Raw genomic sequence first — 57,671 nt, 5'->3', positions numbered from 1 at the left:
GGTCATCCCGCCACGATTACCGTCATCGCGGTCTTGGTTTTGAGCCGGGCGCTCAGCAATTCCGGGGTAGTCGAAAGCCTGAGCAACCTGCTGGCGCCGGCGACCAAGACCCCGACGATGCACATCTGCGCGCTGAGCCTGATCGCAACGCCGCTTTCGGCGATCATGAACAATATCGGGGCGCTCTCCTTGCTCATGCCGGTCGCCATCCAGTCAGCGGTGAAGGCCGCGCGCTCTCCTGCGGTCGTTCTGATGCCGCTATCCTTTGCCTCGATCCTGGGCGGCCTGATTACCCTGATCGGGACCCCGCCCAACATCATCGTGGCCAATTACCGCGGCACCGTGAGCGGTGAGGCATTCGGCATGTTTGCCTTCTCGCCGGTGGGCGGCGTTGCCGCGATCGCCGGTGTCTTGTTCATCGCTTTCATCGGTTGGCGCTTGATCCCACAGGCGCGCCTCAAGTTCACCGAAGAAAAGGCCTTGTTCGAGATCGACGATTACGTAGCGGAGATCGCGGTCGGCGAAGACTCCGCGGCTATCGGCCAAACGATTCACGACCTCCACCACGATGCGAGCGAAGCCGACGTCAAGATCCTCGGCCTGATCCGCGAAGGCACCCGCGGCTATTCGCGGGTGCGCTACCTTCCGTTGCGCGTCGGCGATCGCCTTATTGTCGAAGCTCCCCCGGAGGCGTTGACCGCCTATGTGAAAGATGCCGGCTTCGAATTGGCGGGCGCGTCCAACGACGGCGCCATCGACCTGGAGGGTGAGAACACGATCCTTCTAGAGGCCGTGATCCCGCCCCGGTCCTCGCTCACCGGACAAACGCCCCGGCTCGTCGGCCTGACCGGGCGCGCCGGACTTCACTTGCTTGGCATTTCTCGACAAGGACGACCCATCCGCGACCGCTTGTATCAAGCGCGCTTCCGCCCGGGCGACGTGCTGCTTCTGCACGGTGACGAGGACAACGTGCGGCGGACCGTGAGTGCGCTGGGCTGCCTTCCACTTGCGCCGCGAAAGCTCAGCAACGGCCCTGGGCGCAAGGCGTCGCTGGTCGTGATTGCCTTTGCCGTGGCGATCGCCGCCAACATCGCGGGCCTTGTGGCGCTCCCGGTCTCGTTTGGCGCGGCGGCGGTCTTTGTGGTGATTACTAATGTCGTCCCGCTGCGCGACGTCTATGAGGCAATCGACTGGCCAGTCGTCGTACTGTTGGGGGCGATGATGCCGATCGGCGGTGCGCTTGAGGCGACCGGAATGACGGCCTTGATCACCAGCGGCATTGTCGATTTGTCGGGGACGCTGGCCCCTGCAACCATACTCACCGTCATCCTCATCATCACGATGACGCTGTCGGACATCATGAATAACGCCGCGACAGCCGTCGTCGCCGCGCCGATCGCATATGGCACCGCACTACAGCTCGGGGTCAATCCGGATGCTTTCCTGATGGCGGTTGCCATCGGCGCGAGTTGTGCTTTCCTGACGCCGATCGGCCACCAGAACAATACGCTGATCCTCGGGCCCGGCGGCTACCGATTCGGCGATTATTGGCGGGTGGGGTTGCCTACGGAAATCATCATCGTCGCCGTGTCGGTGCCGATGATCTTGCTGGTTTGGCCCCTCTAAGACTCACGCCATTCTAAGGATCGGCTTGATCGCTTTGCCGGCGATCGAGTCGGCGACGGCTTCGTTGATCCGCTCGAACGGGTAGTAGCTCGCCAAACGGTCCATCGGAAAACGTCCCTGGGCATAGAACTCGATCAGTTGCGGGATGAAGACATCGGGGACGCTAGATCCCTCCAATACGCCGACGACGGTGCGCCCGCCCGTCAAAACGTCGCGGGCGCTAAACTCGAACGGCGCTCCGTGATTGGGCACCGTGACGATACCGCAAACGCCGCGCATGGTCATGCAGGCGATAGCATCGGTAAAGGATTGCACTGTCCCGGCCGTCTCCAGAACGAAGTGGGCGCCGCCGCCAGTCATTTCGCGGATCCGTGCCGCGACATCGCCGTCCCGCGCATCAAGCGCGTGCGTCGCGCCAAGTTCGAGTGCTAGAGCGAGGCGGGAGTCGTTTACATCCACGGCAACAATCGTCGTGCATCCGACGAGGCGCGCGGCCATGACGCCGCTCAAACCGACCGATCCCGCGCCCATCACGGCGACGCTGGACCCGGCGCGCGCTTTGATCGTGTTGAGAATTGCACCGGCGCCGGTTTGAATGCCACACCCCAGCGGGCCCAAAAGTTCGAGCGGCACGTCGTCGTTGGTGACCTTGACCACGTTCCGCTCGGTCGCCAGCGCGTGAGTAGCAAAGGACGACTGCTGGAAGAACGCACCGTTCAGCTTTTGGCCCTGACGTTGCATCGTCGGTGAACCGTCGGCGCGGCCGCCGGAGAACTGCAGAATGCGCATGTTGTGGCAGTGGGACGGCGCGCCTTCCGCGCAGGATGCGCAGGCACCGCACGAACCGAAGGTCATCACCACACGATCGCCCGGCGCGACCTTTGTCACATTCGCCCCAACGGCCTCGACAATCCCCGAGCCCTCATGGCCGAGGACGACGGGCATCGGCATGATGTGCTGCACCCCGATATCGGTGTGACAAACGCCTGAAGCGACGACCCGAACCAGCACTTCGCCCGCGCGCGGCGCATCGAGCGACACGGTCTCCAACTCAAACCGGCCACCGGGTTCGCGCAGAACCGCTGCGAGTATCTCCATTGTCTTTCTCCCTTCGGGCAAGGCTCGCCGTCGCTTCTATTGCCCGCTATCTTAACGGCATTGCGCGCTGAAAGGAGTGAGCATGATCCGTTTGACAACTCTTGTTCTTTTGGTTGCATCCTTCACTGTCACGCTTGCCCCGGCATCCGCCCAGGATATGGTCGAGGGCGATGCCGCGTCGCGAACCGCGATCGTCGCGGTGATCGAATCGCAGATCGCCGCCTTCCGCCGCGACGACGGCGATGCGGCATTCGCCCACGCCGCACCGGGCATCCGCGCCCAATTCGGTTCGCCCGACCGTTTCATGCAAATGGTGCGATCGTCCTACACGTCGGTCTATCGGCCGCGTAGCGTCGAGTTCCGGCGCCTCTTGGTCGTCCGAGGCGAGCCGGTACAAGAGGTGTTTTTTGTCGGCCTCGATCTTTCCACCATGTTGGCGTTGTACCGCATGGAGCAACAGCCGGATGGAAGCTGGCTGATAAACGGCGTTTTGGTAGCCGACACCAAAGAACAGGCGACCTAGCAACGATATTTGGTGCTCGGGTGGTCCATCAGCACAAAATGTATTGAACCGCGCGCCGGTGCCGGTCTAGGATCGGAGAAGAAAAAGCGCCAGGGAAACATAGGTCTGGGCCCATGTTTTGTCTCCCGCGAGAGACGCCCCTGACGCTCGTGGAGCCGCTCAAAGCCCCTTGCCCGCGGCGGAAACGTCGGCGGGCCTTTTGTTTTCGGAGCCGTTGCCGGCCACCGTCCACACCGTTCCATCGCAGACCTTCGAATCCGACCGTAGCCAGCACCGAAGATCCCCGCGACCCTGCGCCGGCCTCTCGGCAGGCGCCCGTCGCAGTGACCGGGATTTGCGCCGCCGGGTAAACCCGACCGCGCAATTACCCGACCTGACACCGTGACTAACGACTTCGAAAAGCCGCCGACCCGATGTCGCACCGTAGCTTGGTTCAGCGACCGCGCTCCGGGAGGGAGAGCGAACGACCGACACGCACACGGTGCTCGTGGACCGAGCCCTTCCGGCCTGACTGCCGCCCGCCTTGCGGCGCACGAGCAATCCGACCGGTGCAAAAAACAGAGAGGAATTTGGATCCGAAGACCCCCACACCGTCTCTGGTTCCAACACCAACGCGCCAACGCGCGCGCCTATCATGGTCTTTGAAACGGATCGCCGAAACAACGGCAAACGCACAAGCGGCCTAAAATAACTGTGTAAAACCAAAGACTTATGTCACATCGCATGAACAGCTTGTCCCCAACTTTGTGCACATCGCGCTAGGGGTGGTGCATGCGCGGAATCGAGGCGGCAGATATGGCGTGAGCGCTAGCGCGCCGGGAAGGCTTGCCGACGCACCTCGTCGTCCCGGAGAAAAGTCGGAAAGCCCGAACGGCTGAACGATGGGTAGTAGCCAACCGCATCGCCGAACCGCAAAGCGACCGCTTGGGCGCGCCAGCATGGACTGTGCGCGCCGCGGCGAACCACGGCATCGATCCAATCCGGTGCGGCGATCTCGCTCAGGACGAGGGTGCGGCGGGCAAGTTCGATCGCGCCGACAAGCGCCGTGCAATCGCGTTGCGACGCCAGCGCCGCGACAATCGGACGTCCAGCGCCGGGCGGACGCTCCACAGCGACCAGCGCCCCCGCGTAGATCCAAGCTTGGGCGAGGTGACCTTCGCGAAGCCGCGCCGCCACGGCGTCGATGATCCGTTCGGTCTCTGGCTCGCCCTGATCCCGCACGACACATCGCAAAACACCGAGCAGACCCAGGCCGCGATGCTCGTTGTCGCCAACGGCAGCGATCACCGCCCCAAGATCGAGCGAAAGCGCGCGGCGGACGAAGAGATGGGCATCCTTGGCTGCCACGCTGTCCCCAGCGAGCGGATAGGCGATGTCCAGGGCTTCGGCGAGAGAACCGGTTTGAGCCTTCTCCGTACTGGGCGCAACGCATGCGGGCGCCGTGGGCCCTTCGATGCGCGCAACGCTTTGCCCGCGGGGTCCGCCGAGCGGCATCTTTTCGACTACCTGGCGCTCGCTTCCCCCAGTGAAAGTGTCCTCGACTGCAGCGCCCAACAACGCGCCAACGCCGGGCAGGCCGCCAGCCCAGTGCCCCTCCCCCCAGCCCGACCCCGCCAAAGAAAACGAGTCCGCGCCGCCGCCGTCGAAGACAACGCCCAAGCCGTTCGCGGTGCTGGCACCCTGGGCCAGCGATCCTGCGTCGTAACGGTCGTTTCCGGCACCGTCGCGCAGGTAGCCGATGGAACGATCCAACCCCATCCCTTGGGAAACGCCGACGGGCGCCAAATAGGAATCGTCTCCCGCGTCATCCACGAGGACGCCGACGGCGACGTGGGCAGACGACCCTTGGGCATAGCGTATCGCGGTGTACCGATCGCGACCGGCGCGGTCGGCGAGCAAACCCATCCCGAAATAGAAGCCGTACCCTTGAGCGAACATCTCGGCGTCGTAGGTGTCGTCGCCCCGCCGGTCCAGGAGAACCCCGATTCCGCCCGCCGTGCCCTCGCGGTTGCCAAACCCGACGCCCTGCGCCTTGCTGACCCGGCCGCCACGGTCGAAGGCGTCGTCGTACCCGCCTGCGCGGTAGCGGTCGTCGCCGTCGAGATCGACCAGAACCGCCGCGCCGGCGGTTCCGGCAAACCCCTGACCGAGACCGTCCAGCCGATAGGTGTCGTCGCCGGCGGCATCGTAAAGAAGTGCCCGACCAAGGACGGCCGCGGCCTGGCCGAAATAGCCGGCCTCATAGATGTCGTCGCCGCGGAGATCGACGAGCACGGCAATCCCGCCGAAGGCCGCCGACGGTCCCGGGCCGCCTCCACCCCAGCGGTCGTCGCCGGCATGGTCGATCACGACCAAGACCGACAGGACACCGCCCGAGCCGCTGTAGGAATCGTCACCGTCCTGATCGACAACGATCACAACGCTCCCAGCGCGAAGGTCGGCGAAGTCGTAGGTGTCGTCACCGCCGGGGTCGACGATCAACGTCACGCCAGCACCACCGGTCGGGCGATGACGATCGGGTCCGAACGTGCCCTCAAGCCGCTCGACGCCGCTCGGTGCAAAATGCGGTGTGGAGGGTCCGGCCACCATCAGATCGAACGCGAAGGGAAGTACGACCTTGCCAAGGCGCATTGAGGTCTCCGCCAATCCGGCGTCGAGACCGGCCTGGACGATCCGGTTGGGGATATCGCCGCTTCCAAGCGTGTCCTTGAGACCGGTCCGGTCCGTGCCGCCGGCGCGTTGGAACCGATCCAGGGATTGCCGCCATCGATCGACCGTGCGGTGCGATAGGCTCGCAAACCTGCCCACTGCCGCAGCGTCCGACTGCACCAACGAGCGTCGGCGGGTGTCGTCCCTAAGGGGGACGTTCCACCCAGCGCGCCGGAGCGCCTCCTCAAATTGTTTCGTCGGCGCATCGAAGAGCTTGGCCGGGGTTTCGATGGTACGCAGGAAACCCGGTTCGGTGGCCCGTGGCGGCGCTTGTCCTGCCCGAAAGACGGTGTTGGGGATGACGCCCATCGCGTCGCGTCCGAGGCCGCGTTCCTCAAAACTCGCTTCCAACTTTCCGGCAACGGTGTCGGCGGCGAGCGACGGTACCGGCAGGAACGCGACGAAGAGCCCGAGGTAGAGGGCGCGGAACCGCCAACGCGCGTGAAAAGGCCGGCCCACGTTCGCAAATACCGGGCACAAGGCAAAAAAAGGGGCGGTCAAGCGCCGCCCCTTTTTCACCCTTCCAGTCGAACGACTAGGAGCCGGTCTTCTCACACTTGTCGGCCGGATGCTGGTCGAACATCGACCATTTGCCGTCCTTGAGCTCGATGATGAAGCCCGGCAATTCGGCATCGCCGTCGGCGTCGAAGCAAATCGGGCCGAGCATACCGACGTAGTCGGTCTTGCGGAGCTGATCGCGGATGGCGATGCGTTCGTCCTTTAACGCAGCCATGCCACCGGTGGCGCCCGTCTCTTTAATGACCTGGGCCAGGAGATAGACGATCTCGTAAGCCTGGGCGTCGACATGGTGCGGGAAAGCCGATTCGATCCCGCGCTTTTTGTTTTCAGCGTTGAATTTTTCGGTGAACGCCCGGGTCTTGTCGTTCAAGTCCCACCAGTACCCAGCGGCAAAAATGGTGCCGTCGGCTTCGGTGCCAACCACGTTGACGATCTCGGGATCCGCGAAAAGCTGGGAGCCGACCATGCGGCCCTTGAAGCCCTGACGCCGGGCTTCTTTCAGAATCTTCACCGCATTGTCGAGGATCGCACCGGCACCGATCAGATCGGGCGGAGTCTGCATGATCTTGGCAATTTGCGGCGACAGGTCGAAGGCGTTCTGCGGGAATCCCTCGGGCTCGCCGACAACTTTAATGCCCACGGCTGCGAACGCGCCCGGCATGATCCCGGTCCCGACCGCCTTGGACACGAACTGATCCGACTCGTACATGATCGCGGCCGACCCGGCTGGAATGCCTTTGCGCTTCAGGCTGGTCAGCATCCGGTTGAACTGCTTGCCTTCGTCTTCGGTGACGCGGAACGCAAACGAGTTGTCTTTGGCCAAACCGGGGGTCGACGCGGCATTTGGAATCTGAACGATCCCAAGGCGTTCGCCAACGGCAAATGCGACACGCGCTTCGCCCGACGAGAACGGACCGATGATCGCAAGCGCGTGGTCGTCCTCAGCAAGTTTGCGTGTGGCGACCGCGGCCTGCTTGGCATCGCTGCCGGTATCGAACTTGACGACCTTGATCATCTTACCGCCGATGCCGCCGGCGGCATTGATTTCGGCAACGGCGATATCGACCGCGGTCTCGGTGGTTTCGCCCGACGACTTCAAGAACCCAGTCTTGGCCATGTTGAGGCCAAGAACGATCTCTTCTGCGGCGCCGGCGGGCGCTGCGACGAGCGACGCCGCCAACGCGGCGGCGGCAACTCCAGTAAATCTTTTCACAGTATCTTCCTCCCAGGTTGTGTCCGTTCGTCCGGACCTGATGACATTCTGACGTTCGGAACGTGCCTTAACAAGACGGCGTTATCCGGTGCCGAGGTAGGCGGCTTCCAGTTTCTCGCCACTACGAAGCTGTTCCGACGGTCCTTCGGCGACCACTTTTCCCAGTTCCAAAACGTAGCCACGGTTCGCGGTTTGCAAGGCTTTATGGGTATTCTGTTCGACCAAAAGGATCGATATTCCGCCTTGATTCAACGACACGATCAGCTCGAAGAGTTGTTTGACCAATATTGGACTGAGGCCCAACGACGGTTCGTCGAGCATCATCAGAACAGGGCGCGCCAGCAGTGCCCGGCTGATTGCCAGCATTTGCTGCTCGCCGCCGGAAAGAACCGACGCGGGCATCGAACGCCGTTGGGCTAGATTGGGAAAGCGTTCGTAGATGCCTTCGATGTCCTTCGCGACATCGGAATCCCGCCGGCAATAGGCGCCCATCAGCAGATTGTCGTGCACGGACATGGAAACGAAGATCTGCCGCCCCTCCGGCACCATTACCAAACCCGAACGCACGCGTTTCTGGGCCGACCGCGAAGAAATATCTTGTCCGAGGAAACGCAACTTTTCTGCGGTTGCAGCCGCGGTTCCCTGGAGGGCCTTGAGGAGCGAGCTTTTCCCGGCGCCGTTGGCACCCAACACGGTGACGATCTCCCCCTCGCCGACCGACAACGACACGTGACGGACGGCGTGGTTACGGCCGTAGCGGACATTCAAGTCTTCGGCTTCAAGCAGCATCGCCGACCGCCTCTGACCCGAGATAAGCTTCAAGTACGCCGGGATCGCGCTGGACCTCGTTGGAGGGTCCCTCAAAAATCTTCTTTCCGAAATTGAGCACAACGACATGGTCGCAAAGGCTGCGGACGAACTGCATGTCGTGTTCGACGACCAGCAGCGTGACGCCGCGCTTCGACACCCCTTCGAGCAACAGTTGGAGCTCTTCGGTTTCTTTCTCGTTGAGGCCCGCTGCCGGTTCATCGAGTAGCAGAACCTTCGGGTCGGACATCATCGCGCGGACGACCTCGATCCGTTTTTGCACGCCATAGGGAAGATTGGCGACAACCTCCCCTGGATAGGTACCAAGACCAGCCTGGGCCAATGCATCGGCGGCCTCGCGGGCCCAACGGTTCCCCGGCAACCACCCGAGCGGGAACAGCAGGCTACCCAGTCGTCTCGCGCGGGCGTGCTGACCAAGCATGACATTCTCGACCGCACTCAGATGCGGCATTAGACGAATATTCTGGAAGCTGCGCGAGATCCCCTTATTGATACGCTCGCGGTCCGGGAGATGCGTGATATCGATGCCGTCGAGCAGAACCTTCCCGTCGTCGATCGGATACACACCGCTGATCAAGTTAAAGACGGTGGTCTTCCCGGCCCCGTTTGGGCCGATTAGGGCGGTGCGGCTGCCACGGGCGACGTCGAACGACACCTCGTCGACCACACGCAGTCCGCTGAAATTCTTCGAAACGGTCTGAAAGGAGAGAACGGCATCCGTCATCGTTTGCCGCCCTCGGCAAGCGGCGTGCCGCCGCTGCGCCTAAACAATCCGTAGACCCGATCGGTGAGCGTGCGGGTGACCAACCCTTCCGGCCGGACAACCATCATCAGGACGATGATGACGCCAAAGATCACGAACCGCCATTCGTGGCTGACCCGCAGGAACTCCGGTAACAGCGTAAAAAAGACCGCGCCGACCAACGGCCCGAACGGGGTTTGGGTCCCGCCAATCAGGACGTAAAGCAGTACGAAAGTACTGAGCAGAATGTTGAAATGCTGGATTTCGACATAGTTGAATTGATGCGCCCAGATCGCACCGCCAACCCCGGCGAGGACTCCACCGAGCGTGAAGGCCGCCACCTGCGTCATGCGGGTGTGCACACCAAATAGGCTAGCCACCCGCTCGTCGTCGTGAACCGCGCGCATCGACAGTCCGAACCGTGTCGACATCAAGAAAAAGACGAACAGAACGACGGCGAACGTAATCGGCGCGATGATGTCGAGTTCGGCGAAAGCCACGACCGGATATCCGGCCGCCGCGCCGAATATCTCCAGGTTGATATATATTCCCTGGACGATCTCCGCGAAGGCCAGCGTCGCCAACACCATGTAGACGCCGCGGGTACGCAAGATTGGGAACGAGATAAGAAAGGCAACCGCGCCGGTTGCAAGGGCCGCCAGGGGGATGGTCAACCACATCGCGAGGCCGACATCGGTGCTGAGATACCCGCTCGTGTAGGCGCCGATAGCGACAAAACCGGCCGCGCCGAGGTTCAGTTGCCCGGCCGCCGCAGGCAGGAAAACCGAGTAGGCCACCACGATATTGAAGCAGAGAATCGCCAGGATGCCGGTCCAATAGCCGCTCATGGCTTAGAACTTCCCTTTGCCGATGGCGGTATGGCCGAACAATCCGGCCGGGCGGATCAGAAGGATCAATAGCAACAATCCCCAAATCGGAATCTTGACGATGTCGGCGCCGAAGAAATGGATCGCCAGCACCTCGGTGAGACCCACGATCAACCCGCCGGCGATCGCGCCCCAAATATTGCCCAGCCCGCCGATGACCATCCCGGCGATGGCCTTTGCAGCGACGTTGTCCCCCATGTAGGCATTGATGTTGGCGTAATTGAGCGTGAACAACATGCCTGCAATACCCGCCATCAGGCCGGTGATGACGAAGACGATCGGGACGATATAGTTGACGCTGACCCCCATGAGGGTCGCCGCATCGGGGTTCTCCGCGATGCTTCGTAGCGCACGGCCGACGCGGCTACGCTTCAGCATGACGCTTAGGCCCCACACGATTGCCAGTGCCAGCACGAGGCTTGCAAGTTGGGGAATGCCGATGACCAGCTTACCGATGTGGAAGTCCGCACTCGTGAACGGCGTCGGAAACCGCTGCGGATCGGAACCGAGAATAACCAGAACGAGATGTTCGAAAATGATCAAAAAGCCTAACGAACTCACCAGCGGAAGCGCATGCTCCGTAGCATCGCCATACCGCACCCGCATGTAGCGATAGGTGAAACGCTCGACGATCAGCGACGCGACTGTCGCTGTGGCGACCCCGCCGAGCAGCGCCAGCGCCCAGTGGACCCCGATCGTCGTGAGACCCCAGGCCACCATGCCCGAAAGCATGAAGAGCGCCGGGATCGTAAAATTGAGGAAGTTGAGCATCCCAATGGTGAGCGTGAATGCCACCGCCACCATGACGTAGATGCCGCCGATCATCAGGCCGGATATCAGTTGTTGAAGTATCAACATGATCGTCTCGACGGTCGCCGATAGATCGGCAACCGCCTCCCTGTTTGCGCCCGGGCGATCAATCCCGCCCGGGTCATTTTGCAGCCTTCCCTACGTCAGGCCCTCGCAACCTACAGTCCCGGTTATTCCAAGTCTACGAAAGCCGCGGGCGTTCCGCCCAGATCGTCCCCGGCTAGACCGCCCGGCGTTCTTCGTGTTTTGCAGCGCGGCGCGATGGCCGGGGTTTGCGCGAGAACCACCGCGCGCGGTCTTGATCGAAGACATCCGACAAGTGATCGATTACCGCGCGGATACGGGCACCCTTGTTGGTTTCTTCGTGCGAGACCAGCCAGATTTCAGCCGAGCAATTGGTGTCCACCGGAAGGCGGACGAATTCCGAATCGAGCTCTTCGACGTAGAGCGGAAAAAGACCGATACCCATGCCCATACGCACCGCCGACACGACCGACGCAGAAGAATTCGAGCGATAGACGACCGCGTTGTGGCGCTGGACGATATCGGTCCACGGCATCCAACCCGGGTTCATGTGGAGCGCCGTGTGATCAACGAGGCGGTGCCGGTACAAATCGTCGATCGACTCCGGCGTGCCGAACACGCGCACGTAGGATTTGGTGGCGAAGAGGTGCAGGTCCATCGCCCCGACCTTGCGCGCCACCAACTTGGGTTCGGAAGGCCGCGCATAGCGAACCGCGATATCGGCCTCGCGCATGGCAAGGTCGACGACCCGGTCCTTGCAGACCGTTTCGATCATGATGTGCGGATGTTCGCGCTGGAACTCCACGAGCTTCGGCGGCAACCAAAGAGTCGCGAGACCTTCGGTAATGGATATGCGGACGAGACCGGTCATTTCGTTGTCGGCGCCCGCAAGCTGGCGTTCGATACCCGCCGCCGAGGCCTCCATGTCAGCGGCCTGGCTGAAGATCAGTTTTCCTGCCGGGGTAAGGCGCATGCCGCGGCTGTGCCGGTCGAAGAGCTTGGCACCGAGCCGGTCTTCCAGCGCGGCGATGCGCCGGCCGACGGTCGACTGATTGGTTTTTAGGAGCCGACCAGCCTCGGAGAAGCTGCCCGTGCGCGCGACCGCCAGAAAGTACTGGATGTCGCGCCAATCCCGGAGTTCTCCAGCCGATCTGCTTTTTTGCATGTCTTTTATGCGTATTTTGTTAATTCGCAGCGCCTAAAACGACCGATACGGTGACGCATGTTTTGAGGGTAGGCGGATGTCTATCGCGCGGCAACAGAATTGGGTGGGGGATCTGTGCCAAAGCAAAAAAAATCCATATATCGCGCCTACTTAAGGAGTCCGTCGACGCGGTTGGGTGCCGCTATCGGTGCGCTCATGTATCTCTCCTACGCCGCCGGATTCGACGCTTGGGCCAACCCAGCCCTCATCCTCGTGACTGCCTTTATTGGCATAGCACTGCCGACTTACTCGCGACTTAGCAACCGCATAGAACAACGGGTCAACTATGCACTGGTGCTAGTCACGGCGGGGCGCCTTGCAAGATTCGGCGCCCAATTCGCGTTCAACTTAGCAGCCTTTCTCATCATACAACTTGGGGGTGTGTTCGGCGACACCAATCTGTCCGCGCTGGGCGGAATTGTCGGTGCCGCCGCGCTCACGACGGCGGCCTCCCAGGGCGCCCAGTATGTCGCGATCATGTTGTTCAATCGGAATGTCGGCGACCTCAACCGAAACGTCATGTTGGCCCTATCGATCAATATCGTCGTGACGGCCGCGGCCGTCGTCGGCGTACCGGTGATTCAGGAATCTTTCATCGTTTTGGGCCTAGCGTTCGCGGTCTTTGTCTTCGGCGGCGGTCTCCTTTCGGATTTACGCGGGCTTTTTTATCCCAAGCGAGGGATCGGAATCTTTCTTGGGACGTTCAACCCCTTTCATGTCACCCATCTTCGCCTGATCCGTGATGCGCTTGAGCGCCGCAACCTCGAACGGGTCATCGTCCACCCAACGCTGGTGCCTCGCGGCCACCGGCTGGCGTTGGAGCGCGGCGATATCGTGATCGACCGGATCGAACGCGGCATGCAGATCTATGAACGTACCGAGCGCGCCGATCCGTATGTCGATTACTTCCCGACCGGGCAACGCTTCTTCGCCCCTGAGACTCGCCGCCATTTGATTGAGTGCGCCCTCGAAGAAGCCGGTCTGAGCAATCGCGTCGACGTCGCGTTCATGCCCGAGATTTACGACCAAAAGGGATTTCACGGGGTCATCGCCGAAATCAAGAAGGCCCATCCCGGTAAACCGATCCACGGCATCCATGGCAGCGACCTCGGCGGGATGATGGTACGCGCAATTATGGACGAATGCGGTTGGATCTACCCGATCCCCGTTCGCCGCCGCGACGGTATCTCGGCAACCGCGGTCCGCGCCGGCGCTACCGGCATGACACCCGAGTCCATCAGCAACGCGTTGTCCCAATTACAGAGTGAGTCTCCACAAGTCGTCGTCAACGAAAGGAAGTTCCGTAATGACAAAGGCGTCCTCGTACCTGCCTAACAGCAGGCGTAACGACATCTCGGTCAAGGTGGCCGGGTCGATCGAAGAAATGATGCAAGCGTTTGCCATCCGCTCCGCGGTGTTCATGGCCGACCAGAACTGCCCCTATGCCGAAGAGTTCGACGGGAACGATTTTTCCGCCACCCACGTCGTTGCCTACGAGGGCGAGGAGCCCGTCGCGTGCATGCGGGTCCGGTATTTCGGGGACTTCGCCAAACTTGAGCGCTTTGCGGTTCGCAAGGAATACCGGCGTATGAGCATCATCAACGCGGTAGCCAATTTCTCGATCCAGCTATGCCGGCAGAAGGGCTACACCAAGCTCCATGCCCATGCACAGAAACGGTTGGTCAAATTGTGGGCCCGCTACGGTTTCGCGCCAAGCGGAGATCTCTTCCATTTTTCGGACCACGAGTACGTCACCATCGTCGGCGACTTCGAGCGTCTCGACGACGCGTTGTCGATTTCGGCCGATCCGATGGTTCTGGTCCGTCCCGAAGGAAGATGGGAACAACCGGGCGTGCTGGACTTCTCGCGCGAACGCACGCCGACGAACCCGATCGGAGGTGCGGTATGAGAGCTTTCGATGTAAGCCAAAACTACGAGGTGTCGGAGACACCCCTGCTGATCGCCATCGAGATCCAGCGGGAATACACGACGAAGGGCCGTCCCTTTTACATGGAGGGGATCGACGAAAGCCTCGAGAACTGCCGCAAGGTCCTCACCCACGCCCGGGAGAAGAATTGGACCGTCGCGCATGTGCGGCACGAACAGCCTGGCGCGGTCTTTGGCCAGTCCCACGCAGCGACACAGTTCGTGAAGGGCTTCGAACCGCTCCCGCGGGAATATCTGTTCACCAAGAGCAACTTCTCTTGCTACAGCAATCCCGGGTTCGAGAAGTTCATGGAGACCTCGCGGCCCGAACAAGTCTATCTCGTCGGGTACAGTTCGCCGATGTGTTGCTTGTCGACGATCGTCGAAGGCTATCACCGCGGGCACGAACTGACCTTCGTGACCGACGCGTCGCTTGCACGGGCGACGCCGAACGCGGAAGAAAAGACGGCCCACATGCACGCCACCCACATCATCTCCTTCTACGCCAACCTTGTGGAGACGGCGCAGGTGCTGGGCGATGCCGCGCGCGGGTTCGCGCCCTACCAAGGGGTTCCGGCGACGGAAGCCCGGCACGCGATGTAACGACACCAGGCGCGTTTACGGTGGAACGGGCATCGCAAGGTGCCCGTTTTTCCGTGCACCGGGGTTGCTTGCGGCGCACGATGCTAAAAACTAAGGTCCGAACCGGGGCGCACCCGCCCCGCCACGTCCGACCCCTTAGAACCGTCCCTAACAGGCCGATCGATTCATGGTGACAGACGATCCCATCGGCCCCTACCTCGAAGCCGCCGCAAAAGGCGACTCCACGGCCTTTGCCGCGCTTTATCGACTAACTTCTCCGAAACTTTTTGCCCTCTCGATGAGTATCCTGAGACGTACCGATTGGGCCGAGGAAGCGCTACAGGAGAGTTACGTAAGGATTTGGCGGTCGGCACACCGCTACGATTCGGCAAAAGGCGCCGGGATGAGCTGGATTGTCACGATTGCTCGGAACGCCGCGCTGTCGAAACTGATGCGTCGGCCAAAAGACGAGTTTGCAGGCAATGAAAGCGACATGCTTCAACTCCCCAGCACCGACCCGACGCCGATCGAGACGGCGATGCGGTCAAGCGACGCCCGGCAGCTTATGACCTGCCTTGGCGAACTGGAAGAAGAGCAGAAGCAGTCTATTTTATTGATTTATTATCAAGGACTTACCCAACGCGAGGTGGCGGACCATCTGCGTCGGCCGATCGGCACCGTGAAAAGCTGGGTGCGCCGCGGCCTCCTTCGCCTGAGAGATTGTTTGGACCGTGAAACAGCTTAGCACCACAGATCGCAGCCAGCTTGCGGGGGAGTATGTGCTCGGTACCCTGCGCGGGCCGGCGCGGACTCGGTTCGAGCGCCTGGTCGAGGACGACCCCCATTTGTGGCAGGAGGTCGCGTTCTGGGAACGGCGGCTCGGCACGCTTGGCGAGGCTTTACCCGATACGGCCCCCCCCGCACGGGTTTGGGCGGCCGTCGAAGCACAGATCGGCAGCGACCGGGCGGGCGCACCGCAAACCAAGGGCCTGTGGCGAAACGTTCCGTTCTGGCGCGGATTTGGGCTCGCCGCCGCGGGATTGGCGGCTGCCCTCCTGGTCTTCGTACTCCTCCCGCCGGCGAACCCGGATTTCCAGGCGGTCCGAGTCGCGACCCTCCAGAACGAGGCCGACGGGTCGGCTTGGTTGGTTCGGGTGGCAGCGGATGGGATCGCCGAAATCACCGCCGTCGGCGCGGCGACCGCGCCGCCAGGCCGCGATTACGAGCTTTGGTTGCTTCGGCGCGGCGACTTGGCGCCAGTATCGCTCGGTCTCGCCTCTCCTGACAAAAGCCGGCGCCTGACGTTGCCCGCGAGTTTCACCGACGGGACCGGATTTGCAGTCAGCGTCGAACCGACCGGCGGCTCCCCCACCGGTGCGCCGACCGGCCCGGTACTTTTTGTGGGCAACATCGTGGGCCCGCGAAACAACTAGCGCATCCGGCCAAACGCCGGATGGGTATTCCCCATAACTGTTTCTGTGTCGGAGGGCCATAACATGACACCTGTGAACCCCAATCCTTTGATCGTCGAGTCGGCACCGAGCCTCGTCTCGCGCCGCGGCTTTTTCTCCAAGGCGGGCGGGCTGACGCTGTCGGCGACCGCCGTCGCGCTGCTCGCAGGATGCGGGACGATGGCCGCGAAAAGCGACGACGCCGCCTCGAGCGATCTCGATATTCTCAACGGCGCGCTGGGCGCGGAGCAAGAAGCGATTGCCGCCTACCAGCTCGGCGCCGACAGCGGCTTGCTGGTACCGGCCGTCGCGCAGATCGCACTCGCGTTCCAGCGCGACCACAGCGAACACGCCAAGGTTCTCGCCGACACCATCCGCCAACTCGGCGGGACCCCAGCGCCCGCGAAGTCCGACTACAATTTTCCGGTCGCGGACATCAAGACCCAGGCCGATGTCTTGGCCTTCGCCGCCGACCTCGAACAGGGGGCGGTCAGCGCCTACGTCCAGGCCGTCTCGGCATTCCAGAACGGCGACCTCAAGGCCGCCGCCGCCAGCATTCTCGGCGCCGAGGCCATGCACTGGGCGGTTCTTCGCGGCGCCTTGGGCGAGAACCCAGTGCCGTCGGCGTTCGTGAGTTGAGGGCTTTTTTTCTGAGGGTTTACGTCCCGCCGGCGGCTTAGGCGATTCCCCTATCGCGTCGCACAGCACTTGCCTGTCTCTGAGTCGTCGGCGGGACACCCGATTTTTAACCCGGTTCGGCGCCGCCGGGTAGCTTTTCCGAAGGTTTAGGTCGCGCGCGGCGCGCCTAGTCCGCGCCCACTGTAACCGTCACTTTTTCTTTTACCGGCTTTTTTGCAGGCGGAATCGGCGCGATTTCTCCGGCAGCGCCCTCGCCAGGGACGAACAGTTCGTGCTCGCCCGGCACCCCCTTGAGAACATGGCTGCCCACCGATATCAGCTTGCCGGGGTAATTGTCGGCGAACGAGGCCGAGACCAAGACCGTCTGCTTCAATTCCTTGGTCATGCTTTCCACCCGCGCGGCTTGGTTGGCCGCGAGACCGATCACGGTGAATTCCAGCCGCTCGGGGATTCCGATGTTGCCGTAGGTGACGTCGCCCAGGTGGAGCCCGATGCCATAACGGATCGGCGGAAAATCGGCGTGCGCGACGTTCTCCGCCGCGACCTTTTCCTCTACTTCCTGGGAGGCCTTCATCGCCCGGCGGCAGGCCTCGGCGGTGCCGGTCACGTCGGTGCGAGCGCGGTCCGCGGCGTCGGAGATCGGGAAGATTGCGAGCACCGCATCGCCGATGAAGCGCAGCACTTCGCCGCCGTTCTCGATAATCGACCCCGCGACGCATTGGAAATAACGGTTGAGATGTAGCAGGTAAGTCTCCTGCGTCATGCTCTCGGATAATGCCGTCGAATCGCGAAAATCGCTGAACCAGATGACGGCGTGAATCCGTTCGCCGTCGCCGTGCTTGACCTGGCCGTTGAGCACGCGGCGTCCGGTATGGGCGCCAAGGTAAGTCTCCAAAAGACCGATCGCGGTGCGCCGCTGGGTGTGGACCTCGAAGAGGCGGCCCAGACTGGGCAGGATCTCGTAAATCTTGTTGAGATCGTCGGCGGCAAAGCCGCCGGCGACAAACGAAGTGACCGAAAGGATGCAAATCTGCCCGTCGGTGAAGCGGAACGGCATCGCGCAGTAGTCGGTCGCGCCTTCCTTGAGCAGATCCTCCAGGATCGGATAGTCGAGCTTGACGTTGTCCCCCTCCAACCGCCGGCGCACGCCGCCCGAGCCGCGGAGGATCGGGGCGAACGGGCTATTGGCGAAGACCGGGCGCGTCAGGATATCGTGCGGCGCCGAGCGCACTTCGACCTTGGCCTCTTCGTCGGCCTCACCCTGTTCCCACGACAACATACGGGCAAAAACTTGCGGGTGCAGGTTGGGAATGATGACCACAACCCGGGATACTGGCACGCCCGCATCCTGCAGGGAGGCGCAGAAGCTCCTAAACAACGCTTCCGCCGAATCCGCCGCGAGCGCGGGTCCAATGACCCAGCCAACCAAGGGGTTCGCATAGCGCTCGCCGTTCGTCGATTCGGGCACAACCACCTCGGACCCCCTGTACATGGCGCTGATCTTCGATTGGTCGAAGGCGACGTAGCCGCGCAGCGATTCGCCTTCGGCGTAGGGGTCTTCGTAGCCCCACACGGCGTCTTCGGTCGTGACCCCGCCGACCCGCACGGACCAATAGCTCGCGTTGCCCTTGAACGGGCAGTGGGTCTGGGTCTCCGTCTTTTTCAGATACGCCTCCCGGACATCCTCGATGGGGATGTAGTAGACCGGCGGCAGCGTCCCTTCGTGCAGGACGATCGCGCGCACGGTATCGGCGATCCAGGTGCCGTCCTGCTCGACCCGGATGCGGTCGAAGCAGGGCTTGGTCACCATATGCTGGGAAATCTTCGTGCCGGCCATCGGGGGCCCCTATCGGTTGGTCGCGGACATTCTATGGAACATGGTGTCGCAGGAGCGGGTTTCTAAATGGTTTCGACGGGGGCCGACCCGCACCACCCCCGACTCGAGGTTTTCTGTTCGATCCGGCTCGGACAGGGCCTCCTAGGCACCGGGCCGATCGTCGGAGGACGGCCAACATCGCTTCATTTTGGACCAATTCCCAGGGAAATACAGCCCAACGATCAGAACAGGTCGTTGGGGTTATCAGCATTCGTGGTGCCCGCTGAGGGACTTGAACCCCTAAACACCGTTAGGCGTCTACGTTGACCCAGCAGGTCCGACACCTCTGTAGGTAGTATCGGCCAATATTCCCTCGCCATCTGACCGCCACCTCTGCGAACATATGTGCGCACCAAAGCTTGTTGGGGTTTTTGTAACCTCAAGCGCGGCGGTCAAGTGTCCCTCAAGGTTCACCCACGCCAACTCACAACGGAAGGCCGAAAGAGCCATGGTGCAATTCAGTCGGTTCTACCAAACCATCGTCTCCAACGATGTCACTCTCTTCTTCTCGACCATCATGGTCGTCTGGTTTCTTCTCGCCCTTTTAGTTCTCTTGCCTCGCCTAGCCCGATTGGGCGTTAGTGCCAAATTTGCTGCGATGACGCCGAACAGCCTAGCGACGCTAGGTGTTCTGGGGACCTTTACAGGCATACTGATCGGACTCCTGGACTTCGATGTGGCCCGCATCGACGATAGCGTTCCCCAGTTGCTGGCAGGCCTGAAGACGGCCTTCACCACAAGCATCGTGGGCATCTTCGGCGCAATCCTATTCCGGCTCATCCGAACGATCATTCCCAACGTCGATTCGTCGGAAGGTGTGACCCCTGGAGACATTCATGCGGCTTTAGTCGACATACGGGACGACGGTCGTGCGTCCTCCGCTCGAACGTCCGACCTTCTGACCGAGTTACGGAAATCTATCTCATCAGATGGGGACAGCAGTCTGCTGACGCAAGTTCAGAAGCTCCGAACGACTGTCCAGGATGGGCAGGGTGAACTGATACGAGAGTTCAGAGACTTCGCCAAACATATGGTTGAAAACAACCAGAAGGCGATCATTGAGGCGCTCGAGCAGGTAATTAGAGACTTCAACGAAAAACTAACCGAGCAGTTTGGCGAGAACTTCAAGCAACTCAACGAAGCTGTCTCTTCACTTGTCGTTTGGCAAGACAAATACCGAGAACACGTCGAAGCGCTTGAGACGCGCCTTGATGCTGCGGTTCAGGCCCTAGAATCCACGCAGCAGTCATTAGAGAGCGTGCGAACCCACGCCGAAAAAATTCCCGAAGCAATACAACCTCTTGGCCCCGTGATGAAGGGTGTGAACGGTCAGATCGAAGTAATGACGGCCCATCTTGAAGCTATTGCCGGACTGCGGGACAAGGCGCTCGAAGCATTCCCGGTCATCGAGAACAATCTTGAAAAGATCACCACGCAAATGAACGCGAATGTCGAACGCGCGTTGGAGAGATCGAATCGAGTTTTGTCGGATGCCGAGGAAAGCCACACGAAGCTAACGAGCAGCTATCAAACCTTCCTGGCAGACGCGGAAAAGTCGCGCGAACGGTTCTCCTCCGAACTAGAGGGTGCGCTGAAGCAAATGTCTGAGCGCTCTTCGCAAGAATTTTCTCGCCACGGTGAGTTGATAGAGTCGGCGGCTCGAGAAGCCCAAAAAACAATCAACGATTCATGGGCTCAGAGCATGGAGCGAACGAATGAGCAGTTCGAAAATTTTGATCAGCAGATGCAACAGGAACTGACCCGGTCGCTCGCGCTGCTCGGGCAGAATCTCGCGTCAATCTCTGAGAAATTCGTGAGTGATTACACGCCGCTCACACAACGCTTGCAGGAACTTGTAAGCGTCGCCAGGGGAACAAACTAGTGGACAAGGTCCTTGGCTCTACAAATCAGACGGAAGAGAGCGAATGGTTGTCCGTCTCGGATCTAATGGCCGGACTAATGGTCATCTTTCTGTTTATCGCAATCATATTCATTCGACCGTTGGCCGAGCAGAACCTACGGATCAAGGAGATAGCTAGTACCTGGCAGGAAAACGAAACCCAAATCTACGAGGCGCTAGAAAAGGAATTTGCAAACGATCTGCCAAGATGGAACGCCGAGATTGAAAAGGACACGCTGCTCATTCGCTTCAAAGCGCCTGAGGTTCTCTTCGAAACAGGACGAGCAGCCATTCGCGAACAGTTCGCCGAAATCCTGCGAGACTTCTTCCCTCGCTATGCAAGGGTATTGCAAGCATACCGGGACTCACTTGAGGAAATTAGGATTGAAGGCCACACGTCGTCTGTATGGAACCAAGAAACCGGGACTAACGAGGCCTATTTCCGAAACATGGAACTCTCCCAGGCTCGGACACGGGCAGTGCTTCAGAACGTGCTCAATCTGCCCGAGACCGCTGAGGCGAGGTTGTGGTTACAACCACTACTGACAGCGAACGGTTTGTCGTCCAGCCATCTCGTCACGAACGAGTTTGGCGCGGAGGACCGGGAGCGCTCTAGAAGAGTGGAGTTTCGCGTTCGCACGAAAGCACGTACCGAAATCGTACGGATACTCGAAGAAATCGAATGAAGTTGGCACTGTCATATACAGAACTGCACACCCAGCGCAAAAAAATGGGTGCGCAGATATCGAGTTGGGTGATCGACACGACCGAACTAAACCCGCGCGAAAAGTTCCTGGCCGACCTCAATCGAGGCATCGAGATCGAGCTCGGAGATGTCGAGCCCGGCCCCGGCGGGTTGCTAACCTACAAGGGCGAACAAGTCCTGCTTTACATCAAGGATACGCGCTCCAGCCTCTGGACGTTGTCTAACGAGCCGGAAAAATCACGCCGGTTCCATGTAGCCGAGTGCCAAACATTGGACACAATGCGAAACGAAGGACGATTTGAGCGCTACGTAGTCACCAATCGCATGGACGGCATGTTTTTGGTCGACTGGCTCGACCCTGAGACCCGAGAGAGAGGCGAAACCGAGGCGGGACTTAAGGTATGCAAAAACTGCCTGAAGGCCCTGGACTGGCGCGGCTACGAACAGACCGCCCATCGAATGCAAGTTGTGAGTGAGGGGCGAACTCAACGAAAGGGCGAGATTTGGAGGAACTTCTCGATAAATGAGTTCCTGATGGAATACTCAACTTTCTTCCGGACGAAGCCGGATCGCCGGGACACCGATGCCAAACTCAATGAATACGTTGCGGATTGGCCACGAATCTCTGAGCGGAAGAGACATGAAGCACGTTGGTGCTGCGAACAGTGCGGCGTCGACCTCTCGGGCCATCCCGGGCTTCTCCACTGTCATCACAAGAACGGCGTCGTTACCGACAACTCCCCCTCAAACCTTAGTGTCCTGTGCGCCCTTGATCACGCTCGCCAGCCTGGACACCAGTGGATGAAGGTAGCCCCCGGCTGCAGGCAGATCATACAGGCTGCCAGGGTTCAACAGGGTATTAGGAGCTAGATATCGACCACTTATTGACGAGCGTGGCGAATGGACAGAACCGGCAGGTACCCTCATATGAGGCATAAGGTCCCCATTTATTACTCACGAACTAGATCACAGGTTACCCACGTTCACATAGGTCTTGGTGCCCGCTGAGGGACTTGAACCCCCACTTCCGTTTCCAGAAAACGGATTTTAAGTCCGTTGCGTCTACCGATTCCGCCAAGCGGGCACTGGGGCAACCCTATCCGCCGCGCTGCAACCAGGGCAAGGCGGGGCGGGTTCGGGAATTTAGCTGCGGGGGGCCTCGTTGCTGGGGTTGCCGCTGGCGGCGCGGACCAGGGCGCGGACCTCCTCGGCGGCTTGGTCCAACTGAGGTTCGTCGGCGCCGCGCAGGACCAGGGTGCATCCGGCCTTGCCGTCGCGGAAATAGGGATAGGAGCCGATGTCGATCTCGGGGTAGTGCGATTGCACCGTGCCCAGACCGTTGGCGATCACACCCTCGGGCAGTTTGGCGTCGATCGCCCGCGACAATAAGGGTTGGCCGCCGACCAAGCGGTCGCCGAGCCCGTCGAACATGACCTGCATGATCCGCGGCACGCCCGCCATGACGAAGACATTTTCCATCTGAAAGCCCGGCGCGAGGCTGATCGGGTTATGGATGAGCTGCGCGCCAACCGGTGTATGGGCCATGCGCAGGCGCGCCTCGTTGATGTTGTCGCGGCTGCCGTAATGCCCCAGCAGTAGCTGGTAGGCCTCGTCGTTGAGCCGGTTCTCGACGCCGAACGCCTTGGCAATGCTGTCGGCGGTGATGTCGTCGTGGGTTGGGCCGATGCCGCCGGTGGTGAAGACATAGTCGAATTTCGCGCGGCATTCGTTGACGGTGGCAACGATGGTGTCGGTGATATCGGGGATCACCCGAACCTCGCGCAGCCGGATGCCACGATCGTTCAGGCGCAGGGCGATAAAGGCGAGATTCTCGTCCTTGGTGCGGCCCGACAGGATCTCATTGCCAATAATAATCAGGCAGGCCGTGTAAACGCGCTCTGGCGATGCCATAGGAGCCGGTGTCCTCTTGTCACAACTGTTGGCGATGTTCGCTATCATTGAAAGATGATCTTGCCTAGCCCTCTCGCCCACGGCCGCCTGGTGCGGCGCTACAAGCGGTTCTTCGCCGATGTGGCGCTGGACGATGGCACCGCCGTGACCGCACATTGCCCCAATACCGGCACGATGGCGGGCGTGGCAGAGCCTGGGTCCGAAGTTTGGCTGTCGCACTCGGACAATCCCAAGCGCAAGCTGGCCTACACCTGGGAACTGGTGCGTCCCACGGGTGCTGCCGCGCTGGTCGGGATCAACCCGATGGCGGCGAACCGGATTGTGGCCGAGGCCTTTGAGAACGGGGTCGCGCGACCGGAAGGCTACGATACCGTGCGCCGCGAGGTGCCCTACGGCACCGGCTCCAGGGTCGATTTTCTCCTGACCGGCGCGGGCCGCCCGGACTGCTACGTCGAGGTCAAGAACGTCCACCTGATGCGCACGCCGGGGCTGGCCGAGTTTCCCGATGCCGTCACCGCGCGCGGCACCAAGCACCTGGGCGAGTTGGCAACGGTCAAACAGGCCGGTCATCGCGCGTTAATGATCTTTTTGATACAAAGAGAGGATTGCGACCGATTCGCCGTGGCGGCCGATATCGACCCGGCCTATGGCACCGCGCTGGACGTGGCCCTGGCCGCCGGGGTCGAGGTGCTGTGCCTTGCGTGTCGCGTCGAGTTGACCGATATATCGGTGGCCCGGACGATCGAATTCGCCGGGTCCAAACGGAGACAAGCGCCATGACCTACGCCCTCGCGGCCGAAGCGCCGCTGCGCAATACCGGGGCCATCAAACTGCATGCGCCCGATGATTTTGCCGGGATGCGCGTCGCCGGCCGCCTCGCCGCCGAAGCGCTCGACGCGATTTGCCCCCTGGTGGTACCTGGCGCGACAACGGAATCGATCGACGATTTCGCCCATGCCTTCATTGTCGATCGCGGCGCGGTCCCCGCACCGCTCAACTACCGGGGGTTTCCGAAGTCGATCTGCACCTCGGTCAACCATGTCGTCTGCCATGGCATTCCCGGATCGAAGGTTCTTCAGAACGGCGACATCGTAAACATCGACGTCACCGTCATTGTCGACGGCTGGCACGGCGATTCGAGCCGCATGTATCACGTCGGCGACGTCGGGGTGAAGGCGCGGCGGCTTTGCGATGTGACCTACGATGCGATGATGCGCGGGATCGACGCCGTGCGTCCCGGCGCGACCACCGGCGATATCGGTCACGCAATCCAGGAATACGCCGAATCCCAGCGCTGCTCGGTGGTTCGCGACTTCTGCGGGCACGGCTTGGGGCGGGTGTTCCATGACGCGCCCAACATCCTGCATTACGGCGCGCCCGGCACCGGCACCGAACTGCGCGAGGGGATGTTCTTCACCATCGAGCCGATGATCAATTTAGGGAAATGGCAGGTCAAGATGCTGCACGACGGGTGGACCGCGGTCACCAAGGACCGCTCGCTCTCGGCACAGTTCGAACATTCCATCGGGGTCACCGCCGACGGTGTCGAGATCTTCACTGCCTCGCCCGCCGGCCTCCACAAACCGCCCTACGGCTAAGACCGGCAATGCCCCCGGCGCCCCGCCCGGCGGCCCCCGCGCCCACCCAACCGGGACTGGGACACCGCGAACGCCTGCGCAAACGGTTTGCCGCGGGCGGGTCCGATGCGGTCGCCGATTACGAACTGCTGGAATTGGTGCTGTTCGGCGCGATTCACCGCGGCGACACCAAACCGCTGGCCAAGACCCTGATCCAGACCTTCGGGTCGTTCGAACGGGTCCTCGCCGCCCCGGTGCCGCGCCTGCTCGACGTACCCGGCGTCGGCGACGCGGCGGTGAGCGCCCTGAAGGTTGTCGAGGCGGCCGCTATCCGCATGGCGCGGGGCAAGACCGTCGACCAACCCGTCATCGGGTCGTGGGACACGCTGCTCGGTTACTGCCGCGCCGCCATGAGCTTTCGCACGACCGAAGAATTTCGCGTGTTGTTTTTGGACCGCAAGAACCGCCTGATCGCCGACGAACAGCAGGGCCGCGGCACCGTCGACCACACGCCGGTCTATCCGCGGGAAATCGTGCGCCGGGCGTTGGAGCTCGAGGCTTCGGCGATCATCATGGTCCACAATCACCCGAGCGGCGATCCGACGCCGTCGAAGGCCGATATCGACATGACCCGGCAGGTCGAACAGGCCGCCGCCGCGCTCGGCGTCGCCGTCCACGACCACCTCGTGATCGGCGGCCGGGATCACGTCAGCTTTCGCGCAGCCGGCCTGTTGTCGCCCTAATCGATCGCGATTTCGGTATCGTCCGCTGAAAAATGCGCCACCCGGCGCGGCACATCGTCGCCCGTCGGGCCGTCGGTGCCGGCGATTTCGCGGACCAGCTTGTTCAAAACCGCCGCCGAGAAGGCATGGAAGTTTTGCGCCGACACGACGAAGGCGCCCGGCCCCCCTACTACGTTCTCGCCGTAGTAGAGGTCCAACTCGGGGAAGTCGGTCAGAATCGCCAACCCGTTGATGGTGACCCCGGCCTTGACCGCAATGTCGCGGGCGACGAAGGGCTCGTATCCAATGTTGTTGGTCCCGTCGCCGGAAATATCGATGACCATGCGGTTGCCGTCGAACCCGTTGGCGGTGAACATCCGCGCACCAGTTTCGATGACGTTGCTCAGCGAGGTTCCGTCGCGAAGAACGAAACGCGGCGTCGCAAGAATTTTTTCGACAAATTCGTCGGCGCTTTCCGCGCTGTCGATCAACGTCCAGTCGGCGATCACCCGAGTGCCGTCCTTGCGATCACCGGCCCAAATCATCAGCGTGACGGCGATTGCACCTTCGTCGCCATTGGTGATGGATTCGATCACCGCCGGATTGCGGAACGCATCGATATATCCCTGGAGCTGTAAGTTGAACTCCCGGGCGTTCACGCTGCCCGACGAATCGAGTGCCAGAACGAGTTCGAGGTCTACCTTACGGTCCTGGGCCCACCCGAATGACGGTACCGATAACCAACCGACCAAAATGGCAATCGTCGCCAGTGTCCGCACGCCCACACTCTCCGTTACCGGGCGCCTCGAACCATGGCCCCTACCCGCGGCTATGACTATACTTCAGCAACCCGTCCCTTTAAGAAATAGTCGAATGATCCCGCGCTATAGCAGACCTGAAATGGCCCAAATCTGGGCCCCGGAAACACGTTTCCAGATTTGGCTGGAGATCGAGGCCCATGCCTGCGACGCCCAGGCCGAAATCGGTGTGATTCCGAAAGAGGCGGCCGCAGCGGTGTGGGAGAAGGGCCGCTTCGAGATCGAGCGAATCGATGAAATCGAGCGCGAAACCCATCACGACGTGATCGCGTTTCTCACCAATTTGGCGGAACACGTGGGCGAGCCCGCGCGATTCGTTCACCAGGGCATGACCTCGTCGGACGTCCTCGACACCTGCCTCGCCGTTCAACTCACCCGGGCGGCCGATCTTTTGATCCAAGACATCGACCAGTTGCTGAGCGTGCTGCATCGCCGGGCGGTCGAACACAAAGACAGCGTTTGCGTCGGGCGTAGCCACGGCATCCACGCCGAACCGACCACGTTCGGCCTCAAGTTGGCCCAGGCCTATGCCGAATTCGATCGGTGCCGGGACCGCATGGTCGCGGCCCGTGCCGAGATCGCGACCTGTGCCATCTCGGGCGCCGTCGGGACGTTCGCCAATATCGACCCGCGCGTCGAAGCGCACGTCGCCAAAGCCCTTGGCCTCGCGGTCGAGCCTGTTTCGACGCAAGTGATCCCGCGCGACCGGCACGCGGCGTTCTTCGCGACGCTCGCCGTCGTGGCCTCCTGTATCGAGCGCCTTGCAACGGAAATACGCCACTTGCAGCGGACCGAGGTTCTTGAGGCCGAGGAGTATTTCGCTGTGGGGCAAAAGGGCTCGTCGGCCATGCCGCACAAGCGCAACCCGGTGCTGAGTGAGAACCTGACCGGTCTGGCGCGCCTCGTGCGCAGCTATGCCGCGCCGGCGCTCGAAAACGTGGCGTTGTGGCACGAGCGGGACATTTCGCATTCGTCGGTCGAGCGCATGATCGGTCCCGACGCGACGGTGACGCTCGATTTCGCCCTTTCCCGGTTGATCGGCCTGATGGACCGATTGGTCGTGCACCCCGAGCGTATGCGCGAGAATCTCGACGCGTTGCGCGGCTTGGTGCACTCCCAGCGGGTTCTCCTCGCCCTCACCCAAAAGGGTGCGAGCCGCGAAGCGGCCTATGCGATGGTGCAGCGCAACGCGATGAAGGTGTGGGCAGACCGCACAGATTTCGTCGAACTATTACTGTCCGATCCTGAGGTCGTCGCCTTGATCGGGGAGACCGAACTACGCGCGGTGTTCGACCTGGGCTATCACACCAAGCACGTCGACACGATCTTCGAGCGGGTCTTCGGCGCAGCGGGCCAAGCCCGGCACGCCGCGGAATAGCCCTAAATCAGCCCTTCGCGGCGTCGGATTCGATCTGTTCGCTGGCGACCCGGACCAAGCTGTCCATTTTCCGGCGAAGATCGTGGTCCGAAACCTCGACATTGGCTGCAGCGAGGTCTGCCTTGACCTTGCGGAACACGTCGTCGTCGCCCGGCTCGTCGAAATCGGCCATCACGGTCTGTTTGGCATAGGCCTCGGCATCGGCGCCCGCCAATCCCATGAGTTCCGCGGCCCACAGGCCGAGGAGCTTGTTCCGCCGGGCCGACACCTTGAAGGCAACCTCGCGGTCGTGGGCGTATTTGGCTTCTTGACCTTGTTCGCGTTTGTCGAAGGAAGATGACATGGGGGGTGGCGCTCCCTGCTGGGCTAATTCGCTAGCCAGTCCATAGCCCGTTAGGCCGGGTACAATCAACCACCGATATAGGTTTCGTGGACAGCAACGTCCAGTCCCAGGGGCCTTGGGTGACCAGATTTTTTGGCCTATAAAACGACGGGCCGACCGAAGGCCCCTCACCACAGGATAGACCGACAATGGCCCGCCGCAGACAGATCTATGAAGGCAAGGCAAAGGTCATCTTCGAGGGCCCGGAACCGGGCACCTTGGTGCAATACTTCAAGGACGACGCCACAGCGTTCAACAACCAAAAACGCGGCACCATCACGGGCAAAGGCGTCCTGAACAACCGTATTTCCGAGTATTTGATGACCCGAATCGGCGAAATCGGGATTCCCACCCATTTCGTCCGCCGCCTCAATATGCGCGAACAACTGATCAAAGAGGTCGAAATTATCCCCATCGAGGTGGTGATTCGGAATGTCGCTGCCGGATCACTGTCCAAGCGGTTGGGCATCGAGGAAGGGCAGTCGTTGCCCCGTTCGATCATCGAGTATTACTACAAGTCCGACGAACTCGGCGATCCGATGGTCGGCGAGGAGCACATTACGGCGTTTGGCTGGGCCGCGCCCCAGGAACTCGACGAAATGGTCGCAATGTCGTTGCGAATCAACGATTTTCTCTCAGGCTTGTTTTTCGGGGTCGGAATTCGGTTGATCGACTTCAAGATCGAGTTCGGCCGGCACTACACCAACGACGACATGCGGGTCGTTCTGGCCGACGAAATAAGCCCGGACTCTTGCCGGTTGTGGGACCTCCACACCAACGAAAAGATGGACAAGGATCGTTTTCGCCGCGACATGGGAAATGTTGCGGAAGCGTATCAAGAAGTCGCGCGGCGCCTCGGCATTCTCCCCGAAAGCGGTCCGACCGACATCAAAGGCCCAAAGGTTATGCAGTAAGCGATGAAAGCGTTGGTCCACATCACGCTGAAAACCGGCGTCCTCGACCCGCAGGGCAAGGCAATCGCCAATGCCCTGGCCAATCTTGGGTTCAGCGGCGTCAACGATGTCCGCCAAGGAAAATATATCGAACTCGACCTGCCCCACACCGACCGCGCCGCCGCTGGCGCGACGGTAAAGGAAATGTGCGAACGCTTGCTCGCCAATACCGTCATCGAAGATTACCGGGTCGAGATTGTCGATTAGGCTGAATCCGTTGCCCACCGCACGCGTCACCGAGGCCGCATGAAAGCCGCCGTCATCGTCTTTCCGGGGTCGAACTGCGACCGCGACCTGATGGTTGCGCTCGAACAAAGTACGGGGACCCGTCCTGCGATGACGTGGCATCGCGAAACCTCCCTGCCCCCCGTCGACTTGATCGCCGTACCCGGCGGCTTCTCCTACGGCGACTATCTCCGCTCGGGGGCGATGGCCGCGCGATCGCCGATCATGAAGGAGGTCGTTGCTCATGCCCGGCGCGGTGTCGCGGTCCTCGGCGTGTGCAACGGCTTCCAAATCTTGACCGAATCCGGGCTGTTGCCGGGGGTCCTCATGCGCAACCGCGATTTGCGCTACGTCTGCCGCGACGTCTTCCTGCGCGTCGAGCGCAACGACACGGCATTCAGCAATCGATACACCCAGGGACAAGTCGTGAAGATCCCGATCGCGCACCATGACGGAAATTACTTCATCGACCCCGACGGGCACCGGCAACTGGAGGACGAAGGACGCGTCGCGTTTCGCTATTGCGATCAATCCGGGACGGTGGACGACCAATCTAATCCAAACGGGTCGTTGGCCAATATTGCCGGAGTTCTCGATCCGGCGCGCCGCGTTCTCGGCATGATGCCGCACCCCGAACGCCTCTCCGACCCCGCCTTGGGTGGGAACGATGGCCGGGCCCTGTTCGATTCACTCCTCGAAGCACTGGCCTAGACCGTGCAGAACGCCAGCAACGTCACCGCCGAATTGGCCGCCGAGCATGGCCTTACCGCCGATGAGTTCGCGCGGGCCGTCGAGATTCTCGGTCGCACGCCGAACCTGACCGAACTTGGCATCTTTTCAGTCATGTGGAGCGAACATTGCTCCTACAAATCCTCCAAGAAGTGGCTGCGAACCCTTCCCACCGAGGCCCCCTGGGTGATCTGCGGGCCTGGCGAGAACGCCGGCGTCATCGACATAGGCGATGGGCAGGCGGCCATTTTCAAAATGGAGAGCCACAACCACCCCTCTTACATCGAACCCTATCAAGGTGCTGCAACAGGCGTCGGTGGGATCTTGCGCGACGTGTTCACAATGGGCGCACGCCCGGTCGCCAATCTAAACGCGCTTCGTTTCGGTTCGCCTAAACACGCCAAGACGCGCCACCTCGTGGCCGGCGTCGTCGCCGGCATCGGCGGCTACGGAAACTGCATCGGCGTGCCGACCGTGGGCGGCGAATGCACTTTTCATACAAGCTACGATGGGAACATCCTGGTCAATGCGATGACGGTCGGGATCGCGCCCAAAGACCGCATCTTCTATGCGGCTGCGGCGGGCGTCGGGAACCCGGTGATCTATGTCGGATCGAAAACCGGGCGCGACGGCATTCACGGCGCGACGATGGCCTCCGCCGAATTCGACGATCAGTCCGACGAAAAGCGGCCCACAGTTCAAGTCGGCGACCCTTTCACGGAGAAACTCCTCCTTGAGGCTTGCCTAGAACTGATGGCGACCGACACGATCGTGGCGATCCAGGACATGGGGGCCGCCGGGTTGACCTCGTCGTCGTTCGAAATGGCGTCGCGCGGCGGCATGGGGATCGATTTGGACCTCGACCAGGTGCCGATGCGCGAATCCGGCATGAGCGCCTACGAGCTGATGCTGTCCGAATCCCAGGAACGGATGCTGATCGTTTTGAAAGCCGGACGCGAGAACGACGCCCGCGCGATTTTCGAAAAGTGGGAACTCGATTTCGCGGTGATCGGTCGACTCACCGATAGCGGACGGATGGTCCTAAAGATGGGCGGCACCATCGTCGCCGATTTGCCGGTCGCACCCTTGGCCGACAGTGCGCCGGAATATGATCGGCCGCACGTGGCGACCGCGCCGCGCGACACGATCCGCGCCGCCGACGTGAAGCCAGCCAAAGGGATCCGTGACGCCCTCCTCGCTCTCATGGGATCGCCGGACCTTTGCTCCAAGAAATGGATTTGGGAGCAGTACGATCACATGGTCATGGCCGACACTGTCGTTCGGCCGGGGGGCGACTCCGCTGTCGTGCGTATCCACGGCTCCGAACGCGCACTCGCGGTGACGACCGACTGCACGCCGCGCTACGTCGCCGCCGATCCGATCGAAGGGGGCAAACAAGCGGTTGCCGAATGCTGGCGGAACTTGACCGCCACAGGTGCGAAACCCCTGGCGATTACCGACTGTCTGAACTTCGGCAGCCCGGAGCGGGCCGAGGTGATGGGCCAATTCGTGGGCGCCATCGCCGGCATCGGCGAGGCCGCGCGCGGGCTCGACTTCCCCATCGTCTCGGGCAATGTCTCGTTTTACAACGAGACCAACGGCAAGGCGATCCAGCCGACCCCCTCGATCGGCGGTGTCGGCCTGATCGAAAATATCGATCGCGTTGCCCGGATCGGGATCGACGCCGAAGGGTTGACCCTCATTTTGATCGGGCGAGCCGAAGGAACGCTTGGCGCGAGCCTGTTCCTGCGCGAAATCAACGGTTCGGAGGCGGGCGCGCCGCCGCCGGTCGATCTGGCACAAGAGAAACAGGTCGGCGATTTCGTACGCGCCCAGATCGAGTCGGGCGCAGTGCGTGTTTGCCACGACCTCAGCGACGGGGGACTTGCCGTCGCCGTTGCCGAAATGGTCTTGGCGGGTGGCGTCGGCGTCACCATGTCTGTGCCGCCAGGGGCCGATCACGGATGGTGGTTCGGCGAAGATCAAGCCCGTTACCTCGTCGCCGTCGATGAAGCGACGGGCGCCGGCATCGTCGACGATGCGCACAAAGCAGGGGTTACGGCGACGCGGATCGGTAAAAGCGGTGGAAGCGCCCTTGATTTAGGGGGGGATGGATCGATCTCCCTCGACGACCTGCGCACCGCCGCAGACGGATGGTTGCCGGCTTATATGGACGCCTAGGGCGTCGCAACGCACGATAGGAGACGCCGATGGCTATGGACGCCGCCGAAATCCAACGCCTTATCAAAGAGGGCATCCCCGACGCCGTCGTAAAGATCGAAGATCTCCGAGGCGACGGCGACCACTATGCCGCCCATGTCACCTCGCGCCAGTTCGCGGGCAAGACCAGAATTCAGCAGCATCAGATGGTTTATCAGGCGTTGCGCGGCAACATGGGCGATGCCTTGCACGCGCTGGCATTGCAGACTGCCGTACCGAGTGACTAATACCCCTGAATCTCTTGTGGTTGAAAAATTGCGAGGATCGCGCACATTAGCGCCATGCGCCGGACAACCCCCGGTAACGAAAGGACAACGAAGATGAGCGACAACCCGGTTTTCGACCGCATCCGCCAAGAGGTCGACCAGAACCAAGTGGTTTTGTACATGAAGGGAACTCCGATTTTTCCGCAGTGCGGCTTCTCTGCCGCCGTGGTCCAAGTTCTGAGCGAACTGGGAGTCAAATTCAAAGGTGTGGACGTCCTGATGGATCCGTCGTTGCGCGATGGAATCAAACAATTCAGCGATTGGCCCACCATTCCCCAGCTCTACGTCAAAGGCGAATTCGTCGGCGGTGCGGACATCGTGCGCGAGATGTTCGAGACCGGTGAACTCAAACAGTATCTGGCGGACCAGGGCGTAGCGTCGGTTGCAGTCAACGCCTAGCGGCCACGCAAAGCCATAGACCAAAGAAAAAGGGCGCCTCTGGCGCCCTTTTTTGTTCGATGTTCGAATGACCTAGTGGGAGGAGTAGTACTCGACCACGAGGTTCGGTTCCATCATCACCGGATACGGGACATCGGCAAGTTTCGGCACGCGAACGAAGGTTCCCTTCATCTTGGCGTGATCGACTTCGATGTAGTCCGGAATATCCCGTTCTGTCAGTTCGACGGCCTCGAGAACGACGCCGAGCTGCTTTGAGCGATCGCGCACTTCGACGATATCGCCCTCGCGCACCTGATAACTTGGAATGTTGACGCGGCGCCCGTTCACCATGACATGGCCGTGATTCACGAACTGGCGCGCGGCAAACACCGTCGGGACAAATTTCATCCGGTAAACGACAGCGTCCAACCGGCGCTCAAGCAAGCCGATCAACGTCTCGGACGTATCGCCGCGCTTGCGCGACGCCTCTTCGTAGGTCCGGCGGAACTGCTTTTCCGTGATGTTGCCGTAATAGCCGCGAAGCCGCTGCTTGGCCATCAATTGGATACCGTAGTCGGACGGTTTACGCCGACGCTGGCCGTGCTGACCGGGCGGATATTCGCGCCGATTAACGGGGCTCTTGGGCCGACCCCAGAGATTCTCGCCGAGTCTACGGTTGATCTTGTATTTGGACTTCAGTCTTTTGGTCATTCGCGATTGCCATTCCCACGCACGAAGACGGCCGCCCACAAAGGAGCCGCCTTTTGAAGGCGCGTACTATAGCGACGCGCGGCCCGGTGTCAAACGCCGAGACGACCACAACGCCATATAAAAACGCAATGTTATCAGAGACTTAAGCCACCGCCGCCCGGCATGATCCGTCCGACACGACCGCCGCTGACCATTATCCGTTGGTGGATGGCTTTCCCCGGGGCGACGCCAGCGAGGAAACCACACCCCGCAGGGTCCTGACCTCCTGTTCGGTCAATCGGGCCCGCTGCAGGATTGCGCGGATGTTTCGGACCATCGTCGGGGCCTTCTCCGGCGGATACAGGAAACCGCTAAGACGAAGTTCTTCCTCGAGATGGGTGAAGAGATGAGCGAGCTCAGCCTTGGTCGCGGGCGTGCTATCGCCGTCGTTGTGCTGCAGCGGTGGCGTGTTGTCGCCAGCGCCGAAAAAGGCATAGCCGAACAGCAAGACCGCTTGGGCCAAGTTGAGCGACGAAAAGCCAGGATTGGACGGTACGTTGATGATGACGTCGGCGAGCGAAATATCGTCGTTCGTGAGACCGGCGCGCTCTGGGCCAAACAAGACCCCGCAGCGTTCGCCGGCGGCCAAGCGAAGGCGAATGTCGGTCGCCGCATGGCCGGGGGTCACAACATCCTTGCGGACATCGCGCGGACGCGCCGTCATCGCATAGACGACTTGGAGATCGTCTACCGCCGCGGCCGTCGTCCCGTAGACGCGCGCGGCGTCGATCACAACATCGGCGCCCGATGCGGCAGCCACCGCTTTCTCGTTGGGCCAACCGTCGCGCGGACTGACCAAACGCAGGTCGCCGAGTCCGAAGTTGAGCATCGCCCGGGCAGCGGCGCCGATGTTCTCGCCGAGCTGCGGTTCCACGAGGACGACTGCCGGGCCGCCGAGCTGCGGCGCACGCGATCTATCGGTGCCGGCCATCAGTCGTCGGCCTGATAGCGCCAGGTCGTCCCGCCAGGACCGTCTTCGAGGACGACGCCCCTCGCGAGGAGGGTGTCGCGAATTCGATCGGACTCGGCGAAATCCTTGCGCCCCCGCGCTGCGGTACGCGCAGCGATCAACCCGTCAATATCGTCGCCAATGCCCTCATCTGCGCCCGCCTTAAACCAACCCTCCGGATCGACCTGGGCGACCCCGAGCAATTCACCGGCCTTGACGATCGCAGCCGCCAGCGACGCTTGTTCGGTCCGATCCTCCGCGCGGTTGAGGCGACCGACAATCGCCATAAGTTCCGACAACGCCATCGGCGTATTGAAATCGTCGCGAAGCGCAGCACGCACCTGTGCCAGAGCATCGTCCGGACGCTGTCCCGGCGCGATCGCGCCCAACCTGCGTAATGCCGAGTAGAGCCGATCGAGGTTCGCGCGCGCCTGACGCAAACCCGATTCCGTCCAGTCCAACGGTTGGCGGTAGTGGGCCGAGAGGAGTAGCCAGCGGATCTCCTCGCCTTTCCACCGTTCGAGCGCGTCACGGACAACGACGAAGTTGCCGAGCGATTTAGACATTTTCTGGCCCTCGATCATCACCATGCCGTTGTGGAGCCAGTAATTCGCGAGAGGCGCTCCGCCATGGGCGCAGACGCTTTGGGCGACCTCGTTCTCGTGATGCGGAAAGATCAGATCGGCGCCACCGCCGTGGATGTCGAACGTTGCACCGAGGTAAGCCTCGCTCATCGCTGAGCACTCGATGTGCCAGCCGGGGCGGCCGCGGCCCCACGGGCTATCCCAGCCCGGTTGATCGCCGTCTGAGGGCTTCCAGAGAACGAAATCCGCAGGGTCGCGTTTGTAGGGCGCCACATCGACGCGGGCCCCCGCCACCTGTGCATCGCGGTCTCGGCCGGAGAATCGTCCATAGGCCGGCATCGATTCGACCGAGAAAAGCACGTGGTTCTCCGCCACGTAGGCATGCCCGCGGGCAATCAGCACCTCGATCATCGCAATCATTTGCGCGATATGAGCGGTGGCGGTCGGCTCGACATCGGGCGGGAGGACCCCCAGCGCGCCCATATCCTCGTGCATCGCACGCGTCGTGCGCTCGGTGACAACCTCAATCGACAGGGCCTGGGCGTTTGCGGCAGCGTTGATCTTGTCGTCGACGTCGGTGATGTTGCGCACGTAGGTCACCTTCGGAAAGGCGTCGCGAAGCACGCGAACGATCAGATCGAACGCCACCATCATGCGGGCATTACCGACATGGGCGAGGTCGTACACCGTCGGACCGCAGGCATATATGCCGACGTTGGCCGGATCGAGCGGTTTGAAAACCTCTTTCCGCCGCGTCGCGGAATTGTGGAGCGTGAGAGACATGGCTTCCCTGGGTCGTACGGGCGGCACGTTGGCACACCCGCGTGGACGTAGTTATAGCTGTTCGGTGAACCGATTGGTGATGGGATAGCGCCGGTCGCGGCCAAACGACCGCCGCGTGATCTTGACCCCCGGGGGCGCCTGACGGCGCTTGTATTCCGCCACCGCAAGCAGGCGGGCGATCCGTTTCACCGTGGCAGGATCAAATCCAAGCGCGACGATTTCGGCCAGGCTGCGCTCTTCCTCCACCAGACCGGTCAGAATCCGGTCGAGGTCCTCATAGGGAGGCAGCGAATCCTGGTCGGTTTGATCCGGCCGCAACTCGGCCGACGGCGCCTTGGTAATGATGTTCTCCGGGATCGGATTGACCGCCGCCCCCAAACTGTCCGGCGGAACATGGACGTTTCGCCAGCGCGCGAGGTCGTAAACCATGACCTTGTAGATATCCTTCAGGACCGAATAGCCGCCGCACATGTCGCCATAGAGAGTTGCATATCCGACCGACATTTCGGATTTATTGCCGGTCGTCAGCACCATCGCGCCGAACTTGTTGCTGAGCGCCATCAGCGCCACACCTCGCGCGCGCGCTTGCAGGTTCTCCTCCGTCGCATCCGGTTCCCGGCCCTCAAAGAGATCTGCAAGCATGCCGTCGAAGGCGGCGACAGCCGGTTCGATCGGAATCGAATCGCGGCGGCAACCGATCCGCGCACAGCAGTCCTCGGCGTCCTCGATACTGGCGCGCGAGGTGTACTTTGATGGCAGGAGAACCCCGTGCACGCGATCCGGACCCAGCGCATCGGCCGCCACGGCCGCGGATAGGGCCGAATCGATTCCGCCCGACATCCCAATCAAGACACCGGGGAATCCATTCTTGTTCACGTAATCACGGAGCCCGAGGACCATGGCCCGGTAAACGTTTTCGAGGCGGTCGTGGGGGCGATCCATGGGTCCTTCGTCAAATCGCCACGCGCCCTTCCTTCTTTCGATCCTGAGCCGTTCGATCTTCTCGCGCCACGCTGGCATCAAAGTCGCGCCGGTACCGTCGCCGTTGAGCGCAAAAGAACTGCCGTCGAACACCAGTTCGTCTTGGCCGCCGACCTGATTGACGTAAAGCAGCGGCAATCCGGTTTCGCGCACCCGATCTTGCGCCAGCGCCTCGCGTTCTTCCCATTTATCGAGCTCGAACGGCGAGCCATTGAGGACGACGAGAATCTCGGCCCCGGTTTCGGCCAAACATTCAGCGACATCGGGCTTCCACATGTCCTCACACACCATGACCCCCAGGCGTACGCCGCGGAAATCGATGGGTCCGGGGAGTTCGCCCGCGTCAAACACGCGCTTTTCGTCGAAGACACCGTAATTCGGCAAATCGGATTTGTACCGCGCAGCGACGACCTGACCCGCCGACAACAGCAGCGCCGCGTTGAAGACCTTTTCCTTCTCGCGCCACGGCGTACCCAGAAGAATGGCTGGGCCTTCGGCGGTGGCTTGCGCGATCCGCGAGACGAGGGCTTCGGTCTCGTCAAGAAACGAAGGTCGCCGTACAAGGTCCTCCGGCGGATAGCCGCAAAGGAACAACTCACTGGTAACGACGAGGTCCGCGCCGTTCGCCTGCGCCGACTTGGCAGCGGCGAGGAGCTTCTCGGCGTTCCCCGGCAGGTCGCCCACCGTCGGATTGAGCTGGGCGAGGCATATGTTGAGTTGATCAGTCATCGCAGTGGGGCCCCTAGCGCGAGCGCGCCCGGAGTATGACCTATAGTGTAGTCGACCAACGGGAACAACGGCCTAGATGGGGTGACAGCGATGCACGACAAGAACCTTAGGATCCTTCTCGCAAAACGTCCCACAGGATCGCCCACGGCAGGGGACTTCAGCATCGTTTCTGAGGCAATCCCGACACCGGGACCTGGCGAAATCCTGGTCCAGAGCCTTTACCTGTCGCTCGACCCCTATATGCGGGGGCGTATGAACGCCGCCAAATCCTATGTGCCGCCGGTGGAGATTGGCGCGGTCATGGGCGGCGGCGTGGTTGGGCGCGTGATGCGCTCGGACGTGGCCGCGTATCCGGCCGGCACGATCGTCGAGGGGCTCCTGGGGTGGCAACAGTTTGCCGTGGCCAAGCCCAAGATGCTGCGGAAGATTGATCCCGCACTCGCGCCAATCTCGACGGCCCTCGGGGTTCTGGGCATGCCTGGTTTGACGGCCTATTTCGGTCTGCTCGATTTAGGCAAACCGATCGCTACCGACACCGTCGTTGTCTCAGCAGCTTCGGGGGCGGTCGGGTCGCTGGTGGGCCAGATTGCGAAACGTCTCGGCTGTCGGACGGTCGGGGTAGTCGGGTCGCCGGAAAAGGCCCGTTATATCGTCGACGAACTCGGCTATGACGCCGCGATCAACTACCGCACCTCGGACAACCTGCGCCGGGATATCCGCGAAGCCGCTCCGGATGGAGTCAACGTCTACTTCGACAATGTCGGCGGCCCGGTCACCGACGCCGTCTTCGAGAACCTCGCCCAGCGCGCTCGTATCGTTATTTGCGGCCAGATTTCCCAATACAACAGCACCAAGCAGGAAATGGGCCCGCGCAATCTTTCCCGCATCTTGACCACGCGCAGTCGGATCGAAGGGTTTATCGTTTTCGATTACGCCGACCGCTACCCGCAGGGTCTGAAGGACCTCGCCACATGGGTGGCGAACGGCGAGATAAAGTACAAGGAAGACATCATCCAAGGATTGGAAAATGCACCGGCAGCCTTTATCGGTCTTCTCGAAGGCAAAAATTTCGGCAAGCTACTCGTAAAAATCGCGGATTAGGCACCCATGGCTCTCCCCAATCGCAATCGCAAGGTCGTCCTAGCTCGGCGCCCAGTCGGTATGCCGGTCGAGGACGATTTCCGTCTGGTCGATGCACCCGTGCCCGAACCGGGTCCCGGTGAACTTCTTGTTCGTGCGCATTACCTTTCCGCCGACCCGTTCCAACGGATGCGACTCGATGCGGGCTCGGGCTACGGCAAAACCTTGGAGATCGGCGATGTGATCAAGGGACGCCTCGTCGGCGAGGTCGTGCAATCGAATCATCCGGACCATAAAGCCGGCGAGTTCGTCGAAGGTATGCTTGGTTGGCAGACCTACGCGATCTCCGACGGCAGCACCGCCCGAGCGGAATATGCCCCAGGGATTACCAAGGTCGATCCGCTTATCGCGCCTATTTCTACGTACCTCGGCATTCTGGGCTTCCCCGGGGTCACGGCCTATTTCGCGATGCTTGAAGTATGCGACCCCCAAGCCGGCGAGACTGTCGTGGTCACGGGTGCAGGCGGTGCCGTAGGGTCGCTGGCAGGTCAGCTTGCCAAGATCCGCGGATGTCGCGTCGTCGGCATCGCCGGGAGCGACGCGAAATTGGACCATATTGTGAATGACCTCGGCTTCGATGCCGGGATCAACTACCGGACAACCCCCGACCTCATGGCCGACCTGCGCCGCACGTGCCCGGCGCGCATCGACGTCCATTTCGACAATGTCGGCGGCGATATTGCCCATACCATCTTGCATCACCTGGCCCGCGACGCGCGCATCGTGCTTGTCGGCAACATTAGCCAAAATAATCTTGCGGAAAGACCGCTCAGGGCCGATACGACCGGGCTTCTGATGACCGCCCGGGCGATGACCAAGGGCTTTATCGTGTACGACTACGAGGCTCGGGCCGATGAAGCGCGAAGGGCCATTGCCGGCTGGCTGGCCTCCGGAAAGATTCATTACCACGAGACGATTTCCGACGGGATCGATAGCGCTCCGGCAGCGTTCATATCGATGTTGCAGGGCGGCAACATCGGCAAACAACTGATCCGCCTCGACGACCTCTAATCGGCAGGGCGCAGCAGGAATTCCCGACCGACCTTCACCGACTTCGTTCCGTTGTAGTCGATGACGTCCGCAGTCGCATAGGTTTCGTCCCATCGCTCGGGCAAATAGGACCCGGTGCCGATCACATCGATCGGCGCGTTCACGCTTGCCATGACCTTGCATTTGGCCGGACCGAAGCCGGAACTGGCGACAATCGCCACCTTGTCGAAGCCCGCTTGGTCGAGGGATTCCCGCATTAAATAAATCGCCGCCGCGGTAACGCCGGTGCCGACCAGCCAACGTAGCTCCGGTTCGGAGCGATACTGCCGCGTGCTCTTGGGAACATGCCGTTCGAGCACCGCATAGGAGCCCTGCGGGTCCAAGCCTTCGACAAACCGACCGCCATGCGTATCGAGCCGTACTGACAACGACCCGGCGGCCGCTAGGTCCGGAAAGCGGTGGCAAACCTCAAGCGCATCGGTAATCTCCTGGCCATAATAGTCGACCAGGATCGTCATTGGGTCGTCGGGAAATGTGTCATGGAACATTTCAGCGGCGCGCACTGTCGACCCCGCGTAGCCTATTAGAGCATGCGGCATCGTTCCCATTCCGCGGTCCTTGCCAAAATAGTGCGCCGTTGCGTCGGTGGCATTGCCGATAAATCCCACCGCCCCCACCTCGGCCTTGGCGGCATTCGATCCGACACTTGCGGCATAGGCCATCATCTCGGCCATTTCCGCACCGGCGCAGTGCCGGGCATCCATTGCCAAGAACGCCACTTTGGGCAAATCGCGGCACATCGAGTACGCGTTGTAAGCGGCAACGCAGGCCGGCCCCAAACGCTGCAAATAGATCGTCTCGAGATCGACCAACTCGGCGAGGGATCCGGAGATATAGATCAGAGGGTCACCGGCCCCCACCCAATCGCCTTCCCTATAGCGCAGTTCAATGTCGTACTTGACGCCTCGGCGCGCCGCGACGGTTTCCAACACATCGACCATAAGGCGCGGTGTGAACAGTACCGGGCGACGCATGAACACGGCGTAGGTGACACGCTTGTCGCCAAAGCGGCGAACCACGCTCTTGGTGCGGTTGAAATAGTGATCGGTGTGGCGTTCGATCGCTGCATCCGACTGGACGACAGAAAACGGCATGACTCTGGCCTCCCGGCGAATCCTACGCCGCCGCCGGTTTGATTTGGCTAGCGGACTTTCGGTGTTTCAACATATCCGCCACCAAGAAGGCGAGTTCCAACGCCTGTGACGCGTTCATCCGCGGATCGCAATGCGTATGATAGCGATCCGACAGGTTCTCCTCGCTGATCTCCTGGGCGCCGCCCAAACATTCGGTCACGTCGGCACCGGTCATCTCGAAGTGCACGCCACCGGCGTAGGTTCCTTCGGTTTCGTGAATGGCGAAGAAATCTCGGACCTCGGACAGAATCCGGTCGAACCGCCGGGTCTTGTACCCCGTCGAGGACTTGATCGTATTGCCGTGCATAGGGTCGCACGACCACACGACATGACGGCCTTCGCCGGCGACCTTGCGAATCAATTGCGGGAGGTGATCGGCGACACGATCCGCCCCCATCCGCGCGATGATGGTGATCCGTCCGGGATCGTTGTGCGGATTGAGCAGATCGATCAGACGCAAAGCATCATCGGCCTTGAGCGAAGGTCCGGCTTTGAATCCTAAGGGATTGCCCACACCGCGCAGGAACTCAACGTGGGCGCCGTCCAGTTGCCGCGTCCGGTCGCCGATCCAAAGGAAGTGCGCCGACGTGTCGTACCACCGGCCGCTGGTCGAATCGACACGGGTCAGCGCCTGTTCGTACCCCAGGAGGAGCGCCTCGTGGGAGGTATAGAAATCCGTCTCGCGTAGCACCGCCGTCGTTTCGGCGGTCAGGCCGCACGCCGCCATGAAATCGAGCGATTCGGAAATACGGTCGGCGAGCGCGCGGTAGCGTTCGCCCTGCGGGCTGTTTTCGAGGAATCCCAAATTCCACCCATGCACCCGCCCGAGCGAGGAATAACCGCCGTGGGAAAAGGCGCGGATCAGGTTCAGTGTACTGGCAGACTGTCCGTAGGCTTGGAGCCACCGCGCCGGATCGGGCTCACGCGCCACGGGCGTAAATTCGATCCCGTTCACGATGTCGCCGCGGTAGCTGGGCAAGGTAACCCCGTCCTGAACCTCGTTGGCGTCGCTGCGCGGTTTCGCGAACTGCCCGGCGATCCGCCCGAGTTTCACGACCGGCACGGATCCGGCGAAGGTCAGCACGACCGCCATTTGCAACAAAACCCGGAAGGTGTCGCGAATGTTGTCGGGATGGAATTCGGCGAAGCTTTCCGCACAGTCGCCGCCCTGGAGCAAGAACGCCTTCCCGGCACTCACATCGGCCAGGTGGGCGGTGAGGCGGCGCGCTTCGCCCGCAAAAACGAGCGGCGGGTAGCGCCGCAACGTTGCCTCGACCTTTTCGAGCGCCGCTCGGTCGCGGTAGTCGGGTTGCTGCGCGATCGGCAGGCCCCGCCACGAATCAATCGACCAGTCCTGTGGCATGTCGTAACAATCCTAGGGCGTCAACGGCCAAAACCTAGGCTTATACGCCCCTCGGCCACCGTTATCCACGTTGTGGCTATTCCGCGGCTTGGGCCTCGGGGACGACGTAGCGTTCACGCATCGTGACGAATTCCTCGGCCGCGGTCGGATGAATGCCGACAGTCGCGTCGAAATCCGTCTTGGTCGCGCCCATTTTCACGGCAACCGCCAGCCCTTGGATGATCTCGGCGGCTTCGGGACCGACCATGTGGACGCCTAATACCCTGTCGGTATCGGCATCGACCACGATCTTCATCAGGGTCTTCTCGTCCCGGCCCGACAGCGTGTGCAGCAGGGGCCGAAACGTAGACTTATAGATATCGACGGCACCGACCTTCCGACGCGCGTCCTCTTCGGTCAGGCCCACCGTGGCGACGCTGGGCTGGCTGAAAACGGCGGAGGCAATCGTCTCGTGGTCCATGATCCGTTCGCGCCCCCCGAACACGGTGTCGGCAAAACAATGACCTTCGTTCAAAGCTACGGGCGTCAGGTTGACGCGGTCCGTCACGTCCCCGACGGCATAGATGTTGTCGATGTTGGTTCGCGAGTACTCATCGACGATCACCGCGCCGTTTTCGCGCTGCGCGACCCCCACCGCTTCAAGATTGAGCCCCGCGGTCTTGGGCGCCCGACCGGTCGCGCAGACGATGCAATCGGTTTCCAAGATGGTGCCGTCCTCGCAGGTCGCGATGAGCCCACTCGGAAGTTTTTCGATGTGATCGATCGTGGACTCGACCCGGATTTCGATACCCTTTTTACGCATCTCCTGGGCCAACGCGGCACGCACATCGCCGTCGAACCCCCTGAGTATCTGCTCGCCGCGGTAGATTTGGACGACCTCCGTACCTAGCCCGTTGAGAATCCCCGCAAACTCGACAGCGATGTAACCGCCACCCACAACGATTGCACGCTTGGGCTGCTCGCTTAGTTCAAAGAACTCGTTCGACGTAATGGCGTGTTCGACACCCGTGGTCTCGGGCTTAAACGGCCAGCCTCCCGTGGCGATCAGAATCTTGTCGGCGGTGATCTGGCGACCGCCGACGTCAACGGTGTGGCGGTCGACGAACGTTCCTTTTCCTTCGATGAGTTCGGCCCCGGCATTGTCGAGCAACCGGATATAGATCTTGTTGAGCCGGTCGATCTCCTTGTCCTTCGCCGCCATGAACTTGGACCAGTTGAAGCTGCGCGGCCCAACGGTCCAGCCGTAGTCAGCGGAGTCTTCGAAATGCTCGGAGAAATGCGACGCGTAGACCATGAACTTCTTTGGAATACAGCCTCTGATGACGCAGGTTCCGCCGACGCGGCTGTCCTCGCATACCGCGACCCGCGCGCCATGCTTTGCCGCGATCCGGGCCGCGCGCACGCCGCCGGAACCGGCACCGATGATGAAAAGATCGACGTCGTATTGGCTCATACCGTATTCCTTACCGATCGATTCCGCCGACGCAGAGGTATTTTGTCTCGACATATTCGTCGAGCCCGTACTTCGACCCCTCCCGGCCGAGCCCGGACTCCTTCATCCCACCGAACGGCGCGACCTCGGTGGAGATCAACCCGGTATTGATCCCGACCATGCCGTATTCGAGCGCCTCGGCGACCCGCCAAATGCGACCAATGTCCCGACTGAAGAAATAGGACGCCAAGCCGAATTCGGTGTCGTTGGCCATGGCAATCGCTTCTTCGTCGGTCTTGAACCGATAGAGCGGCGCTAGGGGGCCGAAGGTCTCCTCGCGCGACACCAACATCGCCGGCGTTACGTCGGCCAGGATTGTCGGCTGAAAGAAGGTGCCGCCAAGCGCGTGGCGCGCGCCGCCGCTTACCAACCGCGCACCCTGCCCGAGCGCGTCCGCGATGTGTTCTTCGATCTTCTCGACCGCGGCAAGGTCGATCATCGGGCCCTGCTCCGTTTCGCCCTCCAGCCCGTTGCCGACACGCAGTTTCGCGACGGCCGCACCGAGCATCTCGGCAAATCGGTCGTAGACCTTGTCCTGCACCAGAAGTCGGTTGGCACAGACGCAGGTTTGTCCGGTGTTGCGGTATTTCGAGGCGATCGCGCCTTCGACCGCCGCGTCAAGGTCGGCATCGTCGAAGACAATGAAGGGGGCGTTGCCGCCTAGCTCCAGCGACAGCTTCTTCATGGTGCCCGCGCTTTGGACCATCAGTTTCTTGCCGATTTCGGTGGAACCGGTGAACGACAGCTTGCGGACGGTTGGGTTCGACGTCATTTCACCGCCGATCTCGGTCGCCGACCCGGTGATGACGCTCAAGACCCCCGCAGGAATCCCGGCCCGTTCGCCCAGTTCAGCTAGCGCCAGGGCGGAAAACGGTGTCTGCGACGCCGGTTTGATCACCATCGGGCAACCCGCCGCCAACGCGGCACCGGCTTTGCGCGTGATCATGGCAGCTGGAAAATTCCATGGTGTGATCGCGGCGGTGACGCCGATCGGTTCCTTTAGCACGACGATGCGCTTGTCTGCCGCGTGGCTGGGGATCGTATCGCCGTAGACCCGTTTGGCTTCCTCGCCGAACCATTCGATGAACGACGCGGCGTAGGCGACCTCACCCTTCGATTCAGCCAGCGGCTTGCCTTGCTCGGCGGTCATCAGAATGGCCAGGTCGTTTTGATTCGCCATCATCAGGTCGAACCAGCGCCGCAGGATGATCGCGCGCTCCTTGCCGGTCTTGGCGCGCCACGCTGGGTAACTGGCGGCCGCGGCATCGATCGCCCGCCGCGTTTCAGCGGTGCCCATTTTTGGCACGCTGCCAAGAATTTCGTCGGTGGCCGGATTGTTGACCGGAATTGTTCCACCGGCGTCGGCATCCGCCCATTGGCCCGCGATATACGCTTGCTGGCGGAAAAGTTTGGGATCGGCGAGTTTCACAGGAGGCTATCCTTCAGGTATGGCGGGGAACGGACTATATCAGGCCGCGACGGCGCCCTCGCAACCCCCCGGGTTTGCGGACTTACTCGACCGTAACCGACTTCGCGAGGTTGCGCGGCTGATCGACATCGGTGCCCTTCAGGACGGCGACGTGATAGGCCAGCAGTTGCACCGGAATAGCATAGAGAATCGGGGTCACGAATGGGTCGACGTCGGGCAAGACGACCGTCGCCCAAGGCTCCTTGCCGGCTCTTCGCTGTCCTTCGCCATCGGTAATCAGCACCACGCGACCCCCGCGGGCCGCGACTTCGCGCAAATTCGACATCGTTTTGTCGAACAACGCGTCGCTCGGCGCGATGACCACGACCGGAACGTCTTCGTCTACTAGCGCAATCGGTCCGTGTTTGAGCTCGCCCGCGGCGAACCCTTCCGCGTGGATGTAAGAGATCTCCTTCAACTTCAACGCCCCTTCAAGCGCGATCGGATAGGAAAGGCCGCGACCGATATACAGAATGCTGCGGGAATGAATCATCGACTCGGCCAACGTCCTGATCGCGGCATCGTGATTGAGGACGTCGACCGCACGCGCGGGCACCTCGGCGATGGCGTGCGACAACCGGGCTTCATCGGCCTTGGAAACCGTTCCCTTCGCACGGGCCAAGGCAATCGCGAACGCCGCGAGCGTGACAAGCTGGCAGGTGAAAGCCTTGGTCGACGCCACCCCGATCTCCGGGCCCGCGTTAGTCATGAGGATCGCGTCGCTTTCGCGCGCCATCGTGCTCTCGGGCACATTCACCAGTGAGATTGTGTGCTGATTCTCGGTCGCGGCGAAGCGGAGCGCCGCCAGGGTGTCCGCGGTTTCACCGGACTGAGAGATAAACATCGCCAACCCGCCGGGCGGCATCGGTGCGTGACGGTAGCGAAACTCCGAGGCTATATCGACCTCCGCCGGCACCCGCGCATAGTGTTCGATCCAGAACTTGCCGATCAGCGCGGCGAGGTACGATGTCCCGCAAGCGACGATGGTTACCTTGGGAACGTCTTCTAGGGCGACGCCGAGACCGGGCAACTGAATCGTCCGGTCGGTCGGATTGAAGAAACCGTTCAGCGTCTCACCGATCACGGTTGGCTGTTCGTAGATCTCCTTTTCCATGAAGTGCCGGTAGTTTCCCTTACCGATAAGCGCACCCGACGCCGCGCTCGAGCGCACTTCGCGCTCGACGATGCCGTCTTCGGCATCGTGAAACACCGCGCTGTTTCGTGTGAGTTCGACCCAGTCGCCGTCTTCGAGGTAGGAAATCCGATTGGTCTCGGAGGCAAGCGCGATCGCGTCCGAGCCCAGGAACATTTCCCCCTCGCCCCAACCGACCGCCAGCGGACTGCCGCGCCGCGCGCCGATCAGGAGGTCGTGTTCGCCGGCAAAGACGATCGCGAGGGAAAACGCCCCCTCAAGCCGCTTGAGCGACCGCTTTACCGCCGTCTGGGGGCTGTCCCCTTTGTCTAAGTAGGACGAAATCAAGTGCACGACCGCTTCAGTATCGGTCTCGCTTTCGAATTGGCGCCCCTCACCGACCAATTCACTCCGGAGTTCTGCGAAGTTCTCGATGATCCCGTTGTGAACCGCGGCGACCGTGGACGTCGCGTGGGGATGGGCGTTAATTTCGTTGGGCGCGCCATGGGTGGCCCAACGGGTATGACCGATCCCGATATCTCCCGGCAGGGGATTTCGCCCAAGAAGCGCTTCGAGTTCGCCGATCTTTCCTTTGGCGCGACGCCGTTCCAGCGTCCCGTCGACGACCGTCGCGATACCGGCCGAATCGTAGCCCCGGTATTCGAGACGCCGCAGACCGGCAAGCAACCGCCCGGCTACGTCGCCGCTTCCAACAACGCCGACGATTCCGCACATCAGGTCTTCCCCTTTGCGCGGTCGCGCTTTTTGATCGACCAACCCTCGCGGGTAGCCTCGATTCCGCGCGTGTCGGCAACGCGTAAGGCGTCGGCCGGTACATCCTCGCGAACCACAGTGCCCGCCCCCACCGTCGCGCCCCGCCCGATCTTCACCGGGGCAACAAGGACGGCGTTCGATCCGATCGAAGCGCCTTCGCCGATTTCGGTTCTCGCTTTCGTAAAGCCGTCGTAGTTCGCTGTAATCGTTCCAGCGCCGACATTGGCATGCGCGCCGACCGTTGCGTCGCCGACATATGTCAGGTGGCTGACCTTCGCACCCTCATGCACGTCGGAATTCTTCACCTCGACGAAGTTGCCGATCTTCGCGCCGTCGCCGATCACCGTACCGGGGCGCAGTCGGGCAAAGGGTCCAACGACCGAACCCGCCCCCAACGTGCACCCCTCGAGGTGACTGAACGCTTTGATCGTCACACCGTCGGCAACCCGCACACCGGGGCCAAAGAAGACATTCGGTTCGATCGCGACGTCACGGCCGAGCTCCGTATCGAAGCTGAACCAGACCGTTTCGGGCGCCGTCATCGTCGCACCGGCCGCCAGCGCCGCCAAACGAGCGCGCGTTTGGAACGCCGCCTCGGCCCGCGCCAAATCGGCGCGGCTATCGATGCCGATCAGTTCGGCGGGATTTCCTTCGACCACGACGCAGTCGTGGCCGGCGCCCCGGGCCATGCCGACGACATCCGTCAAGTAGAACTCCTGCTTTGCATTCTTGTTTTCAAGTCGGCCCAATAGTGAAAACAGGATCGCAGCGTCCGCCGCGAGAACGCCGGAATTGCACAGGGAAATGGCGCGGGTTTGCACGTCGGCGTCCCAGTATTCGACAATGCGGTCGAGCCGGTTTTCGCCGTCGACGACCAGCCGACCGTATTGGCCCGGATCGTCCGGTACGAAACCTAGGACCACTAGGGCCGGTGGATCGGGCACCTGCCGGGCGGCGATCAGGCGCGAGAGCGTTTCAACCGACACCAATGGATCTGCGCCAAACAGGACCAGGACGGTACCGTCGAAGCCTGCCAACGCGGGAATCGCGCTCTTCGCCGCGTCCCCGGTGCCCAGTGCCGCATCTTGTACCGCGATCGCTGCATCCCCGACGGCGCCCGCGACCATCGGCATGTCGGGACCGACGACCACGACGACCTGCCCGATCCCCGCCTCACGCACGGTCTGAATCAAATGACCGATCATCGGGCGGCCGCCTAGCGGGTGCATAACCTTGGGCAAGGACGAGCGCATGCGGGTTCCCTTGCCGGCGGCAAGGACAATGGCGGCGACTTTGTGGGAGTCCATCGACAGGTTCGTTCGTTTCGTTGGGCGGCGGTGACGATGCCACACCATCGCGGCGCGACCAAGTAACGAAGTCTTACTGTATTTTGCAACCGATTCAGTGATTTAGACGGTCGTGGCGGAGGGTATGCGTTACGTCGGCTAAGGCCTTGCCCTGCTCAAGGCGCCAATCCGAGCGTCTTGACTTGCGGAGGTCGCAAACCTATTACGACCAACGGCGGGCGCGTAGCTCAGTGGTAGAGCACTACGTTCACATCGTAGGGGTCGTTGGTTCGATACCATCCGCGCCCACCATTGCCCTCCGGTCCGATCAGCCGGTCCGGTCCGGGCATCAGCCAGGGCGACCCCGCACGCCCGAACGCGAAGAGGTCGGTGTTTGATGGACTCCGCTCCGCCACCCCGGTCGTGCTGCCCGATGCTCCGCGCATGCCCCCGATGAATCCGCGCCAATTCCTGAACCGGAAGCCGCGAACCGTTGCCACAGCGGGCTTCATTGTTTTGATCGTTCTGGCAGCGGTCGCGACACGGATCTACCTCGACACCCGCTGTTCGGCATGTGCGCCGGTCGGCATCCACGACATCCCGCCTTCCAACTTCGCGCTGATACGCGGTTCCGTCGAACTCGAAACGCGTTTTACCGAGGCTGGATTCGATCCTGCAGCAGGCCATCCGAAGGCCTGGCCGCGCATCTACGTTCGCTCTCTGCCCACCGATCTCGGCGCGGTCGGCGATCTGGATCGCCGCAAACAGCTCTTCACACTCATCGTCCTACCGCAGGTCCTACGTCTCAACGAGGCTATTCTCGCGGACAGACATCGCATGGTGTCGCTCTGGAAACGAAGCGACGCCGGCGAGGATCTCACGGACGACGATTTCCGGTGGATGGCGGCGACAGCCCGACGATACGGTACACCTCCGGACGATCGCCGATCGCTCCTTCGCCGCCTCGACATTGTGCCCCCGGGGCTTGCCCTCGCGCAGGCATCGATCGAGAGCGGGTGGGGAACGTCGCGATTCGCCCGAGGCGGCAATGCAATCTTTGGCCAACGCACCTACGATCCTGACGGGTACGGGATCCGGCCCGACGACGTCGAATCGCCCGCCTTCAAGGTTAAGGCATTTCCGTCGCTGATGCGTTCGATCTGGGGCTATATGCTGACCCTCAACATCCATCCCGCGTATAGCGATTTTCGCGACGCACGGGCGCGGGCGCGTCGCACGAACGATGCTTTCGATTCGATGGCACTCGCGCGGACCCTGACGCGGTATTCTGAAAAGGGCCAAACGTATGTCAACCTTGTGCGGGAGGTGATTGCCGTGAACGACTTCGCCCGGCTCGATTCTGCTCACCTGACGCCCGCGCCGCCGCCCCGCTGAAGGTCGTGGCGGACAGCCAAGCTCTGTGCCGCGATTGCGGGCACGACTTCCCTACACCGCCCGTGGAGCGGCGCTGTCCGGCGTGCGACTCGCCGCGGATCGTCGAACACCCCGAACTCGAGAATCTCTCTATCGCGCACCTGGATTGCGATGCCTTTTACGCGACTGTGGAGAAACGCGACGATCCGAGTCTTACCGACAAACCGGTCGTCGTCGGCGGGGAAAAACGCGGGGTCGTCGCGGCCTGCTGCTACATCGCCCGGCGCTATGGTATCCGCTCGGCAATGCCAATGCGGCGGGCGCTGGAACACTGCCCGCATGCGGTCGTCGTCAAACCGAACATGGCCAAATACCGGGACGTCGACCGTGAGGTTCGCGCCCTCATGAATGAAACGACACCACGGGTCGAACCGATCTCGATCGACGAAGCGTTCCTCGACCTTTCAGGTATGCGCGCGGTCCACGGTACTTTTCCGGCCCGCGTCTTGGACAGCTTAGTACGCCGAATCGAACGTGAAATCGGTATCACGGCGTCGATCGGGCTGAGCTACAACAAGTTCCTGGCCAAGATCGCCTCGGACCTCGACAAGCCGCGCGGCTTTAGCATCGTCGGGCGGGCCGACGCCGTTCCCTTCCTCACCGACCAGCCGGTGTCGCTGCTGTGGGGCGTGGGACCGTCGTTGGAGGCCCGCTTGAACCGCGACGGAATCATGCGCATCGGCCAACTCCGCGAAACGTCCGAACGACAATTGGTGGCGCGGTACGGCGTAATCGGCAGCCGGCTCGCGCGTTTCGCAATCGGCCAGGACAGTCGCACCGTCGACACAAGCGAGGTGCGCCGCAGTATTTCCGCGGAGACGACCTTTAGTACCGACATTCGCGAAGAAGCCGCATTGTTGGAGAGACTTTGGCCACTGTGCGAGCGGGTCGGAAACCAAATGAAGGAGAAACACCTAGTCGCCGGCTCCCTGACCTTGAAGCTCAAGACCGCAAGCTTTCAGTCAATCACGCGCAGCCGCAAGCTCGCCCGCCCAACCAACTACGGAGCCGACATCTTCACGGTTGCCAAGTCGCTGCTTGCCCACGAAGTGGGCCAGCGAAAGTTTCGCCTCATCGGAATCGGCGTCAAAGACCTGGCACCGTCCGAAGGTGCGGAGTCGGCCGATCTCTTTGGCGCCACCACCGATCACGCCGTGGAGAATGCGGTCGACAAGGTCCGGCAACGGTTCGGGCAGGACGTCATCAAAAAAGGCCGCGGGTTCGCACCCTAATTGACTGCCGCGTCGGCAAACAGGTTTCGCCCCGAGACCTCGGCGCCCGACGGGAGCGGCGCCAAGGGATCGTCGATCCAAGCCAAGACATCCGCCCACACCGTTTCGGCCTCGAGACCCCGTAGGAGCATGTGGTATCCCCCGGGGTAGACGGCAAACCGGCTTTCGCCGTTCATCCGCGCCGCCATCGCCGCGGTCGGACGGCGCGGAATGATCGCGTCCTTTGCCCCGTACATAACCAAAACATTGCCGCGGACTCCCGCCGCAGATCGTTGCGCCGCGCCCATCAGGCCGACGAGCCCATAGAGCGAATCGATCCGCGTTGCCTTGATGACCAAAGGGTCCCGACCGAGCGCGCGTAACATGTCGATGTTGTCGGACGGAAGCACGCCTAGACCGCGCCCGGTGAGATGGCGCGACGGCGCGGTGTGTGCTGCGATCCACAGCGATGCGCGGTAGATCGGGCTCATTGCCGCGCCGCCCCACACCGCGGGCGCGGTGAGGCTCGCCCCCTGGATCGCCGCCAGCGGGGTACCCGGGCCACGCCGTTCCAACGCCAGGAGAACAACCGCCCCTCCCATCGAGTTGCCGTGGACAAAGAGCGGAACGCCGGGATGACGGTTAGAGACCGCAGCCACAACATCCTCAAGATCGCGGATAAGGCGTTGCTGACCCGGCCAGGTTCCCGGCTCCGGCGCCGCGCCAAAACCGCGTTGATCGTAGGCATAGGTGACGATCCCGTGCGCCGCCCACCAGCGGCCCGGCGCATCGAACGTATTGGAATAATCGTTGAAGCCATGCACACCGACGATGACCGCCCGTGGCTGGGCGCTCTCGCCGCGCTCGACCGGCGCCCAAACGCGTAACGGCAACGCGGCACCGTCCGAAACCCGGACAGTCATGGTGCCGTCCCCCGGGTTGCCGTTCGTCTGCGGCACCACGGACTGCCCCCCCGGGGCCTGCACATAGGGCGACGCGCAGGCCGTCACGAGGACAAGGGCCAACACGGCGATGCACTTCACGGCGCTCACGACCGCGCCAGAACCCGGTGGACGGTCCTGCGCATCGCCGGAACCAACTCACGTTCGAACCACGGGTTGGCCTTCAGCCAATGGTTGTTGTGCCACGACGGATGCGGGAGCGGAAAGACACGGGGGTGGTATTCCAACCAGGCAGCGACGGTCGCCGTCAGCGTTTTCTTTCGGCGACCTGCCAGATGGTAGGCTTGGGCATACTGGCCCGCGACAATGAACACCTCAAGCGACGGCATCGCCGCCTCGAGCCGGGGATGCCACGTCTGAGCGCAGATCGGCGGCGGCGGCAGATCCCCATTGGACCCCTTGCCCGGGTAGCAAAACGCCTGGGGCATGATCGCGATCTTGGAATCGTCGTAAAACGCAGTATCGGACAAGTCCAGCCATTCCCGAAGACGCTTGCCGCTGGCGTCGTTCCACGGGATCCCACTGTGGTGCACTTTCGTTCCCGGCGCCTGACCGGCAATGAGTATCCGGGCGGTCGCCGACGCCCGCAACACTGGCCGCGGCCCAAGCGGCAGGTCTGCGGCGCATAGCCGGCACGCCCGCACCTCGGCCAACAGGCGTGCTAGGTCGTCGGCTTTCTGCGCGTGCGCCAAATCTTGAACCTTCGCTGTGGACTACGTAGGGTCGTGTCGTTTTCACAGTATCGGCATCGCATATGAGATTCCAAGGCACCGAGCGCTACGTCGCAACGGACGATCTATTGATGGCGGTCAACGCCGCGATCACCTTGAAACGCCCCCTCCTGATTAAGGGCGAGCCGGGAACGGGGAAAACCGTTTTGGCGGCCGAGATCGCCCAGTCCCTAGGCATGGACTTGATCGAATGGCACATCAAATCGACGACCAAGGCACAACACGGGCTTTACGAATACGACGCCGTCGCCCGATTGCGCGATTCGCAACTCGGCGACGACCGCGTCAAGGATATCGCCAACTACATTCAGAAGGGCAAGCTGTGGGAGTCGTTCGTCGCCGAGACGCCGCCGGTCCTCTTGATCGACGAAATCGATAAGGCCGACATCGAATTTCCCAACGATCTTCTTTTGGAACTCGACCGGATGGAGTTCCATGTTTACGAAACCCAAGAAACCGTGCGGGCCCAACAGCGGCCCATCGTGATCATCACGTCGAACAATGAAAAGGAACTGCCCGATGCGTTTCTGCGGCGGTGTTTCTTCCACTACATTCAGTTTCCCAGCGCCGAAACGATGGCCGCGATCGTCGATGTGCATTTTCCCGGTATTCAGAAACGCTTGATCCGCGAGGCGTTGAACGCGTTCTACGAGTTGCGGGAGGTGCCGGGCCTCAAGAAACGTCCGTCGACGTCGGAGCTGCTGGATTGGCTGAAGCTCTTGGTCGCCGAAGACATCCCGCCCGAGGCGTTGCGGTCGACCGACGGGCGCACCGCGATCCCCCCGCTTTACGGCGCGTTGCTAAAACACGAACAGGACCTGCATCTGTTCGAACGGCTCGCCTTCTTGCAGCGCCGCCAGTAGCTCGAGCGACGCACGTGTTCGTCAATCTGTTTTTGGAATTGCGGCAGTCCAAAGTACCGGTTTCGATCCGCGAGTACCTCACGCTGATCGAAGCTGTCGACTCAGGACTGGCCATATTCGACGTCAATCAATTCTACTACCTGTCGCGCTCGGCATTGGTCAAAGACGAGCGCCATCTCGACCGCTTCGACCTGGCCTTCGCCAAAGTCTTCAAGGGTCTTGAGAAGGAAGACGGCCAAGAGGCGATTGCCGCGGAGATTCCAGAGGAATGGCTGCGCCGCCTTTCCGAGCGCCACCTGACCGAAGAGGAAAAGCGCGAGATCGAGGCGCTCGGCGGATGGGATAAACTGATGGAAACCCTGCGCGAGCGGCTCGAGGAACAGAAAGGTCGCCATCAGGGGGGAAGCAAATGGATCGGGACGGCCGGCACCTCGCCGTTCGGCGCCTACGGCTACAATCCCGAGGGCGTTCGCATTGGCCAAGCCAAATCCCGGCACCGCCGCGCAGTGAAGGTTTGGGACAAGCGTGAATTCCGCAACCTCGACGACTCCGTCGAAATCGGCACCCGCAACATCAAGGTCGCGCTCCGCCGGCTTCGCCGGTTTGCCCGCGAGGGGGCGCCTGAGACCCTGGACCTTCCCGACACGATTCGCTCCACCGCGCGCAATGCGGGCATGCTGGACCTCAAGATGGTGCCGGAGCGCCGCAATACCGTGAAGGTGCTTCTACTCCTCGATATCGGCGGTTCGATGGACGACTGGATCAAGGTTTGCGAGGAACTTTTTTCCGCGGCGCGCGGTGAGTTCAAACATCTCGAATACTATTACTTTCACAATTGCCTCTACGAACGCGTCTGGAAGGACAATCGGCGGCGTGATCAAGAAAGTACGAGCGTGTGGGATCTCCTGCGTACCTACGGATCGGACTACCGCGTTGTTTTCGTCGGCGATGCCAGCATGAGCCCTTATGAAATCACCTTTCCGGGTGGTAGCGTCGAACACTGGAACGAAGAAGCTGGCGCAGTCTGGATGCATCGCTTCCTCGACACCTTTCCCCACGCAGTATGGCTCAACCCGGTCCGCGAAGATCACTGGCGCTACACACCATCGATCGAGTTGATGCGTGAACTTATGGCCAACCGCATGTACCCGTTGACACTCGACGGGCTCGACCGTGCGGTGCGGGCGTTAAGCCATTGAGCGGCGCCAGCCGGTTCGCCGAAGGCTGCGCGTACCTCGCCGGCGCCTACGTTCCCATCGCCGAAGCCGGCATTCCCATCCGCGACTACGGGTTCTTGCGCTCCGATGCGACCTACGATGTCATTCACGTGTGGGACGGCGCATTTTTCCGTCTTGACGTTCACCTCGACCGATTTTTCCGCAACGTTGGGCGTTTGCGGATGACCTGTCCGCTGTCGCGCGACTCGGTTCGGGACGTGTTGATCGAGTGCGTCCGCAAAAGCGGGTTGCGGCAGGCCTATGTCGAAGCGATTTGCACCCGCGGCGAACCGCCGCCGAAGACACGCGATCCGCGCGAGGCTGTGAACAGTTTTTTTGCGTTCGCCGCCCCCTTTGTGCCCTATGCGGACGCAGACCTGAAACGCCGCGGCCTCCACCTTGTCGTGGGAACGCCTCGGCGCATTCCGCCGGAGTCGATCGACCCGACCGTCAAGAACTATCATTGGCACGATCTCACGGCTGGCCTCTTCGAGGCCCAGGATCGTGGGGCCGACAATGTGGTGCTACTGGACCTCGACGACAATGTGACGGAGGGACCAGGCTTCAACGTCTTTTGCATCGAGAACGGCCAGGTGCTGACGCCCCGGCACGGCGTCCTGGACGGGATCACGCGGCGGACGACCGTTGAGCTGTGCGCTAGCTTAGGAATCCCGTGTGCCGAGACCGATATTGCCGTGGACCGGTTTGTCGGGGCCGATGAAGCCTTCATCACCTCGACCGCCGGCGGCATCATGCCAGTGACCCGGATCGAAGCGCGGATCCTCGGCAACGGTGCCCCGGGCGCCGTGACGAACCGGCTCGCCGACGCCTATATGGCGCTCCACCGGGACGAACGTTACCTGACGCGGGTGCCCTACGAGGACTAACAGCGGCGTCTAATGGAAGTCCCGGGACTGGATCAGTTTCTGCGGCACCACGCCGCTCCTTCCCTGGCCGTAACGAATCTCGTCGGCACGACTGTAAACCCCCTCCAGATTGACCGAATCGTTGTTGGCGCTCCCCCACGGCTGCGCCGGTGCGGCGCGTTCCAGCGCCACCGGCAAGCCGGTCTGGACGGGACGCCGCTCGTGCGAGGGCAATCGGTAATCCGCGAGCGACACGAGCGAGGCGGAAAGATCGACGAGGTCCGATGCGATGACGTGTACGACCAAACCTTCGCGCTCCACTTTACCGCTGACTCCCAGTAGCCGCGAGCGCAACACCTGCTTGCGGAACCGTTCGAACATCTTGGGCCAAACCACGATATTCGCGACACCGGTATCGTCCTCCAGCGTCATGAAGATCACGCCGCTCGCCGTACCGGGGCGCTGGCGACAGATCGCCAAACCCACCACATGCACCCACTCGCCCGTGTTTCGGTGTACGAGGTCGGCCGCGTGCATGTAGTTTTTCTTGAACCCGCCGCGCAGCAACGCGACCGGATGCGCCTTGAGGGTCAACCGAAGGGTCGAGTAGTCGCAGATCACTTCTTCGCCGATCGTCATGTCGGCAAGGACGACGCTCGGTTCCTTCATCAACTCGATGGGACGCCCGCTCTCCCCGCGTGCAGCGGCGGCATTGTCGAGCCGCCGCTCCGCCGCAGCAAAAAGCGGTAGAGCCGAATTCCGTAACCCCTTGACGGCCCACAACGCCTGGCGCCGTTTCAGCGCGACGGAGTTGAAGGAGTCCGCGTCCGCCAGCTTCTCGATCCAATCGACGCGCAAGCCCGTCCGCCGCCACAGATCGTAGACGTCGCGGAAGGGATGTGCGGCGCGGGCTTCGCAAATCGCCTCGGCCGCTTCCTTGGGAAATCCTTTCACCTGGCGAAAACCCAGCCGCAGCGCATAGGCCTCGCTGTCTTGCACACGTTCCAGCGCACCATCCCACCGACTGTGGTTGACATCGACCGGGAGGACGACGACTCCGTGATCGCGGGCATCCCGGATGATCTGGGCCGGTGCGTAGAACCCCATCGGTTGGCTGTTCAACAAGCCGCAGGCGAAAACCGCGGGATAGAACCGCTTGAGCCACGACGATACGTAAACCAGCAGCGCAAAGGACGCCGCGTGCGATTCGGGGAACCCGTACTCCCCAAACCCTTCGATTTGCTGGAAGCACCGTTCGGCAAAGTCGCGGTCGTATCCCTGCCCCACCATGCCGTCGATGAAACGTATTTTATAATTATGAATCGTTCCGGCATGCCGGAACGTCGCCATCGCCCGGCGCAATCCATCCGCTTCGCTCGGCGTGAATTTTGCCCCGACAATAGCGATTTGCATCGCCTGCTCCTGGAACAACGGCACCCCGAACGTCTTTTGCAGCACCGCCTTGAGTGCCTCGGAGGGATAGGTAATCTTCTCTTCGCCGTTACGGCGCCGCAAATAGGGATGGACCATGTCCCCCTGAATTGGTCCCGGCCGGACGATCGCGACCTCGACGACCAAATCGTAGTAACAGCGGGGCCGCAGCCGCGGCAGCATGGTCATTTGCGCCCGGCTTTCGATCTGAAAAATGCCGATCGTGTCGGCCTTGCACAGCATGTCGTAAACCGCCGGATCTTCGGTCGGCACCGAACGGATCGTATGATCGATCCCGTAATGCACCGATAGAAGGTCGAGCGACTTTCGAATGCAGGTCAGCATGCCCAGGCCCAGCACGTCGATTTTAAGGATACCCAGCGCGTCGATGTCGTCCTTGTCCCACTCGATCATCGTGCGATCTTCCATCGCGGCGTTGGCGATCGGCACGACCTCCGACAACGACCCGCGGGTGATGACAAATCCGCCGGGGTGTTGCGACAGATGGCGCGGGAACCCC

At 61.7% G+C, this 57,671-nt stretch carries 53 protein-coding genes and 2 tRNA genes (1 of these 55 running past the window's edge); 29 read left to right on the top strand and 26 right to left on the bottom strand.

Going from position 1 to position 57,671, the window contains the following annotated elements; translation table 11 throughout:
* Positions 1-1,626: the 3' portion of an SLC13 family permease gene (locus RID42_08380; GenBank protein ID MEQ8247686.1), read on the top strand. It extends 156 nt beyond the left edge of the window; 1,626 of the gene's 1,782 nt are visible here — the last part of the coding sequence; the start codon falls outside the window, past its left edge; the stop codon is at positions 1,624-1,626.
* Between the two features lie 3 nt (positions 1,627-1,629).
* On the opposite strand, the gene RID42_08375 is transcribed toward RID42_08380, so the two are convergent.
* Complete coding sequence (locus tag RID42_08375) at positions 1,630-2,724, bottom strand: NAD(P)-dependent alcohol dehydrogenase (GenBank protein ID MEQ8247685.1); 1,095 nt, start codon at positions 2,722-2,724, stop codon at positions 1,630-1,632.
* Positions 2,725-2,806: 82 nt separating this feature from the next.
* Between RID42_08375 and RID42_08370 the strand changes: the two genes are divergently transcribed.
* Entirely contained in the window at positions 2,807-3,247 is a 441-nt protein-coding gene (locus tag RID42_08370; GenBank protein ID MEQ8247684.1) for a DUF4864 domain-containing protein, read from the top strand.
* Positions 3,248-4,054: 807 nt separating this feature from the next.
* On the opposite strand, the gene RID42_08365 is transcribed toward RID42_08370, so the two are convergent.
* The 7 genes from RID42_08365 to RID42_08335 form a co-directional block, all read right to left on the bottom strand.
* Positions 4,055-6,457: a hypothetical protein gene (locus tag RID42_08365; GenBank protein ID MEQ8247683.1), complete on the bottom strand. Its 2,403-nt coding sequence runs from the start codon at positions 6,455-6,457 to the stop codon at positions 4,055-4,057.
* 34 nt (positions 6,458-6,491) lie between these two features.
* A complete protein-coding gene (locus tag RID42_08360) occupies positions 6,492-7,688 on the bottom strand; it encodes an ABC transporter substrate-binding protein (GenBank protein ID MEQ8247682.1) in 1,197 nt (398 codons plus the stop codon).
* A gap of 81 nt (positions 7,689-7,769) precedes the next feature.
* Positions 7,770-8,477 (bottom strand): ABC transporter ATP-binding protein, encoded by a 708-nt coding sequence (locus RID42_08355; GenBank protein MEQ8247681.1) that lies wholly within the window; start codon positions 8,475-8,477, stop codon positions 7,770-7,772.
* Positions 8,467-9,240: an ABC transporter ATP-binding protein gene (locus tag RID42_08350; protein MEQ8247680.1), complete on the bottom strand. Its 774-nt coding sequence runs from the start codon at positions 9,238-9,240 to the stop codon at positions 8,467-8,469. The genes RID42_08355 and RID42_08350 overlap by 11 nt, the downstream gene beginning before the upstream one ends.
* A complete protein-coding gene (locus RID42_08345) occupies positions 9,237-10,106 on the bottom strand; it encodes a branched-chain amino acid ABC transporter permease (GenBank protein ID MEQ8247679.1) in 870 nt (289 codons plus the stop codon). Before RID42_08345 ends, RID42_08350 begins: the two co-directional genes overlap by 4 nt.
* 3 nt (positions 10,107-10,109) lie before the next feature.
* Positions 10,110-11,003 (bottom strand): branched-chain amino acid ABC transporter permease, encoded by an 894-nt coding sequence (locus RID42_08340; GenBank protein ID MEQ8247678.1) that lies wholly within the window; start codon positions 11,001-11,003, stop codon positions 10,110-10,112.
* A gap of 172 nt (positions 11,004-11,175) precedes the next feature.
* Positions 11,176-12,144 (bottom strand): LysR family transcriptional regulator, encoded by a 969-nt coding sequence (locus tag RID42_08335; protein ID MEQ8247677.1) that lies wholly within the window; start codon positions 12,142-12,144, stop codon positions 11,176-11,178.
* A 195-nt stretch (positions 12,145-12,339) separates the two neighbouring features.
* On the opposite strand from RID42_08335, the gene RID42_08330 reads away from it, so the two are divergent.
* From RID42_08330 to RID42_08305, 6 genes are all read left to right on the top strand, one after another.
* A complete protein-coding gene (locus tag RID42_08330; protein MEQ8247676.1) occupies positions 12,340-13,518 on the top strand; it encodes a hypothetical protein in 1,179 nt (392 codons plus the stop codon).
* On the top strand, positions 13,490-14,092 hold the full coding sequence (locus tag RID42_08325; GenBank protein ID MEQ8247675.1) for a GNAT family N-acetyltransferase: 603 nt from the start codon (positions 13,490-13,492) through the stop codon (positions 14,090-14,092). Before RID42_08330 ends, RID42_08325 begins: the two co-directional genes overlap by 29 nt.
* Positions 14,089-14,712 carry a cysteine hydrolase gene (locus tag RID42_08320; GenBank protein ID MEQ8247674.1) on the top strand — a complete coding sequence of 208 codons (624 nt, stop codon included), beginning with the start codon at positions 14,089-14,091 and terminating at the stop codon, positions 14,710-14,712. Before RID42_08325 ends, RID42_08320 begins: the two co-directional genes overlap by 4 nt.
* A gap of 166 nt (positions 14,713-14,878) precedes the next feature.
* Complete coding sequence (locus tag RID42_08315; protein MEQ8247673.1) at positions 14,879-15,436, top strand: sigma-70 family RNA polymerase sigma factor; 558 nt, start codon at positions 14,879-14,881, stop codon at positions 15,434-15,436.
* Complete coding sequence (locus RID42_08310) at positions 15,423-16,124, top strand: anti-sigma factor (protein MEQ8247672.1); 702 nt, start codon at positions 15,423-15,425, stop codon at positions 16,122-16,124. Before RID42_08315 ends, RID42_08310 begins: the two co-directional genes overlap by 14 nt.
* 63 nt (positions 16,125-16,187) lie before the next feature.
* Positions 16,188-16,781 carry a ferritin-like domain-containing protein gene (locus tag RID42_08305; protein ID MEQ8247671.1) on the top strand — a complete coding sequence of 198 codons (594 nt, stop codon included), beginning with the start codon at positions 16,188-16,190 and terminating at the stop codon, positions 16,779-16,781.
* A 166-nt stretch (positions 16,782-16,947) separates the two neighbouring features.
* On the opposite strand, the gene RID42_08300 is transcribed toward RID42_08305, so the two are convergent.
* Entirely contained in the window at positions 16,948-18,618 is a 1,671-nt protein-coding gene (locus RID42_08300) for a DUF427 domain-containing protein (GenBank protein MEQ8247670.1), read from the bottom strand.
* 487 nt (positions 18,619-19,105) lie between these two features.
* Here RID42_08300 and RID42_08295 point away from each other — a divergent pair, with 487 nt between their 5' ends.
* Genes RID42_08295 through RID42_08285 form a run of 3 tightly spaced genes read left to right on the top strand, consistent with a single transcriptional unit; the run spans position 19,106 to position 22,133 of the window.
* Positions 19,106-20,539: a hypothetical protein gene (locus tag RID42_08295; GenBank protein ID MEQ8247669.1), complete on the top strand. Its 1,434-nt coding sequence runs from the start codon at positions 19,106-19,108 to the stop codon at positions 20,537-20,539.
* A complete protein-coding gene (locus RID42_08290) occupies positions 20,539-21,243 on the top strand; it encodes an OmpA family protein (GenBank protein MEQ8247668.1) in 705 nt (234 codons plus the stop codon). The genes RID42_08295 and RID42_08290 overlap by 1 nt, the downstream gene beginning before the upstream one ends.
* On the top strand, positions 21,240-22,133 hold the full coding sequence (locus RID42_08285; GenBank protein MEQ8247667.1) for an HNH endonuclease: 894 nt from the start codon (positions 21,240-21,242) through the stop codon (positions 22,131-22,133). Before RID42_08290 ends, RID42_08285 begins: the two co-directional genes overlap by 4 nt.
* Positions 22,134-22,258: 125 nt before the next feature.
* On the opposite strand, the gene RID42_08280 is transcribed toward RID42_08285, so the two are convergent.
* Positions 22,259-22,347: transfer RNA gene (locus RID42_08280), tRNA-Leu, on the bottom strand.
* 59 nt (positions 22,348-22,406) lie between these two features.
* Positions 22,407-23,174: a molybdopterin-binding protein gene (locus tag RID42_08275; GenBank protein ID MEQ8247666.1), complete on the bottom strand. Its 768-nt coding sequence runs from the start codon at positions 23,172-23,174 to the stop codon at positions 22,407-22,409.
* 54 nt (positions 23,175-23,228) lie between these two features.
* On the opposite strand from RID42_08275, the gene sfsA reads away from it, so the two are divergent.
* From sfsA to radC, 3 genes are read left to right on the top strand one after another with little or no spacing between them, the layout of a single operon-like run.
* Positions 23,229-23,954, top strand: a complete 726-nt coding sequence (gene sfsA / locus RID42_08270; GenBank protein MEQ8247665.1) for a DNA/RNA nuclease SfsA — start codon at positions 23,229-23,231, stop codon at positions 23,952-23,954.
* A complete protein-coding gene (map, locus tag RID42_08265) occupies positions 23,951-24,772 on the top strand; it encodes a type I methionyl aminopeptidase (protein ID MEQ8247664.1) in 822 nt (273 codons plus the stop codon). Before sfsA ends, map begins: the two co-directional genes overlap by 4 nt.
* 8 nt (positions 24,773-24,780) lie before the next feature.
* The gene (gene radC / locus RID42_08260) at positions 24,781-25,494 is read left to right on the top strand and encodes a DNA repair protein RadC (protein ID MEQ8247663.1); all 714 of its coding nucleotides are present in this window, start codon (positions 24,781-24,783) and stop codon (positions 25,492-25,494) included.
* On the opposite strand, the gene RID42_08255 is transcribed toward radC, so the two are convergent.
* A complete protein-coding gene (locus tag RID42_08255) occupies positions 25,491-26,258 on the bottom strand; it encodes a DUF1194 domain-containing protein (GenBank protein MEQ8247662.1) in 768 nt (255 codons plus the stop codon). The two genes, radC and RID42_08255, sit on opposite strands and share 4 nt — an antisense overlap.
* An 88-nt stretch (positions 26,259-26,346) precedes the next feature.
* Between RID42_08255 and purB the strand changes: the two genes are divergently transcribed.
* Positions 26,347-27,669: an adenylosuccinate lyase gene (purB, locus tag RID42_08250; GenBank protein ID MEQ8247661.1), complete on the top strand. Its 1,323-nt coding sequence runs from the start codon at positions 26,347-26,349 to the stop codon at positions 27,667-27,669.
* A 7-nt stretch (positions 27,670-27,676) separates the two neighbouring features.
* On the opposite strand, the gene RID42_08245 is transcribed toward purB, so the two are convergent.
* On the bottom strand, positions 27,677-28,012 hold the full coding sequence (locus RID42_08245) for a DUF1476 domain-containing protein (protein MEQ8247660.1): 336 nt from the start codon (positions 28,010-28,012) through the stop codon (positions 27,677-27,679).
* A gap of 188 nt (positions 28,013-28,200) precedes the next feature.
* On the opposite strand from RID42_08245, the gene RID42_08240 reads away from it, so the two are divergent.
* From RID42_08240 to grxD, 6 genes are all read left to right on the top strand, one after another.
* A complete protein-coding gene (locus RID42_08240) occupies positions 28,201-28,965 on the top strand; it encodes a phosphoribosylaminoimidazolesuccinocarboxamide synthase (GenBank protein ID MEQ8247659.1) in 765 nt (254 codons plus the stop codon).
* A gap of 3 nt (positions 28,966-28,968) precedes the next feature.
* Positions 28,969-29,211 (top strand): phosphoribosylformylglycinamidine synthase subunit PurS, encoded by a 243-nt coding sequence (purS, locus tag RID42_08235; protein ID MEQ8247658.1) that lies wholly within the window; start codon positions 28,969-28,971, stop codon positions 29,209-29,211.
* Between the two features lie 39 nt (positions 29,212-29,250).
* Complete coding sequence (gene purQ / locus RID42_08230) at positions 29,251-29,940, top strand: phosphoribosylformylglycinamidine synthase subunit PurQ (protein MEQ8247657.1); 690 nt, start codon at positions 29,251-29,253, stop codon at positions 29,938-29,940.
* A 3-nt stretch (positions 29,941-29,943) separates the two neighbouring features.
* The gene (gene purL / locus RID42_08225) at positions 29,944-32,139 is read left to right on the top strand and encodes a phosphoribosylformylglycinamidine synthase subunit PurL (protein MEQ8247656.1); all 2,196 of its coding nucleotides are present in this window, start codon (positions 29,944-29,946) and stop codon (positions 32,137-32,139) included.
* Between the two features lie 29 nt (positions 32,140-32,168).
* A complete protein-coding gene (locus RID42_08220; protein MEQ8247655.1) occupies positions 32,169-32,405 on the top strand; it encodes a BolA family transcriptional regulator in 237 nt (78 codons plus the stop codon).
* A gap of 93 nt (positions 32,406-32,498) precedes the next feature.
* Entirely contained in the window at positions 32,499-32,843 is a 345-nt protein-coding gene (gene grxD / locus RID42_08215) for a Grx4 family monothiol glutaredoxin (GenBank protein ID MEQ8247654.1), read from the top strand.
* 72 nt (positions 32,844-32,915) lie between these two features.
* Here the strand turns inward: grxD and rpsD are convergent, their stop codons facing one another.
* The 4 genes from rpsD to RID42_08195 form a co-directional block, all read right to left on the bottom strand.
* Positions 32,916-33,533, bottom strand: a complete 618-nt coding sequence (gene rpsD, locus RID42_08210) for a 30S ribosomal protein S4 (GenBank protein MEQ8247653.1) — start codon at positions 33,531-33,533, stop codon at positions 32,916-32,918.
* Between the two features lie 193 nt (positions 33,534-33,726).
* Positions 33,727-34,503, bottom strand: a complete 777-nt coding sequence (locus tag RID42_08205) for an RNA methyltransferase (GenBank protein ID MEQ8247652.1) — start codon at positions 34,501-34,503, stop codon at positions 33,727-33,729.
* Positions 34,503-35,888 carry a cysteine--tRNA ligase gene (cysS, locus tag RID42_08200; protein MEQ8247651.1) on the bottom strand — a complete coding sequence of 462 codons (1,386 nt, stop codon included), beginning with the start codon at positions 35,886-35,888 and terminating at the stop codon, positions 34,503-34,505. Before cysS ends, RID42_08205 begins: the two co-directional genes overlap by 1 nt.
* Before the next feature lie 51 nt (positions 35,889-35,939).
* Positions 35,940-37,598: an NAD+ synthase gene (locus RID42_08195; GenBank protein MEQ8247650.1), complete on the bottom strand. Its 1,659-nt coding sequence runs from the start codon at positions 37,596-37,598 to the stop codon at positions 35,940-35,942.
* Positions 37,599-37,688: 90 nt separating this feature from the next.
* Between RID42_08195 and RID42_08190 the strand changes: the two genes are divergently transcribed.
* Together RID42_08190 and RID42_08185 are read left to right on the top strand one after the other, a co-directional pair.
* The gene (locus RID42_08190; protein MEQ8247649.1) at positions 37,689-38,699 is read left to right on the top strand and encodes an NADP-dependent oxidoreductase; all 1,011 of its coding nucleotides are present in this window, start codon (positions 37,689-37,691) and stop codon (positions 38,697-38,699) included.
* 6 nt (positions 38,700-38,705) lie between these two features.
* Positions 38,706-39,749: an NADP-dependent oxidoreductase gene (locus tag RID42_08185; GenBank protein ID MEQ8247648.1), complete on the top strand. Its 1,044-nt coding sequence runs from the start codon at positions 38,706-38,708 to the stop codon at positions 39,747-39,749.
* On the opposite strand, the gene RID42_08180 is transcribed toward RID42_08185, so the two are convergent.
* From RID42_08180 to glmU, 6 genes are all read right to left on the bottom strand, one after another.
* The gene (locus RID42_08180) at positions 39,746-40,882 is read right to left on the bottom strand and encodes a nicotinate phosphoribosyltransferase (protein MEQ8247647.1); all 1,137 of its coding nucleotides are present in this window, start codon (positions 40,880-40,882) and stop codon (positions 39,746-39,748) included. The two genes, RID42_08185 and RID42_08180, sit on opposite strands and share 4 nt — an antisense overlap.
* 22 nt (positions 40,883-40,904) lie before the next feature.
* Positions 40,905-42,284, bottom strand: a complete 1,380-nt coding sequence (locus tag RID42_08175) for a 3-deoxy-7-phosphoheptulonate synthase class II (protein MEQ8247646.1) — start codon at positions 42,282-42,284, stop codon at positions 40,905-40,907.
* A 76-nt stretch (positions 42,285-42,360) separates the two neighbouring features.
* Positions 42,361-43,737 (bottom strand): glutathione-disulfide reductase, encoded by a 1,377-nt coding sequence (gene gor / locus RID42_08170; GenBank protein ID MEQ8247645.1) that lies wholly within the window; start codon positions 43,735-43,737, stop codon positions 42,361-42,363.
* 10 nt (positions 43,738-43,747) lie between these two features.
* Positions 43,748-45,205: an NADP-dependent succinate-semialdehyde dehydrogenase gene (gene gabD / locus RID42_08165; GenBank protein MEQ8247644.1), complete on the bottom strand. Its 1,458-nt coding sequence runs from the start codon at positions 45,203-45,205 to the stop codon at positions 43,748-43,750.
* Positions 45,206-45,287: 82 nt separating this feature from the next.
* The gene (gene glmS / locus RID42_08160; protein ID MEQ8247643.1) at positions 45,288-47,111 is read right to left on the bottom strand and encodes a glutamine--fructose-6-phosphate transaminase (isomerizing); all 1,824 of its coding nucleotides are present in this window, start codon (positions 47,109-47,111) and stop codon (positions 45,288-45,290) included.
* Positions 47,111-48,457: a bifunctional UDP-N-acetylglucosamine diphosphorylase/glucosamine-1-phosphate N-acetyltransferase GlmU gene (gene glmU / locus RID42_08155; protein ID MEQ8247642.1), complete on the bottom strand. Its 1,347-nt coding sequence runs from the start codon at positions 48,455-48,457 to the stop codon at positions 47,111-47,113. The genes glmS and glmU overlap by 1 nt, the downstream gene beginning before the upstream one ends.
* Positions 48,458-48,673: 216 nt before the next feature.
* Between glmU and RID42_08150 the strand changes: the two genes are divergently transcribed.
* From RID42_08150 to RID42_08140, 3 genes are all read left to right on the top strand, one after another.
* A tRNA-Val gene (locus tag RID42_08150) sits at positions 48,674-48,748 on the top strand.
* 78 nt (positions 48,749-48,826) lie between these two features.
* Entirely contained in the window at positions 48,827-49,831 is a 1,005-nt protein-coding gene (locus RID42_08145; protein MEQ8247641.1) for a glucosaminidase domain-containing protein, read from the top strand.
* Between the two features lie 5 nt (positions 49,832-49,836).
* A complete protein-coding gene (locus RID42_08140) occupies positions 49,837-51,102 on the top strand; it encodes a DNA polymerase IV (protein MEQ8247640.1) in 1,266 nt (421 codons plus the stop codon).
* On the opposite strand, the gene RID42_08135 is transcribed toward RID42_08140, so the two are convergent.
* Both RID42_08135 and RID42_08130 read right to left on the bottom strand, forming a co-directional pair.
* Positions 51,099-52,133, bottom strand: coding sequence for an alpha/beta hydrolase (locus tag RID42_08135; GenBank protein MEQ8247639.1), 1,035 nt, complete (start codon positions 52,131-52,133; stop codon positions 51,099-51,101). The two genes, RID42_08140 and RID42_08135, sit on opposite strands and share 4 nt — an antisense overlap.
* Positions 52,130-52,735 carry a uracil-DNA glycosylase family protein gene (locus RID42_08130; GenBank protein ID MEQ8247638.1) on the bottom strand — a complete coding sequence of 202 codons (606 nt, stop codon included), beginning with the start codon at positions 52,733-52,735 and terminating at the stop codon, positions 52,130-52,132. Before RID42_08130 ends, RID42_08135 begins: the two co-directional genes overlap by 4 nt.
* A 62-nt stretch (positions 52,736-52,797) precedes the next feature.
* On the opposite strand from RID42_08130, the gene RID42_08125 reads away from it, so the two are divergent.
* Genes RID42_08125 through RID42_08115 form a run of 3 tightly spaced genes read left to right on the top strand, consistent with a single transcriptional unit; the run spans position 52,798 to position 55,741 of the window.
* Entirely contained in the window at positions 52,798-53,637 is an 840-nt protein-coding gene (locus RID42_08125) for a MoxR family ATPase (protein ID MEQ8247637.1), read from the top strand.
* Between the two features lie 14 nt (positions 53,638-53,651).
* Positions 53,652-54,836: a VWA domain-containing protein gene (locus tag RID42_08120; protein ID MEQ8247636.1), complete on the top strand. Its 1,185-nt coding sequence runs from the start codon at positions 53,652-53,654 to the stop codon at positions 54,834-54,836.
* Positions 54,833-55,741, top strand: a complete 909-nt coding sequence (locus tag RID42_08115) for an aminotransferase class IV (protein MEQ8247635.1) — start codon at positions 54,833-54,835, stop codon at positions 55,739-55,741. Before RID42_08120 ends, RID42_08115 begins: the two co-directional genes overlap by 4 nt.
* Before the next feature lie 9 nt (positions 55,742-55,750).
* On the opposite strand, the gene RID42_08110 is transcribed toward RID42_08115, so the two are convergent.
* On the bottom strand, positions 55,751-57,671 hold a 1,921-nt coding region (locus tag RID42_08110; GenBank protein MEQ8247634.1), incomplete at its 5' end, for an OB-fold nucleic acid binding domain-containing protein.

The organism is Alphaproteobacteria bacterium (assembly GCA_040216735.1).
Taxonomy (GTDB): domain Bacteria; phylum Pseudomonadota; class Alphaproteobacteria; order SHVP01; family SHVP01; genus CALJDF01.
Note: the sequence above shows the minus strand (reverse complement) of the source record. Positions and strands in the feature narration are given on the sequence as shown.

Bases quoted from the DNA above. Each gene is read 5' to 3' on its own strand.
- RID42_08375 (MEQ8247685.1), bottom strand. From the start codon at position 2,724: ATGGAGATACTCGCAGCGGTTCTGCGCGAACCCGGTGGCCGGTTTGAG.
- RID42_08370 (MEQ8247684.1), top strand. From the start codon at position 2,807: ATGATCCGTTTGACAACTCTTGTTCTTTTGGTTGCATCCTTCACTGTC.
- RID42_08355 (MEQ8247681.1), bottom strand. From the start codon at position 8,477: ATGCTGCTTGAAGCCGAAGACTTGAATGTCCGCTACGGCCGTAACCAC.
- RID42_08350 (MEQ8247680.1), bottom strand. From the start codon at position 9,240: ATGACGGATGCCGTTCTCTCCTTTCAGACCGTTTCGAAGAATTTCAGC.
- RID42_08345 (MEQ8247679.1), bottom strand. From the start codon at position 10,106: ATGAGCGGCTATTGGACCGGCATCCTGGCGATTCTCTGCTTCAATATC.
- RID42_08340 (MEQ8247678.1), bottom strand. From the start codon at position 11,003: ATGTTGATACTTCAACAACTGATATCCGGCCTGATGATCGGCGGCATC.
- RID42_08335 (MEQ8247677.1), bottom strand. From the start codon at position 12,144: ATGCAAAAAAGCAGATCGGCTGGAGAACTCCGGGATTGGCGCGACATC.
- RID42_08330 (MEQ8247676.1), top strand. From the start codon at position 12,340: ATGTATCTCTCCTACGCCGCCGGATTCGACGCTTGGGCCAACCCAGCC.
- RID42_08325 (MEQ8247675.1), top strand. From the start codon at position 13,490: ATGACAAAGGCGTCCTCGTACCTGCCTAACAGCAGGCGTAACGACATC.
- RID42_08320 (MEQ8247674.1), top strand. From the start codon at position 14,089: ATGAGAGCTTTCGATGTAAGCCAAAACTACGAGGTGTCGGAGACACCC.
- RID42_08315 (MEQ8247673.1), top strand. From the start codon at position 14,879: ATGGTGACAGACGATCCCATCGGCCCCTACCTCGAAGCCGCCGCAAAA.
- RID42_08305 (MEQ8247671.1), top strand. From the start codon at position 16,188: ATGACACCTGTGAACCCCAATCCTTTGATCGTCGAGTCGGCACCGAGC.
- RID42_08300 (MEQ8247670.1), bottom strand. From the start codon at position 18,618: ATGGCCGGCACGAAGATTTCCCAGCATATGGTGACCAAGCCCTGCTTC.
- RID42_08295 (MEQ8247669.1), top strand. From the start codon at position 19,106: ATGGTGCAATTCAGTCGGTTCTACCAAACCATCGTCTCCAACGATGTC.
- RID42_08285 (MEQ8247667.1), top strand. From the start codon at position 21,240: ATGAAGTTGGCACTGTCATATACAGAACTGCACACCCAGCGCAAAAAA.
- RID42_08275 (MEQ8247666.1), bottom strand. From the start codon at position 23,174: ATGGCATCGCCAGAGCGCGTTTACACGGCCTGCCTGATTATTATTGGC.
- sfsA (MEQ8247665.1), top strand. From the start codon at position 23,229: ATGATCTTGCCTAGCCCTCTCGCCCACGGCCGCCTGGTGCGGCGCTAC.
- map (MEQ8247664.1), top strand. From the start codon at position 23,951: ATGACCTACGCCCTCGCGGCCGAAGCGCCGCTGCGCAATACCGGGGCC.
- radC (MEQ8247663.1), top strand. From the start codon at position 24,781: ATGCCCCCGGCGCCCCGCCCGGCGGCCCCCGCGCCCACCCAACCGGGA.
- purB (MEQ8247661.1), top strand. From the start codon at position 26,347: ATGATCCCGCGCTATAGCAGACCTGAAATGGCCCAAATCTGGGCCCCG.
- RID42_08245 (MEQ8247660.1), bottom strand. From the start codon at position 28,012: ATGTCATCTTCCTTCGACAAACGCGAACAAGGTCAAGAAGCCAAATAC.
- RID42_08240 (MEQ8247659.1), top strand. From the start codon at position 28,201: ATGGCCCGCCGCAGACAGATCTATGAAGGCAAGGCAAAGGTCATCTTC.
- purS (MEQ8247658.1), top strand. From the start codon at position 28,969: ATGAAAGCGTTGGTCCACATCACGCTGAAAACCGGCGTCCTCGACCCG.
- purQ (MEQ8247657.1), top strand. From the start codon at position 29,251: ATGAAAGCCGCCGTCATCGTCTTTCCGGGGTCGAACTGCGACCGCGAC.
- RID42_08220 (MEQ8247655.1), top strand. From the start codon at position 32,169: ATGGCTATGGACGCCGCCGAAATCCAACGCCTTATCAAAGAGGGCATC.
- grxD (MEQ8247654.1), top strand. From the start codon at position 32,499: ATGAGCGACAACCCGGTTTTCGACCGCATCCGCCAAGAGGTCGACCAG.
- rpsD (MEQ8247653.1), bottom strand. From the start codon at position 33,533: ATGACCAAAAGACTGAAGTCCAAATACAAGATCAACCGTAGACTCGGC.
- RID42_08205 (MEQ8247652.1), bottom strand. From the start codon at position 34,503: ATGGCCGGCACCGATAGATCGCGTGCGCCGCAGCTCGGCGGCCCGGCA.
- cysS (MEQ8247651.1), bottom strand. From the start codon at position 35,888: ATGTCTCTCACGCTCCACAATTCCGCGACGCGGCGGAAAGAGGTTTTC.
- RID42_08195 (MEQ8247650.1), bottom strand. From the start codon at position 37,598: ATGACTGATCAACTCAACATATGCCTCGCCCAGCTCAATCCGACGGTG.
- RID42_08190 (MEQ8247649.1), top strand. From the start codon at position 37,689: ATGCACGACAAGAACCTTAGGATCCTTCTCGCAAAACGTCCCACAGGA.
- RID42_08185 (MEQ8247648.1), top strand. From the start codon at position 38,706: ATGGCTCTCCCCAATCGCAATCGCAAGGTCGTCCTAGCTCGGCGCCCA.
- RID42_08180 (MEQ8247647.1), bottom strand. From the start codon at position 40,882: ATGCCGTTTTCTGTCGTCCAGTCGGATGCAGCGATCGAACGCCACACC.
- RID42_08175 (MEQ8247646.1), bottom strand. From the start codon at position 42,284: ATGCCACAGGACTGGTCGATTGATTCGTGGCGGGGCCTGCCGATCGCG.
- gor (MEQ8247645.1), bottom strand. From the start codon at position 43,737: ATGAGCCAATACGACGTCGATCTTTTCATCATCGGTGCCGGTTCCGGC.
- glmS (MEQ8247643.1), bottom strand. From the start codon at position 47,111: ATGTGCGGAATCGTCGGCGTTGTTGGAAGCGGCGACGTAGCCGGGCGG.
- glmU (MEQ8247642.1), bottom strand. From the start codon at position 48,457: ATGGACTCCCACAAAGTCGCCGCCATTGTCCTTGCCGCCGGCAAGGGA.
- RID42_08125 (MEQ8247637.1), top strand. From the start codon at position 52,798: ATGAGATTCCAAGGCACCGAGCGCTACGTCGCAACGGACGATCTATTG.